At 31.6% G+C, this 57,671-nt stretch carries 53 protein-coding genes and 1 riboswitch (1 of these 54 running past the window's edge); of the genes, 39 read left to right on the plus strand and 14 right to left on the minus strand.

Going from position 1 to position 57,671, the window contains the following annotated elements; all coding sequences use genetic code 11:
- The first annotated feature begins 59 nt into the window (after positions 1–59).
- The 3 genes from ABDZ69_RS04030 to ABDZ69_RS04040 all read left to right on the plus strand — a co-directional run bounded on the left by ABDZ69_RS04030 (position 60) and on the right by ABDZ69_RS04040 (position 4,085).
- Positions 60–1,940 (plus strand): WG repeat-containing protein, encoded by a 1,881-nt coding sequence (locus tag ABDZ69_RS04030; RefSeq protein ID WP_343766875.1) that lies wholly within the window; start codon positions 60–62, stop codon positions 1,938–1,940.
- Between the two features lie 32 nt (positions 1,941–1,972).
- Positions 1,973–2,407 (plus strand): hypothetical protein, encoded by a 435-nt coding sequence (locus ABDZ69_RS04035; protein ID WP_343766878.1) that lies wholly within the window; start codon positions 1,973–1,975, stop codon positions 2,405–2,407.
- A gap of 106 nt (positions 2,408–2,513) precedes the next feature.
- The gene (locus ABDZ69_RS04040) at positions 2,514–4,085 is read left to right on the plus strand and encodes a ClC family H(+)/Cl(-) exchange transporter (RefSeq protein WP_343766880.1); all 1,572 of its coding nucleotides are present in this window, start codon (positions 2,514–2,516) and stop codon (positions 4,083–4,085) included.
- 14 nt (positions 4,086–4,099) lie between these two features.
- Here ABDZ69_RS04040 and ABDZ69_RS04045 read toward each other — a convergent pair whose 3' ends face one another.
- The gene (locus ABDZ69_RS04045) at positions 4,100–6,229 is read right to left on the minus strand and encodes an ATP-dependent helicase (RefSeq protein ID WP_343769579.1); all 2,130 of its coding nucleotides are present in this window, start codon (positions 6,227–6,229) and stop codon (positions 4,100–4,102) included.
- 275 nt (positions 6,230–6,504) lie between these two features.
- On the opposite strand from ABDZ69_RS04045, the gene ABDZ69_RS04050 reads away from it, so the two are divergent.
- The 4 genes from ABDZ69_RS04050 (at position 6,505) to ABDZ69_RS04065 (ending at position 10,644) form a co-directional block, all read left to right on the plus strand.
- Positions 6,505–7,032, plus strand: coding sequence for a sigma-70 family RNA polymerase sigma factor (locus ABDZ69_RS04050; RefSeq protein WP_343769581.1), 528 nt, complete (start codon positions 6,505–6,507; stop codon positions 7,030–7,032).
- Positions 7,022–7,942, plus strand: a complete 921-nt coding sequence (locus tag ABDZ69_RS04055; RefSeq protein WP_343766882.1) for a DUF4179 domain-containing protein — start codon at positions 7,022–7,024, stop codon at positions 7,940–7,942. Before ABDZ69_RS04050 ends, ABDZ69_RS04055 begins: the two co-directional genes overlap by 11 nt.
- Positions 7,943–8,064: 122 nt before the next feature.
- Positions 8,065–9,276: a MerR family transcriptional regulator gene (locus ABDZ69_RS04060; protein ID WP_343766883.1), complete on the plus strand. Its 1,212-nt coding sequence runs from the start codon at positions 8,065–8,067 to the stop codon at positions 9,274–9,276.
- A 108-nt stretch (positions 9,277–9,384) separates the two neighbouring features.
- Positions 9,385–10,644, plus strand: a complete 1,260-nt coding sequence (locus ABDZ69_RS04065; RefSeq protein ID WP_343766885.1) for an MFS transporter — start codon at positions 9,385–9,387, stop codon at positions 10,642–10,644.
- A 26-nt stretch (positions 10,645–10,670) separates the two neighbouring features.
- On the opposite strand, the gene ABDZ69_RS04070 is transcribed toward ABDZ69_RS04065, so the two are convergent.
- Together ABDZ69_RS04070 and ABDZ69_RS04075 are read right to left on the minus strand one after the other, a co-directional pair.
- Positions 10,671–11,129, minus strand: a complete 459-nt coding sequence (locus ABDZ69_RS04070; RefSeq protein WP_343766887.1) for a spore coat protein — start codon at positions 11,127–11,129, stop codon at positions 10,671–10,673.
- 105 nt (positions 11,130–11,234) lie between these two features.
- Complete coding sequence (locus ABDZ69_RS04075) at positions 11,235–11,828, minus strand: TetR/AcrR family transcriptional regulator (protein WP_343766889.1); 594 nt, start codon at positions 11,826–11,828, stop codon at positions 11,235–11,237.
- 158 nt (positions 11,829–11,986) lie between these two features.
- On the opposite strand from ABDZ69_RS04075, the gene ABDZ69_RS04080 reads away from it, so the two are divergent.
- The 4 genes from ABDZ69_RS04080 (at position 11,987) to ABDZ69_RS04095 (ending at position 15,308) form a co-directional block, all read left to right on the plus strand.
- Positions 11,987–12,835 carry an ABC transporter ATP-binding protein gene (locus ABDZ69_RS04080; RefSeq protein ID WP_343766892.1) on the plus strand — a complete coding sequence of 283 codons (849 nt, stop codon included), beginning with the start codon at positions 11,987–11,989 and terminating at the stop codon, positions 12,833–12,835.
- Positions 12,832–13,530: a fluoroquinolone export ABC transporter permease subunit gene (locus ABDZ69_RS04085; RefSeq protein WP_343766894.1), complete on the plus strand. Its 699-nt coding sequence runs from the start codon at positions 12,832–12,834 to the stop codon at positions 13,528–13,530. Before ABDZ69_RS04080 ends, ABDZ69_RS04085 begins: the two co-directional genes overlap by 4 nt.
- 1 nt (position 13,531) lies before the next feature.
- Positions 13,532–14,251 carry a hypothetical protein gene (locus ABDZ69_RS04090; protein WP_343766895.1) on the plus strand — a complete coding sequence of 240 codons (720 nt, stop codon included), beginning with the start codon at positions 13,532–13,534 and terminating at the stop codon, positions 14,249–14,251.
- A 178-nt stretch (positions 14,252–14,429) separates the two neighbouring features.
- On the plus strand, positions 14,430–15,308 hold the full coding sequence (locus tag ABDZ69_RS04095) for a DegV family protein (protein ID WP_343766898.1): 879 nt from the start codon (positions 14,430–14,432) through the stop codon (positions 15,306–15,308).
- A 53-nt stretch (positions 15,309–15,361) separates the two neighbouring features.
- Here ABDZ69_RS04095 and ABDZ69_RS04100 read toward each other — a convergent pair whose 3' ends face one another.
- Positions 15,362–16,936 carry a DEAD/DEAH box helicase gene (locus tag ABDZ69_RS04100; protein WP_343766900.1) on the minus strand — a complete coding sequence of 525 codons (1,575 nt, stop codon included), beginning with the start codon at positions 16,934–16,936 and terminating at the stop codon, positions 15,362–15,364.
- A gap of 345 nt (positions 16,937–17,281) precedes the next feature.
- Positions 17,282–17,983, minus strand: coding sequence for a YkgJ family cysteine cluster protein (locus ABDZ69_RS04105; RefSeq protein ID WP_343766903.1), 702 nt, complete (start codon positions 17,981–17,983; stop codon positions 17,282–17,284).
- A 216-nt stretch (positions 17,984–18,199) separates the two neighbouring features.
- Here ABDZ69_RS04105 and ABDZ69_RS04110 point away from each other — a divergent pair, with 216 nt between their 5' ends.
- From ABDZ69_RS04110 to ABDZ69_RS04125, 4 genes are all read left to right on the plus strand, one after another.
- Positions 18,200–18,934: a L,D-transpeptidase family protein gene (locus tag ABDZ69_RS04110; RefSeq protein WP_343766905.1), complete on the plus strand. Its 735-nt coding sequence runs from the start codon at positions 18,200–18,202 to the stop codon at positions 18,932–18,934.
- Positions 18,935–19,014: 80 nt separating this feature from the next.
- On the plus strand, positions 19,015–19,287 hold the full coding sequence (locus tag ABDZ69_RS04115) for a hypothetical protein (protein WP_343766908.1): 273 nt from the start codon (positions 19,015–19,017) through the stop codon (positions 19,285–19,287).
- An 88-nt stretch (positions 19,288–19,375) separates the two neighbouring features.
- On the plus strand, positions 19,376–19,849 hold the full coding sequence (locus ABDZ69_RS04120) for a staygreen family protein (RefSeq protein WP_343766910.1): 474 nt from the start codon (positions 19,376–19,378) through the stop codon (positions 19,847–19,849).
- A gap of 84 nt (positions 19,850–19,933) precedes the next feature.
- On the plus strand, positions 19,934–20,272 hold the full coding sequence (locus tag ABDZ69_RS04125; protein ID WP_343766912.1) for an arsenate reductase family protein: 339 nt from the start codon (positions 19,934–19,936) through the stop codon (positions 20,270–20,272).
- Between the two features lie 26 nt (positions 20,273–20,298).
- Here the strand turns inward: ABDZ69_RS04125 and ABDZ69_RS04130 are convergent, their stop codons facing one another.
- Positions 20,299–20,481 (minus strand): hypothetical protein, encoded by a 183-nt coding sequence (locus ABDZ69_RS04130; RefSeq protein WP_343766914.1) that lies wholly within the window; start codon positions 20,479–20,481, stop codon positions 20,299–20,301.
- Between the two features lie 150 nt (positions 20,482–20,631).
- Here ABDZ69_RS04130 and ABDZ69_RS04135 point away from each other — a divergent pair, with 150 nt between their 5' ends.
- The 5 genes from ABDZ69_RS04135 to ABDZ69_RS04155 all read left to right on the plus strand — a co-directional run bounded on the left by ABDZ69_RS04135 (position 20,632) and on the right by ABDZ69_RS04155 (position 25,591).
- A complete protein-coding gene (locus tag ABDZ69_RS04135) occupies positions 20,632–22,206 on the plus strand; it encodes a diguanylate cyclase (protein WP_343766916.1) in 1,575 nt (524 codons plus the stop codon).
- Between the two features lie 118 nt (positions 22,207–22,324).
- Positions 22,325–22,696 (plus strand): GntR family transcriptional regulator, encoded by a 372-nt coding sequence (locus ABDZ69_RS04140; RefSeq protein WP_343766919.1) that lies wholly within the window; start codon positions 22,325–22,327, stop codon positions 22,694–22,696.
- Positions 22,697–22,705: 9 nt separating this feature from the next.
- Positions 22,706–24,097, plus strand: coding sequence for a DUF1648 domain-containing protein (locus tag ABDZ69_RS04145; RefSeq protein ID WP_343766922.1), 1,392 nt, complete (start codon positions 22,706–22,708; stop codon positions 24,095–24,097).
- 263 nt (positions 24,098–24,360) lie between these two features.
- Positions 24,361–24,993: a 4Fe-4S binding protein gene (locus tag ABDZ69_RS04150; RefSeq protein ID WP_343766924.1), complete on the plus strand. Its 633-nt coding sequence runs from the start codon at positions 24,361–24,363 to the stop codon at positions 24,991–24,993.
- Between the two features lie 16 nt (positions 24,994–25,009).
- Positions 25,010–25,591: a 4Fe-4S binding protein gene (locus ABDZ69_RS04155; RefSeq protein WP_343766926.1), complete on the plus strand. Its 582-nt coding sequence runs from the start codon at positions 25,010–25,012 to the stop codon at positions 25,589–25,591.
- Positions 25,592–25,648: 57 nt separating this feature from the next.
- Here the strand turns inward: ABDZ69_RS04155 and ABDZ69_RS04160 are convergent, their stop codons facing one another.
- Positions 25,649–27,388 (minus strand): DUF4153 domain-containing protein, encoded by a 1,740-nt coding sequence (locus ABDZ69_RS04160; protein ID WP_343766927.1) that lies wholly within the window; start codon positions 27,386–27,388, stop codon positions 25,649–25,651.
- Between the two features lie 99 nt (positions 27,389–27,487).
- Here ABDZ69_RS04160 and ABDZ69_RS04165 point away from each other — a divergent pair, with 99 nt between their 5' ends.
- The 8 genes from ABDZ69_RS04165 (at position 27,488) to ABDZ69_RS04200 (ending at position 35,802) form a co-directional block, all read left to right on the plus strand.
- Positions 27,488–28,423 (plus strand): synaptonemal complex protein 1, encoded by a 936-nt coding sequence (locus ABDZ69_RS04165; RefSeq protein WP_343766929.1) that lies wholly within the window; start codon positions 27,488–27,490, stop codon positions 28,421–28,423.
- Between the two features lie 39 nt (positions 28,424–28,462).
- Complete coding sequence (locus ABDZ69_RS04170) at positions 28,463–29,431, plus strand: YbgA family protein (protein WP_343766932.1); 969 nt, start codon at positions 28,463–28,465, stop codon at positions 29,429–29,431.
- A gap of 138 nt (positions 29,432–29,569) precedes the next feature.
- Entirely contained in the window at positions 29,570–30,070 is a 501-nt protein-coding gene (locus ABDZ69_RS04175; protein WP_343766934.1) for a GNAT family N-acetyltransferase, read from the plus strand.
- Between the two features lie 115 nt (positions 30,071–30,185).
- Positions 30,186–30,361, plus strand: a riboswitch (cobalamin riboswitch).
- Between the two features lie 143 nt (positions 30,362–30,504).
- Positions 30,505–31,587: an ABC transporter substrate-binding protein gene (locus ABDZ69_RS04180; RefSeq protein WP_343766936.1), complete on the plus strand. Its 1,083-nt coding sequence runs from the start codon at positions 30,505–30,507 to the stop codon at positions 31,585–31,587.
- Between the two features lie 25 nt (positions 31,588–31,612).
- On the plus strand, positions 31,613–32,671 hold the full coding sequence (locus tag ABDZ69_RS04185; protein ID WP_343766938.1) for a FecCD family ABC transporter permease: 1,059 nt from the start codon (positions 31,613–31,615) through the stop codon (positions 32,669–32,671).
- Positions 32,671–33,435 carry an ABC transporter ATP-binding protein gene (locus ABDZ69_RS04190; protein WP_343766939.1) on the plus strand — a complete coding sequence of 255 codons (765 nt, stop codon included), beginning with the start codon at positions 32,671–32,673 and terminating at the stop codon, positions 33,433–33,435. Before ABDZ69_RS04185 ends, ABDZ69_RS04190 begins: the two co-directional genes overlap by 1 nt.
- A gap of 206 nt (positions 33,436–33,641) precedes the next feature.
- On the plus strand, positions 33,642–34,325 hold the full coding sequence (locus ABDZ69_RS04195; protein ID WP_343769583.1) for a response regulator transcription factor: 684 nt from the start codon (positions 33,642–33,644) through the stop codon (positions 34,323–34,325).
- Positions 34,294–35,802 carry a sensor histidine kinase gene (locus tag ABDZ69_RS04200; protein WP_343766942.1) on the plus strand — a complete coding sequence of 503 codons (1,509 nt, stop codon included), beginning with the start codon at positions 34,294–34,296 and terminating at the stop codon, positions 35,800–35,802. The genes ABDZ69_RS04195 and ABDZ69_RS04200 overlap by 32 nt, the downstream gene beginning before the upstream one ends.
- Positions 35,803–35,853: 51 nt before the next feature.
- On the opposite strand, the gene ABDZ69_RS04205 is transcribed toward ABDZ69_RS04200, so the two are convergent.
- Together ABDZ69_RS04205 and ABDZ69_RS04210 are read right to left on the minus strand one after the other, a co-directional pair.
- Complete coding sequence (locus ABDZ69_RS04205; RefSeq protein WP_343766944.1) at positions 35,854–36,621, minus strand: hypothetical protein; 768 nt, start codon at positions 36,619–36,621, stop codon at positions 35,854–35,856.
- Between the two features lie 232 nt (positions 36,622–36,853).
- Positions 36,854–40,225, minus strand: a complete 3,372-nt coding sequence (locus ABDZ69_RS04210; protein ID WP_343766947.1) for a hypothetical protein — start codon at positions 40,223–40,225, stop codon at positions 36,854–36,856.
- Positions 40,226–40,423: 198 nt separating this feature from the next.
- Here ABDZ69_RS04210 and ABDZ69_RS04215 point away from each other — a divergent pair, with 198 nt between their 5' ends.
- Positions 40,424–41,203 (plus strand): nitroreductase family protein, encoded by a 780-nt coding sequence (locus tag ABDZ69_RS04215; protein ID WP_343766950.1) that lies wholly within the window; start codon positions 40,424–40,426, stop codon positions 41,201–41,203.
- Positions 41,204–41,328: 125 nt separating this feature from the next.
- Here the strand turns inward: ABDZ69_RS04215 and ABDZ69_RS04220 are convergent, their stop codons facing one another.
- Together ABDZ69_RS04220 and ABDZ69_RS04225 are read right to left on the minus strand one after the other, a co-directional pair.
- Positions 41,329–41,628 carry a hypothetical protein gene (locus ABDZ69_RS04220; RefSeq protein ID WP_343766953.1) on the minus strand — a complete coding sequence of 100 codons (300 nt, stop codon included), beginning with the start codon at positions 41,626–41,628 and terminating at the stop codon, positions 41,329–41,331.
- On the minus strand, positions 41,621–41,827 hold the full coding sequence (locus ABDZ69_RS04225; protein ID WP_425544624.1) for a helix-turn-helix transcriptional regulator: 207 nt from the start codon (positions 41,825–41,827) through the stop codon (positions 41,621–41,623). The genes ABDZ69_RS04220 and ABDZ69_RS04225 overlap by 8 nt, the downstream gene beginning before the upstream one ends.
- Before the next feature lie 281 nt (positions 41,828–42,108).
- On the opposite strand from ABDZ69_RS04225, the gene ABDZ69_RS04230 reads away from it, so the two are divergent.
- Positions 42,109–43,245, plus strand: coding sequence for an aldo/keto reductase (locus ABDZ69_RS04230; RefSeq protein WP_343766957.1), 1,137 nt, complete (start codon positions 42,109–42,111; stop codon positions 43,243–43,245).
- Positions 43,246–43,336: 91 nt separating this feature from the next.
- Here the strand turns inward: ABDZ69_RS04230 and ABDZ69_RS04235 are convergent, their stop codons facing one another.
- Complete coding sequence (locus ABDZ69_RS04235; protein ID WP_343766960.1) at positions 43,337–44,230, minus strand: AraC family transcriptional regulator; 894 nt, start codon at positions 44,228–44,230, stop codon at positions 43,337–43,339.
- Positions 44,231–44,444: 214 nt separating this feature from the next.
- On the opposite strand from ABDZ69_RS04235, the gene mntA reads away from it, so the two are divergent.
- Both mntA and ABDZ69_RS04245 read left to right on the plus strand, forming a co-directional pair.
- Entirely contained in the window at positions 44,445–44,849 is a 405-nt protein-coding gene (gene mntA / locus ABDZ69_RS04240; RefSeq protein ID WP_343766962.1) for a type VII toxin-antitoxin system MntA family adenylyltransferase antitoxin, read from the plus strand.
- Positions 44,842–44,976 carry a hypothetical protein gene (locus ABDZ69_RS04245; RefSeq protein WP_343766965.1) on the plus strand — a complete coding sequence of 45 codons (135 nt, stop codon included), beginning with the start codon at positions 44,842–44,844 and terminating at the stop codon, positions 44,974–44,976. The genes mntA and ABDZ69_RS04245 overlap by 8 nt, the downstream gene beginning before the upstream one ends.
- A 54-nt stretch (positions 44,977–45,030) precedes the next feature.
- Here ABDZ69_RS04245 and ABDZ69_RS04250 read toward each other — a convergent pair whose 3' ends face one another.
- Positions 45,031–46,383 (minus strand): M14 family metallopeptidase, encoded by a 1,353-nt coding sequence (locus ABDZ69_RS04250; protein WP_343766967.1) that lies wholly within the window; start codon positions 46,381–46,383, stop codon positions 45,031–45,033.
- A gap of 322 nt (positions 46,384–46,705) precedes the next feature.
- On the opposite strand from ABDZ69_RS04250, the gene sstT reads away from it, so the two are divergent.
- Positions 46,706–47,938, plus strand: coding sequence for a serine/threonine transporter SstT (gene sstT / locus ABDZ69_RS04255; protein WP_343766969.1), 1,233 nt, complete (start codon positions 46,706–46,708; stop codon positions 47,936–47,938).
- A gap of 303 nt (positions 47,939–48,241) precedes the next feature.
- The gene (locus tag ABDZ69_RS04260; RefSeq protein WP_343766971.1) at positions 48,242–48,892 is read left to right on the plus strand and encodes a hypothetical protein; all 651 of its coding nucleotides are present in this window, start codon (positions 48,242–48,244) and stop codon (positions 48,890–48,892) included.
- A 163-nt stretch (positions 48,893–49,055) separates the two neighbouring features.
- Here the strand turns inward: ABDZ69_RS04260 and ABDZ69_RS04265 are convergent, their stop codons facing one another.
- Positions 49,056–49,697, minus strand: coding sequence for a DUF6143 family protein (locus tag ABDZ69_RS04265; RefSeq protein ID WP_343766973.1), 642 nt, complete (start codon positions 49,695–49,697; stop codon positions 49,056–49,058).
- A gap of 296 nt (positions 49,698–49,993) precedes the next feature.
- On the opposite strand from ABDZ69_RS04265, the gene ABDZ69_RS04270 reads away from it, so the two are divergent.
- The 5 genes from ABDZ69_RS04270 to ABDZ69_RS04290 form a co-directional block, all read left to right on the plus strand.
- A complete protein-coding gene (locus ABDZ69_RS04270) occupies positions 49,994–50,371 on the plus strand; it encodes an HIT family protein (RefSeq protein ID WP_343766974.1) in 378 nt (125 codons plus the stop codon).
- Positions 50,364–52,880, plus strand: a complete 2,517-nt coding sequence (locus ABDZ69_RS04275) for a DEAD/DEAH box helicase family protein (protein ID WP_343769585.1) — start codon at positions 50,364–50,366, stop codon at positions 52,878–52,880. Before ABDZ69_RS04270 ends, ABDZ69_RS04275 begins: the two co-directional genes overlap by 8 nt.
- Positions 52,867–53,175 carry a nucleoside triphosphate pyrophosphohydrolase gene (locus tag ABDZ69_RS04280; protein ID WP_343766977.1) on the plus strand — a complete coding sequence of 103 codons (309 nt, stop codon included), beginning with the start codon at positions 52,867–52,869 and terminating at the stop codon, positions 53,173–53,175. Before ABDZ69_RS04275 ends, ABDZ69_RS04280 begins: the two co-directional genes overlap by 14 nt.
- A 312-nt stretch (positions 53,176–53,487) precedes the next feature.
- A complete protein-coding gene (locus tag ABDZ69_RS04285) occupies positions 53,488–54,942 on the plus strand; it encodes an ATP-binding protein (RefSeq protein ID WP_343766978.1) in 1,455 nt (484 codons plus the stop codon).
- 6 nt (positions 54,943–54,948) lie between these two features.
- A protein-coding gene (locus ABDZ69_RS04290; RefSeq protein ID WP_343766979.1) for a Z1 domain-containing protein crosses the window boundary here: on the plus strand, positions 54,949–57,671 show its 5' portion. The gene runs 25 nt beyond the window's last position; the window shows 2,723 of its 2,748 coding nt (coding positions 1–2,723); its start codon is at positions 54,949–54,951; its stop codon lies beyond the right edge, outside the window.

Here is a 57,671-nt window from a genome sequence, read left to right on the forward strand (position 1 = left end):
ACCAATTAATAATTTTGTGAATATAATATATATAATATTATTTATAAAGGAATTAAAAAATGAATAAAAAAAGGTTTTTGTTAGGCTATGTAAGAGATAACTTACCAAGAGGTTCTCGAGTATTGGATATAGACATAGAAGATCTGGATTTTGATGGTGTTGACGAAATATCTGTTAGATATGAATATGGGGGAGATAATTATATATTATTATTAAAAGGTGATAATGTAGCACCTCAAAGATTATTTTCAGCCCCAATAAAAACTCTAAAAGGAACAATGTGGGGTTATATAAACAATAAGGGAGAATTTGTAATAAAGCCTGTATATGATAATGCTTTTGATTTTCAAAGTAACGAATTAGCCATTGTAAGTAAAAACAATTATTGGGGAATTATTAATAAACAAGGAAGAGAAGTTGTCCCATTTAAGTACGATTCTATAAGTGAATTTTCAGAGGGCCGTGCAGTTGTGATTGATAAGGAAGGCTTCAAGGTAATTGATGAAAGAGGGACGGTAATAACAAATAAAGCTTATAATTATATAGGAAGCTATAGTGATGGTAGGGCAGTATTTGCCAATGCAAATGAAGGTGGTAATTATATTTATGGATACTTGGACTTAGAAGGGAAGGAAGTCATAGGGGCTAAGTATGAAGAAGCGAGGGATTTTAAAGAAGGTAAGGCTATAGTTAAAATAAAAGAGGGACAATATGCTCTCGTTGATAGAAATGGAAATGTAATTAATACTTATAATCATGCCTTTGTAGGAAATTTAGGAGATGGATTACTTCCTTTCCAAAATGAAATTGCAGGCAAGTATGGATATATTGACATAAGTGGAAAGGTAGTATTAGAACCTAGATTTTCTTTAGCATTACCTTTTTATAGAGATAGGGCTATAGTAAATGTATCTGAAGATTATATTAATAAATATGGTCTCATAGATAAAAGAGGTGACTATATAATAAAGCCTGAATACAATGACATAAATGATTTAGGTGAGGATAGATATGCTGTGGGAAAAGCCATTAGACCAGAAGAACCTTTTGTAGGATCCATATATGCTATTGCTTGCGTCTATGGAAAATTTTTTACAAACTTTATTTATAATACCGTTGCCAGCTATAAAAATGGTGTGGCTTCTGCTAGTAACAATAGCTATACGTTTTTCATAGATAAAAGCGGAAATATAGCTAGAAATCTTCCTATGGTAAAGGGTAGCGGTACTTTGGAGATTATGGATGGATTAATAAGAGGGATTGTAGACTATAGAACTATTTATTTTACCAAGGATGGCAAAGTTATTTGGCGACAAAATATAATCATTCCACTTAATAAACAATATAAAGTTTTAGAAGAAAAATATAAACCTAACAAAGATTATTTAGTTTACTATCCACAAGTTATGGGCATGGACAATAAGGATATAGAAAAAAATGCAAATGATAAGCTTAAAGAATTATCAGGAGTAAAGCCCATAGATGAAAATGCACAACTAGATTACACTTATTTTGGGGATTTCAATGTGGAGTTCTTTAAAAAGAACCTTCTAGTTCTAGAAATAGTAGGATACCTTTTTTACTTTGGAGCGGCCCATGGTATGCCATCAAAGGCTTATCCACATATCGACTTAGTTACAGGACGATTTTACGAATTAAAGGATTTGTTTAAAGAAGGAAGCAATTATGTAGAAGTATTAAGTAAAATTATAGGTGATGAAATTAAGAATAACCCAGAATATTCATATGTATGGCCAGACCAGTATAAGGGAATAAAACCTAATCAACCTTTCTATACAGACGAAGAAAATTTATATATTTATTTTGAGCCCTATGAAATAGCACCTTATGCCGCAGGATTTCCAACATTTAAGATACCATATTCAAAAATAATGTACATTATAAACACTGAGGGAGAGTTCTGGAGGGCTTATAATTAATTAACCGTCCCCTTTTATTTCCATTAGTTCATGTGATTAACGGTAGAGGAGTGGCAAAAGGAATAATTGCTGTAGGACCCGTAGCTATAGGAGTGTTTGCTTTGGGCTTACTTCCTATTGGTATTGTATCTTTAGGGGTAATCGGCTTAGGAATGTTAATTGGTTTAGGAGCTATTGGGGTATCTCCGCTGATATCTTTAGGAGGAATTGCTATTAGCTATTATTTGAGTTTAGGAGGAGTAGCAATGGCTAAACATTTTGCCATAGGAGGTTTAGCAGTAGCAAATTTGGCCATTGGTGATGCAGCGAAAGGAATAGTTGCTGTATATAAACAAAAAGGTAGTGGACAGTTTTTATATCCGTACTATACTGATGCTAGTAAAATAATAGGGCAGATTAAGATTTTATATCCTAGTATCAGTAGTACATTTAGTAAAGTTATTGAATTCGTGATAAAATATTTGTAAAAAAAAGCAAATAAATACATTTTATTGACAAATCATTTGATTAAAATTATAATTTTTATAGAAAAAGCATATTAATATTATAATTTTATGATTAGAAGGCGATAAAATGAAAGAGTTAATAAAACATTATTGGAACTTTAAATTTAAAGTAGCCATGGAAAGTATTTTAGTTGGTTTGTTAAGCGGTATAGTTATAGTTGCTTTTAGAATACTGCTAAATAAAATAAGTGAATTAAGAAATGAAATTTTGCTTTTTCTAAAATCTAGTTCTACAATTTACATCTTAGGATGGTTTTCTCTATTAATTGTAGTAGCTATAATTCTAGGGAAAATCGTAGTAAAGCTTCCAATGATAAAAGGCAGCGGTATACCTCAAGTAAAAGGGGTACTAATGAGACAATTGAAGATGGATTGGTTAAGGGAACTCATAGGAAAATTTTTTGGTGGAGCTATTGGTCCAGGGCTGGGACTTTCATTAGGAAGGGAAGGCCCCTCTATACAGCTAGGATCTCAAGTTGCTTTAGGGGTTAGCCGTATACTTAAAAGGCCTCATATGGAGGAAAAGTATTTAATTACGAGTGGTGCTAGTGCTGGATTAGCTGCGGCTTTTAATGCTCCTTTAGCTGGGGTAGTATTTGCTTTAGAAGAATTGCACAAAAATTTCACTCCTTTGATTTTAATCTCTACTATGGGTGCTAGTTTAGTGGCAAACCTTGTATCTTCTAAGTTCTTTGGGTTGGGGCCAACCTTTAAGTTTTACAATTTAACTCCTTTGCCTATAAACAAATATTTATTTCTAATTCCTTTAGGAGTAATTGCTGCTTTCTTAGGAGGGTTTTTTAACTATTCTATATTAAAGGTTCAAAAGACTTATGAAAACATGAATAAAATAAAAAATATATATAAACCTATAATTCCATTTGTTATGGCGGGAATATTGGGACTTATCATGCCGGAAATGTTAGGCGGGGGACATGAACTAGTTGAAAAACTAGGGGAACACGAATTTTTAGTTATGACGCTGATAATATTTATAGTAGTAAAGTTTTTATTTACAATAATATGTTTTGGTTCAGGAGTACCAGGAGGAATATTCTTGCCCTTGCTAGTAATAGGAGCTTTAATAGGCAAAACTTATGGAATTATATTAACAGAGTATTTTTCCTTGCCCTCAAATTATGTTATTAATTTTATGGTACTAGCTATGGCAGCCTATTTTACAGCTATAACTAGAGCACCCATAACTGGAAGTATATTAATTTTAGAAATGACAAATTCTTTTAATAACTTTTTAGAATTAATGGTGGTAGTAGCTGTAGCTTACTTAGTTGTGGATTTTTTAGAAGTACAACCAATTTATGATGCTTTGTTAGAAAAAATGCTGCAAAAGAGTGGCAAAAACACTTTGGTTGGTGAAAAAGGAAAGAAAGTAATAATAGAGATACCTATATCCATTGGATCAGAACTAGAGTATAAACAAATTAAAGAAGTGCTATGGCCTGAAGGGTGTTTAATCGTAGGAATTAATAGATTAGATAGTGACATAATACCAAAAGGTGAAACTAAAATACTTGAAGGGGATAGGTTAATCATACTTACTGATGAAGAGGTAGCCTGTAAAGTTAAGCATAAACTTATCTCTATGGGAGAAGAGAATATAAGAAATGCTCAGTTATAATAACTGAGCATTTCTTATATTACTTTCATTAAATTGTTAACTATACATACTTTAGCAGAAAAAGTTTTTTCTAAGCCATTGTCAAAAAACACAGTTATAAAATCACCAGTTTTTGATGTTATTTTTCCATTGCCAAAGGATTTGTGACTTACCCTTGAATCTTTCTCCAAGGTGTCAGTTATGTTATTATATACTTTTTCAGTATGGCTAGAAGGAGTAAAACTTGAAACTATTTTTGAAAGCCTATGTACAAATTGAGAAGGGGATATAGCTTTATTGTTTCTATTTTTAGGGCTTAATATATATAGATTTTTTCGTGCCCTAGTGATGCCAACGTAGGCAAGGCGAACTTCTTCATTATATGAAGAAAAATCTCCATCCTTCTTTTTTATAATGCTTTCACAAGTTGGTATAATATCATTTGACATATCAATACAGTAACAGGTATCAAACTCTAAACCTTTTGCAGAATGGAAAGTGGTTAATGTGATAGCATTTTTATATTTGTTTTTAATAGAGGTTTCCATGTTTTCTTTAATAAAATTTAAATTATTTTCTATTTCGCTTATGCTATTTAATTCCCTGCAAAGGGATTTTAATGTGTTTAATAAAGTATTTATATTATCCATACTGTAATCAAATTTCTTAGCATATTCAGTTAAATAAGTTCTATATTGAAGATCCTTTAAAATAAACTCTATACCATCATAGGGAGGCAAGGTCTTAAGTGTATTAAATTTTTCCTTCAAGGTTAATAGTTTTATTTTGTTATATTCACTATCACAGCCAGCGATTAAAGTTTGAAAAACATTTTTGTTTAAAGCATTAAATCTTTGAACCTTTTTAACATCATCTCTTTTTATGTAGCTATTCATTTTGTAATAAATCTTTTCAAAAGCATTTATATCTTTTAAATTAATAGATAGATTGCAAAAGCTTAATATATCTTTAATTACCCAGCTATTAAAAAAGGTGTTTACACTATCCTTTACATAGTAAGGAATGCCTTCCTTTATTAATCTATCTACAATTAAAACGGAAGATATATTGTTTCTGTATAATAAAGAAATCTCACTGAGATTTTTATCATTTCTAATATTATTAATCAAATAATTAATTTGGTTGAATTCATCTTCAGGATATAAAAATTGAATATGAACACCTTCTTCATTTGAAGTATAAAGATTCTTTTTAAATCTTTTTTTATTTTCTTTAATAAATTCATTAGCTACCTTTACTAGATTTTGAGTACTTCTAAAGTTTTTACTCATAAATAATATTTTTGACTCAGATCCAAAGTAGGTTTTGAAATTTAGTAATTGTTCAACCTCAGCACCACGCCAGCTATATATACTTTGATCATCATCTCCAACAATACATATGTTTTTATCTTTATTTAGAATCATTCTAAGTATTTCAAACTGCAACACAGAAGTGTCTTGAGCTTCATCCAGCATAATGTAATCATACTTATTTTTGTAGTAGTCTAATATTTGTTTATTATCTCTTAAAATTTGGTAGCACTTTAAAAGCATTAAATCAAAATCTATATAGTTATTATTTTGAAGTATGCCAACATATTCTTCATATATTTCCAATGCATTAGGTACAGGTAATTCCTTATTATCCTTTACCTTATTTGAAGGTAGCATTTTATTTATTATAAAACTTATAAAGCCTGATAATTCTTCTAACTTATCTTCATTTATATAATCTTTATTATGTTTCAAATACAAATCCTTTAAAAGCTTAGATTTTGTTATAGGAGAATTTGTACTTTCTATTAGAGTGTAGTTAGTATTTGTGAAACGTGAATAATCTAAAATTACTCTGTAGGCAAAGCTATGGATAGTTGAAAAGTTAAGTTTTTCAGTAATAACATTTCCGAAAAACTTACAGAATCGTTCATTCATATCCTTTGCTGAGGCTCTACTAAAGCTTAAGGCTAATATTCTATTTGGAGAAACTCCATGATTTATTATTAAGTTACCTATTCTACTTATTAATGTAGCAGTTTTACCTGCACCAGGCACAGCTATAACTGCTATGGGACCTTTTGTATGAAAAACTACTTCCCTTTGCTCCTCAGTAAGTTTTAAATTACATTTTTCTTCCAGGAAGCTAAGGTATTTGTTATTAATTATTTTTAAAACCTCCTTAAAGTTTACTAGGCTATATTATATCATAAAATAATATAGGGTCAAAATGAGAGAAAAAGGAGAAAAAGGGGGACGGTTAATGAAAATTTATAAGTAAAGCATATAAAATTCATTAACCGTCCCTCTAAAACTGTTATTAAAACATAAAGAAAAAATTAAAAATATTTTTTGAAACAATTTATGGATATGTTTTGTCTAATTAGTGAAATAAAACAATACAGGTTTATTTTATAGATCTATAATTAAATCATAAGGAAGTGATGAAACTGTTGAAGCTTGTTAATAAAACCATCGATGGAGATAAAGAAAGTTTTAATATGCTAATTCAGGGTAGAAAAGAGCACATATATAAAATAGCCTATAGCTATGTGAATAATGTGGATGATGCCTTAGATATAGTTCAAGATGTAATCTATAAGGCACTAACTTCTATAGAAAGTTTAAAGAATCCTCAGTATTTTAATACTTGGTTGACTAGAATTACAATAAATTGCGCTATCAATCATTTAAGAAAGTCTAAAAAAATTGTTTATGTGGATGAGAGTAATATTAAAGATATTGGTATAGATTCTACCAATAGAGAAGAAATAATGGATTTGAGAAGGGAACTTCAAAAATTAGACGTAAAATACAAAACGGTAATAATATTAAAGTATTTTGAGGATATGACTTTAAATGAAATTTCGCAAGTTTTAGATTTACCAATAAATACAGTTAAGACCCATTTATACCGTGCACTGGAGAAATTAAAAATAAATCTTAAGGAGGCGGATTTGGGTGAGCAATAGAATAGATAACTTAAAAAAAGTTTATGAAGAAATAGAGATTCCTAATAATTTAGATGAAGTGGTTAATAATGCTTTAAAGAATGGAGGAAATAAAATGAATAAAGAAAAAGCAAACGTAAATAGAAGATGGATAAAAGGAGGGGGGATTGCAGCGGCAGTGGCAATTGTTTTCACAATAAGTGTTAACACTATGCCAGTATTTGCAAACTCTTTAATAAAAATACCAGGGGTAGGACAATTGGTTAAGGTGCTTCAATTTAAAGATGGAAAAGGAGAAGGTGGAAAAATAACAGATGGATCAGATGTGAACATTATAAGGCTTAAGGCCAATAAAAATAGCGAAAGTATAATAATCAATTTTGCTCAAGATGGAGAAGGTTCTACCACAGCACCGAGCTATAAAGTAGACTATAAAAACAATCCATATACTATGACCTTTACAATAAGTGGAGCAAGAAAACTAAATGCTGAAGAATATTTTGAAAAATTAAAAGAAAGTAAATATATATCTGATGTTTATAGACTTATGACACTGGATGATTCAATGGTTAGATTTACAGTGGTATTTAATAAACCTATCAAATATGAAGTAAAAGAATATAAAGAACCTGCCTATTTAGAAGTTGATATAAAAGAAGATAAGGTTAAAGAAGAAATTATGTATTCTGTAAGAACTACATCTCAGCCCTTTGGAGAAGGAATTGGTCAAGTAGAAGAAATTTTATTTGAAGAAAGTGAAAAAAGAATGCTAAAGGATTTAAAGGGTACTTTTTTAGTAGAAGTAGGAATTTATAATTCTAAGGAAGAAGCTGAAAAGAAACTTCAAGAAGTTAAAGGTAAGTATGCTTCACAATTGAAATTCTTCATAGAAGAAAGAAAGGGAGCAGATTTCCCTAATGCTTTTAATTAAGCCATAGTTAAAAATCTTAATGTAGATTAAAGGCTACCGGTATGAAAATAACTGGTGCCTTTATTTTTATTATAATGTATAATTATTTAAAAATAAAAAGTTAATAAATGGTTGGTGATAATTTGAGGATAGGAAAGTTTGTAGAAAACAACGATATAAGTATAGATTCTATACGCCACTATATGGACATGGGATTGATAGTTCCAGATAAAAAAGGGGGACAATACTATTTTGATGAGAGGTGTCAAAAAGATTTAGAAGACATACTAAATTTAAAGTCATTAGGATTTGCTTTAAAGGAAATAAAATATATCTTTGCCTATAAGAGAATTGCAAAATTTACTCATTACCAACAACACGAACACTATAAAGAGTTTTTTATAAATAAACAAAATGATGTTTTAAAGGAAATACAAGAACTAAATAATATTAAGGATAGGCTTGAAGAAAAAATAAAAGAATTAAATGAAAAGGATCAAAAAGAAAACCTTACAATAGGCATTGATTTTAAGTACTTAAACTTATTTAGGTGTTTAAAATGCAATGGGGAGTTAGTACTATGTGACGGTAGCATAAAAAATAATCAAATCATAACAGGTAAACTTAAATGTAACTGTGGAGAAGAATATTTTATAGAAGATGGAATTTTAAAAGATGGAGAGGCAAGTAATAATTGGGGTTTTGATATTAATTATATTAGTGAATATGTAACCGATACGGATTCAGATTACTTAGATAAGATTTACAGAGGATTAGAGTGGTCACATAATAAAATAGACTTTGAAGAATGTAAGGGTAAAGTTATTTTAGAGTTAGGCTCTGGTATGGGAGTGTTCTTAAGGCATGTATATGATTCATTACCAGAGGATTGCTTATATATAGCTGTTGATCATGACATGGGAAGGCATAAATTTTTAAAGAAGGTTTTAGAGAAAGCGGACTGTAAGCGAAATGTAATTTTAATATGCTCAGATTTTTTAAAAATACCTTTAAAGGAAAAATCTGCTGATATAATAGTAGATTTTTCAGGAAGTAGTAACTATAGTTTTAAGCATGAAGAATTTCTTTTAAGAAAAATAGATAAATACACAAAAGATAAGGGTCAGTTGATAGGTTGCTATATATTATTTAAAAATTTTAGTGAAAACACCTTAATAAAAGAGAAGTGTAGAAAAAACTTTACAATGGAAAATATTAAAAAAGAAATAGATGAATTAAAATATACTATAGTAGATGAAAACATCTCTTCATATCTTGAAAAGGGTGGAAAATATGAAAGTTATTTTGTAGAAGGTGAAAAAGTATATTGCTATATAGTCCACGGAGAAAGGTAGGGTTAACCCTACCTTTCTAGCTTATTTAATGAAAAAATAATTAATATACATATTGATGTAGTGTGAACACTTCTATTTATAATGAATTTAAAGAAAAGGAGTGATTCTATGAGGGCAATAAATGTAGAAAGAAGCAATTTTATATTATTTTCATTAGGTAAATTTATATCAATATTTGGCGCATCTATATATACCTTTGCCATGGGACTATATGTTTTGAAAATTACAGGCTCAGGGTTGAATTTTGCCACCAATTTGATCTTAAGCATTATACCTATGATAATTATAAATCCAATTGCAGGGGTTATGGCGGATAGGCTTGATAAAAAGAAGTTGGTAGTTTTAATGGACTTAGCTAATGGAACCTTATTGCTAGGACTATATGTATTGAGTTCCATGTATGGATTAAAAATAAATATGATCTATGCCAGCACTTTTATAATGACTATTTTCACTACAATATTTGGTATAAGTTTTGAAACGGCAAAACCTAATATTGTATCAGACAAAAGGCTCATGAGTATAAATTCTATAAGTAAAATTATAGATTCTACATCTTCAATTTTGGGGCCTATGATTGGAGGAATTGTTTTTTCATTTATGGATATAAAGTTTTTTATTATATTCAATGGTGTATGTTTTATACTATCGGGTGTTTCAGAAATATTTATAGACTTTAATTTTAATTGTAAAAACTTAGATGAGAGAATTGAAAAGGTCAATTTGTTTAGCGATATAGTAGAAGGATTTAAATATATGAGGGAAAGGAGGAGTCTGGTAAGTCTATTTATCATATTTATTTCATTAAATTTTTTTATGGGATTATCTATAAGCATACCATTGCCATTTATTTTGAATAATGTATTAAATTTCACTTCAAAATACTACGGTATATCACAAGGAGCACTTCCTATAGGAATGATTCTTGGAGCTGTATTTGTCAAAGGAGTAAGTGAAAAATATCCATATAGACAAATATTGATGATGACGAGTATTGTACTTTCAATATGCATGATTTTAATTGGGCTACCAACACTAGTTATAAACATTCAATTTTCAAGTAGAATATACCTTATATACTATTGCACAATATTAATGTTTACAGGGATTGCCATATCCCTTATAGATATTCCTCTTATGTATATGCTTCAAAGGATAATTACCGATGAATATAGGGGGAGAGTTTTAAGCCTTGGGATTAGTATTGCAAAAATAATTCTTCCAGTAGCACTTATTATTTCAGGATTATTAGTAAACTCAATACCAACCTATGTGTTAACATTTACAGGTGGGATTCTATTATCAGTTATTATTATATTTGTATTAAGAGTTAATAATTCTTTAAAGGATTTTACTTTAGAACAATAAAAGCCTGGTTTTACCCAGGCTTTTTGCTATTGTACCTTATACCAACCGTGTGATTGCATGGTGTTAAATAAAGTTTCAGCATGTTGCTGTTCTTCTTGCTGAATATGTTGAAGCTGTTTTCTAATATTAGCATCTACAGATTCAAGTACCGCTGTGTTATAAGAACTTGATACATGTTTTTCTGTAGAAAGAGCATCATTTAGTAATTGAGCATCTGTCAAGCCAAGGTTTTGTTGCATGCTGGATTGATCTCCTTGAGGAGTAGTATAGCTTGAAAATATGTTTTCAGGAGTTATATTACTTCCTTGAAGCATCCCTGTAAGTGTGTTGGCATGCTCACGTTCTTTATTAGCTAAGTCCGTAAATACTTGTTTTATCTGAGGATCAGAAGCTAAAGCTGCATATTGCTCATATTTTCTTATACACAAATACTCAGCATTTAAGTTATCCTCGATTAATGTTTTTTCTTTATTAGTTAGTGCCATGTTAAAACCCCTTCCTATAGTTTGGTTATACATAGTATTTGCTAAAATAGGAAATTATATTTATGATTTTATGAAATCTAAATAAATAATAATTAATATGTAATTTTATTTAAATATTCCTTCGGCAATAATATCTATTAACCTATCTATTACAGGGGAATATATATGTTCACCAATTTCTTCTTTTGAGTATACCAAAATAAAAAGGGAACGAAGTATTCCGATAATTACTTCGGGGGTTTCCTCTATTAAAATCCCCTCCTTTTGCCATTTTTCTATGAAAGCTAAACCTGAAGTTTTATCTTTATAAAAATGCTCTTCAATTTTTTCTTTAGGAAGTTTTCTTAATAAAAGGTCTAATTCCTTTCTTTCATTGAGACTTTTAAGAAATTCATTATTTTCTACATAAATAAGACAATCTTTTAAAAACTCTTTAAAACTTTCCTTAGGGGATTTATTAGATTGTAACATCTTTAGAATTAATTCTTCTCTAAAGCTTTCTTCTCTTTCTAGTATTTCAAAGTATAATTCTTCTTTTGATTTAAAAAAGCTGTAAAAGGTACCTTTAGCTATGACACAGCTTTTTACAATATCGTCTATACTAGTTTTTTTAAGTCCGTAAATAGTAAAAAGCTCCTTGCCTTTATTTATAATGTCTTCCTTAATACTTTCTCTTTCGTCTATAGTAAACCTAGGCATAATTCCTCCTTATTAAAGTGCAAATTAATATTTATTATCTATAGTTTACCTTACAAAATTTATATGTCAATAAAAATTAACAACCATATGACTAAAATGATTGATTTAGTCATATGGTTGTGATAATCTAATTATATAAAATTTAGGAGGATATTTTAATGATTGAAGTTAAAAATTTAAATTTTTCCTATGGAAATAAAGTAACCTTAAGAGATATTAATTTTTCAGTGAATAAAGGTGAAATATTTGGATTTTTAGGTCCCTCAGGAGCGGGTAAAAGTACTACACAAAAGATAATAATAGGAATTCTTAAAGATTATTTAGGGAGCGTTAAGGTCATGGGGAAGGAAATAAGGAATATAAAAGAAGACTACTATGAAAACATAGGTGTTTCCTTTGAATTGCCTAATCTTTATGCCAAGTTTACTGCTTATGAAAATCTAGCATTCTTTAAAGGAATGTACAAGAGAAAAACAGAGGATATAGGCAAGCTTTTGGACATGGTAGGTTTAAATGAATATTCAAATATAAGGGTTAGTAATTTTTCTAAAGGAATGAAGATGAGGTTAAACTTTTGCAGAGCTTTTTTAAATGATCCACAAATAGTTTTCCTTGATGAACCTACTTCAGGATTAGACCCTGTAAATGCTAAAAAAATCAAGGATATAATATTTCAAAAGAAAAAGGAAGGAAAAACTATATTTTTAACTACTCACAATATGAATGTAGCGGAAGAACTTTGTGATACAGTAGCTTTTATAGTAGATGGTGAGGTAAAACTTATTGACTCTCCAAGGGAGTTGAAGATAAAAAGAGGGGGCAGAAATTTAAAGGTTGAGTATGAAGAAAAAGGAATTATTAGAGAAGAAATATTTAAAATACATGGGCTAGGCTACAACGATGATTTTTTGAAGACTATTAGAGAAAAGGAAATTCAAAGAATTTTCACCATGGAAGCCACTCTTGAGGATATATTTATAGAAATAACAGGGAGGAGCTTACTATGAGGATTTTAAATTCGGTACTTTATGATATAAAATTTCAAATGAGGCATGGATTTTATTACGCTTATATTATTGTAAGTCTTTTTTATATAGGTATTCTTAGATTTATTCCATATCCATATAAAACAACTCTAGGGACACTCATTATATTTTCTGATCCCAGTTTCCTTGGAGCATTATTTATCGGAGGGATTTTTTTACTTGAAAGAGAGCAAAACACTTTGGAAAACATTTTTATAACTCCATTGAAAGTGGGAGAGTATATATGGTCTAAGGTTATCTCCTTAACAATAATATCTTTACTATCAAGTAGTTTTATTACAATTATTACTTTTAAATGGAATGTAAATATATTTTTGTTTTTAACTGGAGTTACATTAAGTTCTATATTTTATACTTTACTAGGATTTATCATTGTGGTGTATTCTAAAAATTTAAATGATTACTTATTAAACTCTTTTATAACAACAATTTTTGTTCTTCCAGTTCTCGAATATTTAGAAGTATATTCTTCTCCTATATTTTATTTACTTCCAGGAAAGGGAGCCATAGAACTTATGAATGGAGCCTTTAAATCAATATCAAGCTATAATATTTTATATTCTATAATTTTATTAATTCTATGGTGTGCTGTCGCTTATATAATTTTAGTTAAGATTTTTAATAAAAAGATTATATTAAGAATAGGAGAAAAATAGTATGTATAAAATTCAAAAACTTATTGTGGCAGATGTAAAAAACATAAAAAGAGATTCACTGTTGATATTAACAATATTAGCTCCTATGCTCCTAACTATATTTCTTAGGTTTACAATTCCTTATATAAATATACTTTTATACAGTAGATTTAAGTTTAATTTATCTAATTATTACAATATAATAATGGGAATGAGTATAATGCTCATTCCAATGATTGTTGGATGTATGGCAGGTTTTATTCTATTAGAAGATAAGGATGAAAACATGCTGGACTATTTTTCAATAACTCCTCTAGGGAAAAAAGGGTATATATTGTATAGGCTGTGTAGCCCTATAACAATTAGTATTATATTTTCTCTAATGCTATTTTTCTTCTCTAATCTTTTGCAAATAAGCTTTGTTAGGGTACTTTTCGTTATAGTTGTAGCTTCTTTGGAGGGGCCTATAATTACTCTTATAATGGGGAGTTTTGCAGAGAATAGGGTGGAAGGTATAGCTATATCTAAGGTTATAGGAATATTTTTCCTTTTACCTATATTAATTCATTTAATTAATTTTGACTATAAATGGATTTTTGCAGTTTTCCCTACCTATTGGATTATAGAAATGATAAACAATGGGAGGGGAAGTGGGTCAATATTTTTGTTATATATATTAGTGGGATTATTGACTCATATAATATATTTATTAGTGTTAAAAAAACGATTTGAATATAGTTAAAGCATTAAAAGAAGGGGAGTATGTTTACAGATAATATATATTGTTTTCTAATTTTGAAAGGCAAAAGGGATAAAGTAATAATGCTGTTGAAAATAATCGAAATTTGTGATAGCATAACCATATCACTGGTATTATAGTAAAAATATTTATAACTTTCAAAACAGGAAGGGAGTATTAAATGAGAGATTTTCATATATTTACTGATTCATGTAGCGATTTGCCTATAGAATATGTAAAAGAAAAGAACCTGGAATTTGCAAGGCTTACTTGCACCTATAATGGACAAACTTACTACGATGACTTTGGACAAGACTTAAGTCATAAAAAGTTTTTTGATGATTTAAGAAATGGAGCAACTCCTCTCACATCTCAGCCAAGTGTAGACGAATTTTATAGAAAATTCAAGACCATAGTTACATCTGGAAAAGATATACTATATATTTGCGTATCAACTGGTTTAAGCGGCACTGAAAATAGTGCAACTATTGCAAAAGGCATGATAGAAGAAGAAAATCCTGAAGCTAAGGTATATATTGTAAACGTATTAACTGCTTCTTTGGGGCAAGGGATATGTGTAATAAAAGCTTTAGAAATGAAAGAACAAGGAAAATCCATAGATGAAATAGCAAACTACTTTGAATCTACTAAGCAAAAATTAAATACATTTATGACTGTAGATGATTTAAATCACCTTAAAAGGGGTGGAAGATTATCTTCAGCAGCTGCAATCATAGGAATAATACTTCATATAAAGCCAATGCTTAGGATAGATCACAATGGAAAAGTAGGAGTACTCGGTAAAGCAAGGGGAAGAAAAGCTTCCATTAACAAATTAGCAGAATTAGTTATAGATAGAATAGAAAATCCTGAAGATCAAATACTTGGAATATGCCATGGGGATTGCATTGAAGAAGCCTTAAAATTAAAAGAAATTATTTTAGAAAAAGTTAAAGTAAAAGATGTAATGATAAATTACACAGGACCAGCAGTAGGAACCCACGGGGGACCAGGCAACTTAGCCGTATTTTTTATGGGAAAAGAGAGAAGTAATATATGATAAAAAAGACATGGAGAGCATCACTATTCTCCATGTCTTTTACTATATAATTATTATTTGCTTCTGTTTGAAATTTCTATATTAACTCTTCTGCCACATAGCTTTTTGCCAGAGCATTCTCTAATTACTTTATCTACATCCTCTTCAATTATGTCAACAAAAGAGAATTTATCAAGTAAATCTATACTTCCTATAGACTCTTTATATACATTTGCTTCGCTATTAAAGAACTGAAGAAGAGTTTTTGGGTTAAGCTTATCTTTACGTCCAACATTTATAAACACTCTAACATGACTTGACTTTGAGCTGCCTATGCTGTTTTCAGTGTAATCGTAACTAACTTCTTTATCATAAACCATATTCATTAAAGCAGCAGCTACATCTACTAAGTTATAATCATCGTCTAATTCAGTAGCAATAGGAACAAATCTCTTATAATCTTCACCCTCTAAAGTTTCCTTAACTTTTTCAAGCATGTGACTATACTTAACATTAAATATATCATCTATAGTAGGTATTTCTTTTCTCTTAATTTTACCCTTAGTTGCTTTTTCAATTTGTTTAAGCACAGAGTATTCTCTTGCAGTAACTAAAGTGTAAGCAACACCAGTTTTATTAGCTCTTCCTGTTCTTCCTATTCTGTGAACATAAGATTCTGTATCTTGAGGAAGATCGTAGTTTATAACATGAGTTATATTTTCAACGTCGATACCTCTTGCTGCAACGTCTGTAGCTACAAGGAAATCAAGATTATCTTCTTTAAATTTTCTTAAGGTATTCATTCTTTGACTTTGGTTCATATCTCCATGCATACCTTCTACGTTATATCCACGAACAAGCATAGCTTCAACTAATTCATCTACACCTTTTTTAGTCTTACAGAAGATTATAGCAGTATCTGGTTCATCTACATCAAGGATTCTACAGAAGGATTCAAATCTATCCTTTTGCTTTACTTCATAATAATATTGTTCAACAGTTGAAACTGTCATAGTATTTTTAAGAATAGATACATGCTTTGAATCAGGTTTCATGTATTTTTGAGCTATTTTTTTAATAGGTCCTGGCATAGTTGCAGAGAATAGCAGGGTATGTCTATAACTATTACAGTTATTTATTATTTCTTCTATATCTTCAACAAATCCCATGTTAAGCATTTCGTCCGCTTCGTCTAATACAAGGAATTGTATATCGTCTAAATCAAGTACTCTTCTTGAAATTAAGTCAAGAACTCTTCCAGGAGTTCCAACTACTACATCAATACCCTTTTTTATAGCTTTAATTTGTCTGTCTATAGACTGACCACCATAAACAGGTAACATTCTTAAATTTGTATGTTTTGCAATTCTTACTAGTTCTTCATTAACTTGTATAGCAAGTTCTCTAGTAGGAGTTAGTATAAGTCCTTTTATTGTATTATTTTCTCTAGTAAGATTGTTTAGCATAGGGGCTCCAAAAGCAAGAGTTTTTCCCGTTCCTGTTTGTGCCTGACCTATAACATCAAAGCCTTCTAAAACTACAGGTATAACCTGAGCTTGAATTTGTGATGGTTCCTCAAAGCCCATATCTTCAATGGCTCTAAGTATTTTTTCATTAAGTCCTAGTTCGTTAAATTTTGTATTGTTCATATATTTTTTTCCTCCAATAGTAAATCAATTAATTATAATATAGTATTTCCCAATTAACAAGGTCAATACTTAATTTTATAATAATCTGATTTCAACCACTTATATTCATAAATAATTACTTTAAAATAGCACATAAAAAGAGAGGGATACTCTAAAAAACCCTCTCTTAAATATTGACTTTTATATTATTCTACAGATTTATCTATATAATAAAGCCTCTTTCAAAATTCAGGGAATACCCTCACATAACGCACAGATTACTATCCTTATAGTAATTAATTATGTAGTCTAAACTTTATTATACAACATAATTTTACAATTAACAAGTAGTATTTAATAAAAAATTTACTCCATAGCTCTATTAATTTCTTCAAAGCCATTTTTAAACCATAAAGGAAGGCCCTTAGGAGTTGATGCCCTTTTAAATCGTGTAACGCTTTCGGATAAAGAGTTAATACTTAAAAGTCCCACATTATTAATAGAAGGATTAAGTTTTACCACATGCTTTCCTTCAATGCATTCATTAGGAGAAGTTATGGTTAAAAACTTTCTACAATTAAAAGGCCTTACTGGGTAAATTGAACAAGCTTTTTCTTCAGATAAAAAGATACAAGGGATTTTTTTGTTTAAATAATAAAGAGCATGTTCATTATTTTCATCAATATCCTGTCTACTTGGGATTAAAGGAGCTATGTCATCAATTTTAGCTTTTAAAATTGAGGTTTGCTCTTGAGAAAAATTAGCTTGTACATATTCTCTTATTAATTCAGCTTCTATGGCAGTGCAATCTATATAAAGGCAACAACAATGTCCACACCCTTTGCTGCAAGAAGCATATTTTTCAAATTGAAGATTTCCTTCATCGTAAATTTCGTATAATTCTTTTAATATATTTTTTCCTTGGGAAACACTGAGGGCATTCTCATGTATTTCTTTCATAAGCATAGAAGCCATTTCATCATATGAATTATTGTTCTCTATTTCATCATAAATTATATTTTCCCCTAGATAATTCTTCCCAAGGCTTTTAAACTTTTGTTTGCTCAAAGAAATCACCTGCCTCGAAAGATTATAGTACATATCCAGTTTTTTTACAAGGTATCATTGACAAATTTGTAGTATGAATTGAAGAAATAGAAAATATTAGGAATTTAATGGTATAGTGGACATTTAATTGAAAGACTATATTTTAATTGAAACAATATATTTAAATGGATAAATTTTAAGGGAATAAAATATGGGTAAAAGTACAAACATATAGTAGTGTGTATTAAATTAAGGACTGGAGGTGCAAGTCATATAAGAAAATTTAAAAAAACTTCAGTAGTAATATTATTAATTTATTTTTTATTTGCGTTTAAAGGAGTAAAAGCTGAAAAAGCTATGAATTTAAAGGTTAAGTCCCCTAGAGTAGCTTATAATATATTAATTGACATAAGCGAATTTAAACTTTATTTAATAAGTAAAAAAACTAACGAAGTAATTAAAACCTATCCAATAGCTAGTGGGAAAAAAGAAACGCCATCTCCCTATGGAACTTGGACTATAACGGAAAAGTCGTCAAATTGGGGAAAGGGCTTTGGAAGTAGATGGCTTGGCTTAAATGTGCCTTGGGGTAGGTATGGAATACACGGTACTAATAGACCAGAATCCATCAATAATCCTCTTTCTCATGGATGTATAAGGATGAATAATAAAGACGTAGAAGACTTATATAAATATGTAAATGTTGGAACGGTGGTAGTAATTTATGGAGGACCTTACAATATGCACTGGTATTCCTTCAGAACATTAGCCCCTGGAGATAAGGGAGCGGATGTTCTGGAAGTACAAAGGGTACTGATGAATAAAAAATATTATACAGGATCTCTAAATGGGGTTTATAGTGAATATATGAAAAGTAAAATACTTAAATTTAAAAAGGAGAATAATCTAAGGTACACTCATTTTTTAGACAAGGAATTCTACAATGCTCTAGGCATGGAACCCTTTGAATAGCATAGCAGCATAAGGGGTATATAAGAATACATATCTTTTGTAACAACAGAACTTAAATTACACAGGAGGAGATAATAAGTATGGAAAAACTTAAGGATGCAATTGAAAGAATAAAAATACTTCAATGTCCAACAGGAGAGGTAGAAAATAGAGTGGTAGGTATACTTCAAGATTATGGAGTTGCAAATAAAGATGAAATAACTATGACTAGAGATGAAGAACTAGACAGAGTTGGAGCTGAGGCTTACTGTGCTAAAATTACTACAGGAGGAGAAACTATTGTAGTTTTAGCCAAATCAGGAGAGGACGATTATGTGGCTGAGGTTGTAGATGCATACATAAGTCACGAGTAAATTAAAAATGAATTTTAGAGTCATAAAAGGTAAAATTACATATATTGGTTATGTAGAGGGTTTTTAATATTATTAGGGAGGAAAGAACTTGGGAAGATTAAATCCAGAAAAACTAACAGTTGAGTTTAGAACAGGGGTCACCCCTACAGAACCAATAATACCAAGGAGATACACATTAACTCATTCCGATACCACGGGACAACTTTTTTTAGATATTGGAAGAGAGTATGCCTTTGATAAAATTACTTCCATGAGAGATGAAGTATTTGCACAATGGGTTGAAAAAGATGGGAAATACTTATATACAGTATATTTATATGTGGATAATGGAGAATTTCCCCCAGCGGTTACCGCAATTCGAAATCAGGTGTTTATTCGTGAATTACCCTTAGCTCTAGAAGCCATAAGATATGGTGACAGAGAGTTTTTTAAAACTCATGATGAGCTGAACAATGCTCCTATAATAGTTTATTTTAAATCCAAAAATCCTCAAATTAAAAGAGTTGAGAAATGGGGAACTTTTTCAAATTATGAGAATAGGAGAAAATCCACCGCTCTATGAAAATTTAATTATTGATTTTAGAGGCAATTTTTAGTATATAATTGAGTATATAAAAACGTTTTAGTAATACGAGGAGAACAATCTATGAATATTCAAATTTTTGGAGCTAAAAAATGCTTCGATACAAAAAAGGCAGAAAGATATTTTAAGGAAAGAAAAATTAAATATCAATTAATTGACTTAAATGAAAAAGGGATTAGCAAGGGAGAATTGCAAAGTGTTAAAGGAGCAGTTGGCTTTGCAAAATTAATAAACACTGACTCTAAAGAATACAAAAATCTTAATGTAGATAAGATTAGAACGGACAGTATTAAAGAAGAATTACTTTTAAATAATCCTAAACTATTTAAAACCCCCATTGTGCGCAATGGGAAAGAAGCCACTGTTGGTTATGAACCAGAAATTTGGAGTAGATGGGAGTAAAACTCCCCTCCAAGTTAAACCTGTGTTTATAAAGGTCTATTGCTATCAATGGCTCCAAAGTGGTATTGTTCTTTAGTTTGATTTTTTTCCTCAGTAAAAGGAAAAGGTTCACTACCCACATCGGAGCCTGTTGTAATATGATTATCCATACCTTTTAGATTAGCTTCAACTTTTCTTATGGTGTAGCTTTTGCTAGGCCTTTTTTTCATTAAATTCCCCTCCTTTTATTTAGTTATAATATGCTCCTTTTAAAGAAAAATTATGAATGATAAATACATATTGCACCAAGAACTATAATGGTAGTAGAATGGAATGTAAGTTACTCAATATAACTACTTTAAGCTTTAGGGGAGGATATAATGGAAAGGTCTAAATTGAGAAAAATTATATATATTTATTCAACTATAATATTAATGATTTCAATAATAATTTTAACCCATAACCACTTAGACAATATCCAATCCATGTATAAAAAAGATATAGAAGCTTTACATAGGAATACAATTGAACTAAAGAAAAATTATATTAAAGATATAGTTAATACCACTATTCAACAAATCGATATTGAAAGAACGTGGGTAATAAAAGAATTTAATAACAATATAGACTACATTGTGAACTCGTTGAATCTTGAAACATTAATTAAAGATAGAAATGAATATGAATTATTAATATGGGATAGAAATGAAAAACAACTTAGTTACACTTCACGTAAGATTTTGTTGAACAAGCCTATACTGTCGGAAGGGGAATTTATTAAATACATTGAAACTTATAAAATTAACAGATATAAAAATATGCAAAATAAAATTATGGCTGTAGTAGTTTCAGAAGAAACCATAGAAAAAAAGGTCCAAGATACAATGAAAGAACATATTAGAAGTATAGAACTTTCAGATAACGGATATATATGGATTAATCAAGTAATTAATTATGATGGGGGAGATAATTATGCCATCAGGTTAGTTCATCCAAATCTTAAAAATACTGAAGGCGAAATGCTATCTACAAATATTAAGGATATTAAAGGTAATTTACCTTATCTACAAGAATTAGAAGGGATAAAAGATCAGGGAGAAGTTTTTTTAGAATATTATTTTAAAAAGAAAGGCACAGATATAATTGCACATAAAATTTCCTATGCTAAGCTATACCCTAAATATAACTGGGTAATTGCTACGGGAGTACACCTAGATGACATTGATAATATACTTAAAGATGAAGTTACAGTACTACAAAATTACTTAAGAAAACAAATTGGAAGTTCTATAAGTATAGCAATTTTTTTAAGTTTAATATTAGCTATAGTTATTTTTATTCTTGAGAAAAAGTATTATAAAATTATACAGAAGTATTATAGTTTAGTGGTTCAAGAAAAACAAATATTAGAGTGGGAAAAATTAAAAGTGGAAAATGAATATAAAAAACTAGAAAATATTGCAATTACAGATCCACTAACAAATTTGTATAATAGATATTTCATGACACATTATCTTCAGGAAGAGTTTTTAAAGTTTGAAAAGGAAAAAGTTAATTATTATATTGCAATGGGAGATGTTGACTATTTTAAAAATGTAAATGATACCTATGGTCATGAAGCAGGAGACCATGTATTAAAAGTGGTTGCTGAATTATTGAAAAGTAACATAAGTGAAAAAGATAAAGTTGCTAGGTGGGGAGGAGAAGAATTTTTAATAGTATTCTCAGATATTACAAAAGAGGATGTAATTAAAAAGATAAATAATATAATATCTAGTTTAGAAAAACAACCTATTGAATATAGAGAAAAAACTGTAAATGTTACTATATCTTTTGGAGTTTCAAGCTTTTTAAAAGATGATAAAAACTATGAGGAGTCCTTAATAAGAGCTGATAAAGTTTTATATCATAGTAAAAGCTCAGGTAGAAACCAGGTTAATGTATACGAGAATTAACTGTAAAATATATAAAAGCTCTCACAATGTGGGAGCTTTCATATTGTGTTTGAATTATATTTGTTATATAATATATATAACAAATATAACAGAAGTGAAATTCAAAAGAGGTGATGCTTTGATTAAGATATTATTTGATAGCGAAATACCTATATATCTTCAGCTGAAAAACGAAATTATTAAAGCCATAGCAAGGGGAGAACTAGAACAAGGAGAAACCCTTCCATCCATAAGAGATTTAAGTGTGGATATTGGAGTTAATCTTCACACCATTAACAAAGCTTATAATCTTTTAAAAGATGAGGGTTATTTAGTAATAGATAGAAGAAAAGGCGCTATGGTCAGCGTTACCACAGATAAAAAAGAAGAATTTATTGATTCTATGGAAGAAGAGTTAGAAGTTTTTCTATGTAGATGCATTTGTAAGGGCCTTACCAAAGAAGAAGTGGTTAAATTGATTAATAATAAATATGATGATATTAAAAGGTAGGTGATGTTTATGAAATCAGAAATTTGGGTATTTACAATTATAATGATAACAGTTTACATTCCTCTTCTATTTATGCAAAAATTTTCTCAAAGGGCTGTTTTTTATGGGGTTAGAATTCCCCTAGGATTTGAGAACAAAGAGGAACTTAAAAAAGAAGATAAAAATTACAAGAGAAATTTAAATATATGCTTTTTAATAACTACGGTTTTAAGTATCTTATTAATGAATAAAATTAGTGAAGAATATGCTCCGGTTATATTCATATTAGGCATGTTTTTATTTTTATTTGAGGGCAGCTGGTGTTTTTATATAGCTAATAAAAGGGTAAAAGCTATTAAGAAAAAAGAAAATTGGGGAGAGTTATTAACTAAGGGAAACGTTGTGATAGTAGATATTAAGGCTAAGAGTAGAAGCTATGAAAAGTTAAGTAATTGGTATTTTGCCCCTCCAGTTTTATTATTTTTATGGGTGTTTTTTATATCCATAAGAAATTGGAAAGAGGTAGAACTGGTAGGATTAATAATATTTCCTTTTACAATAATTGTAATGTTTTTTAGTTTTCTATCCATAAATAAAGCAAAGCAAAATTTAAATGGAGGAAACGTGGAAAATATAAGATTGCAAAATGTGAAGTTTAGAAGAACCATGGGGATATTTATGATCATAATAACCTATGCTCTATCAATTATGTTTACAGCGACAAACTTAGGGAGCATGAAATTAATTACCGCAGGAAGTGAAAATATTATTATTGGAAGCATAACTATATTTACTATAATTTTATCTATAATAGTAATGGTGTATAGTTATAAGGTTGGTCAAGGAGGAAAAAACATTTCCCTAGAACAAAATGCCAATGATGATAAAAAATTAATTATCAATAGGGAAGATGATGAGCATTACATTTGGGGTATGATTTATTATAATCCACAAGATCCAGCCCTTTTTGTAGAAAAAAGAGCAGGGGTGGGTTGGACTTTAAACCTTGCCCGTCCTATGGGTAAAGTAGCCATGGCACTTACAGCAGCCTTAATAGTAGGTTCACTTTTCATGGTAATCTATGCTTCTGCTTCCATGAAAGTAAATTTGAAAATAAATCATCAGGCTATATCTATTAAAGGAATGTACTCTGAAAATATAAACAAAGAAGATATAGAGGAGTTAACCTTTGAAAAGTCCCTTCCACCAATATCCATGAAGCAAAATGGGGGGGCTATTGGAAATAAAAAGGTAGGATATTTTAGAACAAAGGCAGGGGAAAAGGTTAAGCTTTTTATAGAAGATGACGAAAATCCCGTAATTAAAATAGTTGCAAAGGAAAAGATTATTTATATAAATTATGAAGATAGGGAAAAAACAGAAGCTCTCTTCAATGAATTAAAGAATTTAAAGGATAAGTAATTAAATAAAAAAGACTCTATTGAAAGAAATTTCAATAGAGTCTTTTTATAGTTGCAAAGCATTATGGGGGCACAGGCTTATACATTTGCCTCACCTAGTATATTTATCCTTGTTATACCCCCGTATTGTATAAGATGATTATAAATATAAATTTTATTTAAATCAATATAAGCTAATAAATTATTGTTGACATATGGATGCAAAATAATTATAATCAAAATATAAAAAATACTATACAGGGGTACAGTAAGGAGAGGGCGATGTTGATTAAACTAAGACCTGTTATTCAAATTATATTTTTAGCAGTATTCATTACATTAATGGTTTTAGGAAAGGCACAAATTTGGATGGCCTTTATTTTTGGTTCAATAATACTATCATCATTTTTCGGTAGATATTATTGTGGGTGGGCATGCCCTATAAATACATTGATAAGACCAGCAAACTGGATTGGAAAGAAACTCAAAACTCAAAAGAAAGATGTACCGGAAATATTTAAATCACAAAAGATAAGATGGGCTGCATTCGCATTATTCCTTGTGGGACTTGGATATACCATTTATACCATTACCATAGGTAAGAAATTCCCACTTCCATTGATTATTATTCCATTAGGACTTATTACAACTATATTTATTAATGAAAAAACATGGCATAGATACCTATGTCCTTGGGGAGTTCTGTTTAGTTTAACTGGAAGGTTTGCAAAGCTAAGCTTAAAAGCTCATAACTGCTATAGCTGCGGTATTTGTAAAAAGGAATGTCCAGGAGAGGCTATAACTATAAGTAAAGATAAAGGAGCGGAAATAGATCCTACTCATTGTCTTTTATGCTTTGAATGTAAAGGGGCCTGTCCTAAGGATGCTCTTAGCTACAAAGGCTCTACTAGTAATTAATAAAGGAGTGTCGTACATGAAGGGAAATTGGAGAGACAACTTATATATAGTGACAATATTATTTTTTATCCTTGGTTTTGTTAACATTATTTTTGCATGGCTTGGTTTTGTTTGCATGATACTGCCCTTTGTATTTCTAGCAAAGGACAAAAAGAAAACATGGTGTCAAAGGTATTGTCCTAGAGCAGGCTTATTTAGAAAGGTGTTTAATGGTAGGTCACTAACAGGTAAAGCTGCCCCTAGTTGGCTCACAAAGGGTAGGGGGAAATGGATTGTTTTAACTTACTTTATGATTAATTTATTTATCTTAACAATGTCTACCGTTATGGTATTTAAAGGGCGAAGAGAAGCTATGGAAACTGTTAGATTCTTAATTGCCTTTAAGCTTCCATGGGACATGCCTCAGCTACTAAATATAGGAGGACTTCCAAATTGGGCAATACATTTATCCTATAGAATGTATTCTATGATGCTAACTACGACGGTTCTTGGATTAATACTTGCCTGGTTATTCTTGCCAAGAACTTGGTGTACAATATGTCCTATTAGCACTATTTCTGATATAAGCCTTAAAAAAATGAATAATAAAAAACAGTAAAATAAAACTATCCTCACTAAAGATATAAAAACTTAATGAGGATAGTTGTTTTTAAAGTTATTTAATTTTAACTAGAAGATAAAAGTCAAAGCCTTTACCGTTAATTTCTCCACTAGAATTATTTTTGCTACCAGAAATATGCTGAAAAACAATCTTAACCTTAACCCTATCATTTTCCTCTAGGAAGGTCATTTCCTCTTCTGGTATCATATTTTCTCTCTCTCCACTACCATATTTAGAAATCAAATTTTTTATGAAACCTTCTAGGTCTTTTTTATAAACTTCACTTCCTAAATGGCTTATTTTCAAAGTAGAGCTGTCGTAATCATAAACCGCATCCACATCTTTAGCTTCTGAAGTGTTTTTGTTATACATACTAGCCATATCAAAGAAATAATCATAACCTCTAACGTCCATTCCTTTTTCTTTTGAAATTTTTGTGAAATAGAAATATCTATCAGGAGAAGTATATATAGGGTCTTCATAAGAAAAACCAAAGACTTTGTTCATGTCCTCTATCTTAAAGTTCGCAGGAATATACTTAAGAGTTTTAAGAGAATGGTTTCTGTTAAAATAACTAAGTATGCTGCTTATATTAATCTTATCTTCTTTAGGAACAGCAGAGGAACTTTGTATTTTCCCATCCTTTAGCATGTTGTTTTTAACAAGAATATTTTCTAGTCTAGTATTTTGACTATATTTTGATAGGGAATAACTGCTAAGAGGGCCAAACACTGAAATTAAAGCTATAACTGCAAGGCTCGCAGGGATATATATATTTCTAAGTTTTTTAATAAAGGAAAAGTAAATCATAATGGAAAACACCCAAAGGGCAAGTATAACTACGTAATATCTAGGTTCAGTAACTCCATAGGCATTTATTCTAATACCAATAGATATAAACATCATGATTATAAGAGGAAGTAAAACCTTAGGGAAAACCTTTAAAAATTTATGAGCCCAGCTACTTTCATCTAGTATTGGAGTTATAAAAAACAATACTAAGGTTACAATTACGGAATACCAAAGGACTAAATGGGAAACCAGACCCACAGGCCAGGTTTGTGTAATTATAATCTTTCCAAAGTAGGCGTAAAGTATTAGGGTATAGGCTGTAAGTAGTGGCATTACAATATATAAAATAAGTATTCTTAAAAGCTTTGGATAAGCCTTTGAGGATATTACTTTATCCTTTAGCGGTATTCCAGATAGGAAATATGACACCGCAAAGAGGAACACTACAAAAAGCCAAGTGTAATAATAAACCTTACCTAAAACCTCTATTCCAAGAAGTCTATCTATAGCAAATAAAATTGCTGAAAGTCCACCGAAAAGTACTACGGAGTATATTACCGTTGTAAAAAATCCAGTAGCCACCTGTATCACATACATTTCAAAGCCATCTTTTCCCGGGAAATAAGGGGTGAACAAGAAGGTCATGTATAAAGCTAAGCTAACAGCCATATATCTTGTAGTAGTCACCATTCCCATATCGCCTTTTAATAAAAATAGGTAATATACAATTAAAGCTATAGCACCCACACCGTAGCTAATTAAAAGCTTAGGGCTCTTTTCTTCGTTTCTCTTCTCAAAGAAAAGCTTTATAGAAAGAGAAAGAGGAATACCAAGGGCTAAAACCATGGCTACTTTAGCCAAATTATCCTCGGAAGGTCTAATTTCATGTATGGCTATAAGTACAGCTGCAATAGAAGCAGAAAGCAATATGGTAAAAGGAAATCTTCTTAAACTTAAATAAAGACTAGATAGTATATTTTTAAAATATTGTACAATTTTCATGATCATCCCTCCTTATAGATATATTATATCACCATATGGTTAAATATATATTATAATTAGTATATAAAGTGAAGATTATCATGGGAAGGGGAAATTTATATGTTTGAAGAGTTAAATAAAGATATTTCTACTGCCAAAGAAAAAATGAGAAGAAAAGAAAAACTACAAAATCTTTTAAAAAGAACTAAGGAAGAACTAAACAACCAGATAGCTAAAAAAAATGAGCTACATAAAATTTTAAAGGATGAGGAAAAGGATGTTGAAAGGCTCCAGTCTCTAAGTATTACAGGGCTATTTTATTCTGTTTTAGGAAATAAAGAGCAGCAACTTGAAAAGGAAAGGCAGGAATATTTGGGGGCTAAGCTTAAATATGAAGAGTGCTGTAGTTTAATAACTACCTTGGAAAAGGAGCTAATATCTTATAATGAAGAGCTTAATGAGTATGCTAATGTGCATGAGCAATATGAAGAATTAATGAAAAGCAAAGAAAAATTAATTTTACAAGGAAATGACTTAAAGGCTAAAAAATTAATGGAACTTACAGAAAAAACTTCTGATTTAAAATCAAATATTAAAGAAACAAAGGAAGCCATAAATGCAGGGGAAAGAGTTAGAGAAGCCTTCGGTAAAGTTATATCCTCCTTAGAAAGCGCAAAGGGCTGGGGACAATGGGATATGCTTGGCGGAGGATTTTTAGCTACAGCAGCAAAACATTCAAAAATAGATGAAGCTAAAAACTATGTTCATGAAGCTCAAAGACTTCTTGGAGTATTTAGAAGAGAATTATCAGATGTAAACTTGTCCTCAAATATAGACATAAATGTAGGCTCCTTTGCAACCTTTGCAGATTACTTCTTTGATGGGCTCATATCAGACTGGGTTGTACAATCAAGAATAAATGATTCCTTGAACAATGTATATGCTACCTCCGACAATGTAAATAAATTATTAAATGTCTTAGGAAGAAATCTTAATGATTTTGAAAGAGAATTAAGGGGTGTGGAAGAAGAAATTCGCGGAATTATTGAGGGATAGTAATTAAGAGTAAATTTAAATTAAAAGTGAGGGGAATATATGATAAACTTTGAAAAGCCACGAATTTGTGTAAGTAGATGTCTTGGATTTGAAGCCTGTAGATATGATGGACAGATGAATTCTCAGGATTTTATAGAAAAGCTAAAAGGTGAAGTAGAAATTATTACAGTTTGCCCCGAAGTCCAAATTGGACTGCCAATACCTAGGGAATCTTTAAGAATAATTAAAGAAAAGGAAGAGCTATATTTAATCCAACCTAAAACAGGAGGAGACTTTACAAAGGATATGGTAGAGTTTTCTAAAGAGTTTATAGGAGAGCTTAAGGATATAGATGGTTTCATACTAAAGAGCCGTTCCCCTTCTTGTGGTATTAAAGAGGTTAAAATATACAACGGAAGAGAAAAAGCTTCAAGTTCTGAAAAAGGAGTAGGCTTTTTTGCAGAAGCAGCTATTAAAAACTATCCTAATTATCCTATAGAGGATGAAGGAAGGCTGACTAATTATAAAATTAGGGAACACTTTTTAACCAGAATTTATATAAATGCTGCTTTTAGAGGGATAAAAAATGCTAATACCATGGGAGAACTAGTTAAATTCCACAGTAGAAATAAAATGCTTCTCATGGCATATAATCAAAAGGAGTTAAAGGAACTAGGGAACATTGTAGCAAATCATGAAAAGTATAAAGTGGAAAAAGTATTAGAGGAGTATGAAAGACATTTAAAAATGGCTTTTTCTAAAAATGCTAGGTATACTTCTAATATAAATGTTCTAAATAAATCTATGGCTCTGTTTTCAAAATATATAACCTTAGAGGAAAAGGAATTTATAAGAGATACCATAGAAAAATATAGGGAAGGCAAATTGCCCTTAAGTACTTGTTTATACATGATAAAATCCTATGCCATTAGATTTGGAATAACAGAGATGCTAGAACAAAGTTTTTTCGCCCCTTATCCTGATGACCTAATAGAATTAAGAGATTCAGGGAAAGGACGAGAGGAATAGAATAATAAAATGTTAGAAACTCAAAGAACACCAATGACGGAGGCCATGTATTATGGTATAGAGCCCGTTGAAGAAATTATAGAACTAGTTTTAGATAAGGCAGAGAACAGATGAAAAAGTATAGATGGAGTGGTAATTATGATAAGAAAAGCAAATAGGGAAGACTTAAAAGTTATTATGAAAATTATTAAGGAAACTATTGTTGAAATGCATTCCTATAATAACTATCAGTGGGATGAAAATTATCCTAAGGAAAAAGATTTTGCAAAGGATATAGAAAAAGGTGACTTATATGTAATAGAAAAAGAAGGTGAGCTTCTTGGATTCGCTTGCATTAACAGAGAAGAGCCTGATGAATATAAAGAATTAAACTGGTCCTTAGATGAAGATGCATTGGTTGTACACAGAATGGCTGTAAGTGGTAACCGTAGACAAAGGGGAATAGGAACGGAACTTATAAACTTTGCCCATGAATTAGCACTAAGAAATAACATAAGATATTTAAAAACAGATACCTATTCATTGAATATAAAAATGAACGGATTTTTTAAGAAAAGTGGTTATAAGCTTATTGGAGAGATGAGTTTTTTGGGGAAAGAAAAAACTTTTTATTGTTATGAAAAAGTATTAGAAATTTAGAATTATAAAGAAAAAGTCATTAACATAAGCCCTATTATAAAAATAGCAGGATGAAATATTACAAAATTTGCATTGACAACAATTACTAATTGTATTAGTATAGACAATGAAATAAAACTTAATATTAATATAAGGTTTACATATGTAATTAATAGGGAAGTTGGTTAAAACCACACAGCCCCCGCTACTGTAAAATGGACGAACCCTTATAGCCACTGATTATTAAATTGGGAAGGTAAGGTAGTAGGATGAAATTGAAGTCAGGAGACCTGCCTTATAAAAATTAATTATTTATCTCGGTGGGAGGTAGCGGTTAAAATTTTATTTGTGTGAATTATGGCTACTTTTTTTGAGTAGCCTTTTTTTATTGAGTAAAAATAATAAGCCCTTCCATGAAATTACCTACACATATTAATTAAGAGGAGGATTTTATTATGAAAAAAAGACTTTTTAAATTTATCTTGGTGTTAATGTTAATACCTATTTTCGTTTTATCTGGTTGTGCCAAGGATGAAAGGGAAAAACAAGCAGATAAGGATAACACAATTATATTAGTGGATAACGTAGGAAGAAAGGTAGAATTGCCTTTCCCAGTAAAAAAAGCAGTAGTAGCTAATAGATACAATAGCGAACTTATTCGTGCCTGTGGAGCCATAAATGGTGTAATTGCAGTAGATATGGGTACTGCCCAAGATAGAGAATATTGGAAACAATTTGACCCTAAAAACACTATCGGAAAAGATGCAAAGGATCTTAACTATGAGAAAATAGCTGAATTAGGTGCAGAAGTACTAATTCTTCCTGCCAATGGATCTTATGAAGAAGCTGAGAAAAAACTAGAGCCATTTGGAATAAAGGTATTTGTTATTTCAGGATATGATACGGCAGATTTTCAAAATCAAATAACTAACATAGGTAAAATGTTTGATAAAGAAAAAGAAGCGGAAAAGTTTATAAAATATTTTAATGAGCCAATTGAGTACATAAAAAAAGCTCTTAAAGATGTTGAAAAGAAGAAGGTGTATTTTGAAAGTACCACAGAATATAATACATCTTTCCCAGGAGACTATTATGCTAACATGATAAACTACTCTGGGGGAATAAATATTTTTGAAGATGCACCTAAAGATATGCATGGTAAAAAGGTAGATTCAGAAGAGATAGTAAAAAGGAATCCAGACTTCATATTTAAAAATGTTACTCCAGATAAAGCTATAAAAGGCACAGGATTATATGAGGCGCCGTCTAAAGAGTTAATGGATAAAACAATTGAAGATATTAAAAAACGTGCAGGCTGGGATGAAACTAATGCTGTAAAAAATAACAATGTATATACCATGTCACAGTTTGGCCATGGTGGAGCATCTAAATTAATAGGGGCTGTATATATGGCTAAATGGATGTACCCTGAACAACTTAAGGATTTGAATCCTGATGAAATATATAGACAATGGCTTGAAGACTTCCAAGGGTTTAAAAATTTACAGGGACATTTCTACCCAGAAATAAAGAAATAAAGTAAAGCAAATTGAGGTGGCATCATTGAATATATCCCAAAGTGATATACGAAGAAAATATGATAAAAAAGTTAAAATAAAACTTTTGTTTATTCCTATAAGTATTATTGTAACCATCATACTTATGGCTATCTTTACAGGAGTGGGAGCTGTAGATGTTTCTTTAAAAGAAATACTTAGTGCTATAAAAAATATTATAACTAATAATTCAGTTAATATGGAACAAAAGGTAATAGTATTTTTAAGGCTTCCAAGAATCATTTTATCTGTTTTAGCTGGAATGGGACTTGCTGTATCGGGAACTATAATGCAGGGAATTACTAAAAATTCTATGGCAAGCCCTTTTACCATAGGGATATCCTCAGCAGCGGCTTGTGGAGCGTCTATAGCAATGATTTTTGGAATAAGCTTGTTTTCCAATAGTAACTTAGGGATTATTTCAAATGCATTTATTTTCGCTATTCTTTGTGCAATATTTGTATATTCTATTTCCATAAAACTAGGAATGAAACCAGAAGCAATAATACTATCTGGTATAGCCATAAATTATCTATTTAGTGCAGTAACCTCAACTATCCATTTTTACGCTGATGACCATCAACTGGCATCAGCAGTACAATGGACTTTTGGAAGTATAAATGGTGCTAAATGGTCACATGTTTTATTGTTAGGTGTTATATTAAGTGTAAGTTTATGTGTATTTATGAGACATTCTTGGATTTTAAATGCCATGGTTTCAGGTGGCGATGAAATGGCTAAAACTCTCGGAATAAATCCAGATAAAAGCAGGACCGTTGTTGGAGTATTTTCAGTGTTTTTAACAGCAGCAATAGTAAGTTTCACAGGAGTAATAGGCTTTGTAGGACTAGTGGCTCCCCATATAGCACGGCTTATGGTAGGAGGAGATCACAGATTTTTAATACCCTATTCAGCAATATTTGGAGGAATATTACTATTGGTTTCAGACACCATTGGGAGAACTTTATTAGCTCCTGTAAATATTCCAGTGGGTATAGTAGTTTCATACCTTGGTGTACCTTTGTTTATACATTTAATAATTCAAAATAGGAAGGAGTATTTTTAATGAAATTAAAAGTTGATAAACTGGGATTTTCTTATGAAAAGACTCCAATATTAAAAGATATAAGTTTTGAAACCAATAGTGGTGAAATAACTTGTTTACTTGGACCTAATGGAACGGGAAAAACTACTTTACTAAAATGTATAAGCAGAATAATACCACCTTCCTCTGGTAATGTTCTTGTAGATGGAACACTTATAAATAAAATGAATACAAAGGAACTAGCAAAATTATTTAGCTATGTTCCTCAAAGTACCCACACTGCATTTCCTATCAGCGTAATTGATACAGTTTTAATGGGTAGAGTGCAAAATATAAATTTTAAAGTGAAAGAAGAAGACAAAGAAATAGTTTTTAATATATTAGAAGAGATGAATTTAAATAATATAGCTTTTAAAAATATCAACAATCTTAGTGGAGGAGAAAGACAAAGGGTATTTATTGCAAAAGCAATAGCTCAACAATCACCTATAATTCTTTTAGATGAACCAACTAGTAGTTTGGATATGAAAAATCAGCTAGAAACCTTAGAAATAATAAGCTCCTTAGTAAAAGAAAAAAATATTATGGCTATAATGTCTATTCATGACCTAAACATAGCTTCAATGTATGGAGATAAAATAATTATGCTTAAAAACTCTGGAGTATACTCATATGGAAATACAAAGGAAGTAATAAATGAAGAAAATATAAAACAAGTATATGGAGTTAATACAATAGTAAAAAATATGGATGAAACAACATATACATTCTTGTGCAAACAATAAAATTTGAAATTTTAAATTTAGGGGACGGTTAATAACTTTCAAGCTTTTAGACAAGCATTATAGTGAAAAGTTGATAACTGTCCCTATATATATAAATAAAAAATGTTGAATTACTAGTATTGTATTTAAGACTACTAAGTGGCAAAATTAAAGATAAGGTAATGAAAATATTAGAAGATTTGAATAAAAAGTCAGAGGGTACAGCTATGAAAGAAAAAATTTTAATAGTAGATGATGAGGAAAGAATGAGAAAGCTTATAGGGGCATACTTAAAAAGAGAAGGGTATGAAACCATAGAAGCTGAAACTGGCATAGATGCTTTAAAGATTTTTAAAACTGAAGGAGTACATTTAATAATATTGGATGTTATGATGCCTGTTATGGACGGCTTTACAGCATGCAGAGAAATAAGAAAGAGCTCTAATGTACCTATAATATTTTTAACTGCAAAGGGAGAAGAGGAAGATGAACTTTTAGGTTATGAGTTAGGTACAGATCAATATATTAAAAAGCCCTTTGATATAAGAATACTTATGGCAAAGGTTAAAGCTTTGATAAATAGAGCTTATTACTGTGAACCTGAGAAGAAAAAGGGATTTTATTTTGATGGACTACATATTGATGAATTAGCCTACAAGGTAACTTTAGATGGAAGCCCTTTAAATTTATCATTAAAGGAATATGAACTATTGTTATATTTTTCCTTCAACAATGGCATTGTTTTAACTAGAGAAAAAATATTGGATTATATTTGGGGAATGGACTTTCAGGGAGACTATAGAACAGTAGATACTCATATAAAAAGACTGAGAGAAAAGCTTGGAGAAAAAGCTTACTTAATATCTACTATAAGAGGAGTTGGCTATAAATTTGAACATAGGGATAAATAAGAAAAAAAGTATAACCAAAAAACTTTTTATAATATCAGCTCTTATGTTTGCGCTTTTTATTGGGACTACTTTGATAATTCAAACGGTATTTTTTCAAAAGTTTTATGTAAGCAAGAAAAAAAGTGGATTAAAAACCAATATTGAAAAATTTAAAGTAGATTATAATAAAAGTTCTAGTGATGAAAGAACTATTCAGCTCATTGAGGAATACGAAGAAACTTATAATATAAAGATAGTAATACTAGATAGCTCAAATGGATTAAAATTAATAGCAAAGCCCACTAAAAACAAAGCAGATATAACCAGGGTAAGAGAGATTACAGAGTTTATAAAACAATGGGTAGAAGAAATTACCCCTCGTAATTTAAAGAAATTTAAAAAAAATAAGAATGCCGTAACTATAGTAACACAAAGAAAGCCAGATAAGACAGGGAATATAATTGCTATTTCACCTAATAATGAAAGAGATGAAATAGTTTTTGCTATAACTTCCCTTCAACCTATCAATGAAGCTGTATCCGTTATAGAGGAGCTATATGGGTACTTTTCTATTGGAGCAGTTTTTTTTATAATAATTTTGGCATTTATATATTCAAATATGATAACAAAACCTCTTATAAAGATTAATAATGTGGCAACAAAAATGGCTAGATTGGACTTTTCTGAAAAATGCACTGTAAAAAGTGAAGATGAAATAGGAAATGTTGCTTCATCTTTAAATTTCTTATCAGAAAATCTTAATGAAGCTCTTACATCATTAAAAGATGCTAATGCAAAGCTAGAGAAAGATATAGAGAAGGAAAGAAAACTAGAAAAAGCAAGAAGGGAATTTGTAGCGGCAGTTTCCCATGAATTAAAAACCCCTATAAGCCTTATAGATGGGTATGCTATGGGATTAAAAGATAATATTTTTGAGGGAGAAGAAAAAGATTATTATCTTGATATCATAATTGATGAAGGAAAAAAGATGGCCAGCTTAGTAAACGATATGCTGGATTTGTCTAATTTAGAGTCTGGCAGTTTTAAGCTTACCCGGGAAGAATTTGATATATGCAACCTTATAAAATTTACTCTGAAAAAATATAGAAATATTATTGAGGAAAAGGGAGTTAAAATTGAATTAAGCTTATTGGAAAATACCATGGTTTATGCTGATTGGAATAGAATGGAGCAGGTGATTACTAATTTTATTACTAACGCTTTAAGACATGTAAATAAAAATGGCACCCTATATGTTAACATGGTCAATAAGGATGATAAAATTTTCATAGACATTGAAAATACTGGGTTAAGTATTCCTGAGGAAGAGCTTTTCAAAATATGGGATAGGTTTTATAAAGTTGATAAATCAAGAAATAGAAAACTAGGAGGAACGGGTTTAGGCCTTTCTATAGTTAAAAATATACTTGAAGCTCATAATTATTCCTATGGAGTGAAAAATACAGATAGGGGAGTAAAGTTTTATTTTGTAGTTTAAAAAATTAAGGGAATGAGGAAGTATTATCCTCATTCCCTGTTAGCTATGGTTTTACATAGCTTCTTTTTGCGTCTTTTCCTTTACAGTTGTTTTTGGGAAAGGCTTTGATGGTTTTAAGCTGCCATCCCACTTTTCTATTCTTTCTTTAACTTTTGCTATCATAGCATCAGCTTTTTCTTGAGTTATTTTTCCTTCAGAAACCTTTTTACTTATTTTATCAGTTTCTGCTTTTATAAGTGCAGCTTTAACCTGCTCAGGGGTCATGCCCTTCTTCTCTTTAGCTAAGTCATATATGGTTTTACCAGAGTCTTTTGTAGCTTTTATATCTTCCTTTGTGAGTCCTAATGCTTCCATTGGAGAAAATTGTTCAGCTTTTTTATGTTTATCATTATTATTAAAATATTTTATAGAACCGTCCCACTTGGCTGCCTGTTCTTTTACTTTACTGATTAATTCATCAGCCTTTTCTTTAGTAAGTTTTCCATCAGTTACAGCTTTGCTTATGGATTCAGTTCTAGCTTGAATAAGCATCTCGCGAACTTGCTCAGGAGTATATCCCTTATCTTTTGCTAAATCAAATAAGGTTTTACCAGAAGCTTTTGCAGTAGATATATCATCCCTTGTTAGCCCTAACTTTTGGATTAACTGACCAAATCCATCATTAACAGGGGATTTTTTCGTTTTAAACATCTCTATCATCTTATTAGATTTTTTAGTTTCCTTAGAAGTTGAATCTTTTGCTGCAAAAACATTAGAGCTAAGGCCAATAATTAAAGAAAGACTTAATGCAGCTAGTATTTTTGATTTTTTGCTAATCATTTTTTCTACCTCCTAATAATTTGTTTTTTATGGCTTTACAAATATTAGTATGAGCATGGTATGTGGCAAACAGGTGATGGAATTATAAATAAATTATGAACAATAAAAAGTGATTGAAATTTAGAAAGATAAATAAATCAAAAAGATTAAAGGAAAGAATTTTTAAAGCATAAAATTCTTTCCTTTTTTAAGCGTTGTATATTACAGTAATTTAATTAGATATTGTAGTAGACTATATAGTCACTTGTGCTGAGTTGGAGTAATTTGATAACCCTGCCTGATTCACGGCTGCCACCCTGTAGATGCAGTTATAGCCAGCGATGACAGTTCTATCAGTGTAGGTGACAGTGCCAGTGGAAGCTTTCGAGCTAACTGTGGCTAGGACGAAATAGTTTCCACCATTATCAGAGCGTTCAACTACAAAACCAGTTTCATTAATGGCATTGTCTCGCCAGGTCAGAAGAATCCTCGGCCCGCCTAGTAAATTTGCAGTCAAGTTGGTTGGAGCAGCAGGTGGCTGAACCTGATTTGTAGCAATACTTACTACATTGGAAAAGTCAGAGTTAACTGTTATTGTAGGGAAACCAGGAGTGCCTGTGTCACCAACAGTGTTGGAGGCAAATACTCGGTAGTAGTAAGTGTCGTTTCTGTTTCCGATTTGATCAGTGTACCAATTTGAATCCGATGGCAGTGTTGCTATATTAGTCCATGGTCCAGAGCTATTTAGCGCTCTTTGGATAATTAAGCTAGTATGGTTTTTCGAATTATTCATCCAGGTTAAATATACACTCTTTCTTGAACCAGTGCCGATAATACTAGCAATTAGGTTTGAAGGTGTTCTTGGCGGAACAGCAAAGGACATAGAGTGCATCATATCCATTTCTTCATGAGCAAGAATATGACAGTGATATACATACTCCCAACCAAAGTTAACGTAGTGATTAGTAATTTGGGTAATTGGATTTCCTAGTGGGTCAAACCATCCTGCAGGCGGTGGAGGTGCTAGTACAGCGCCCTCTGGCATTGTAGGGTCGATCAAACGAAGGCTGTTTGGTACTTCAAATGGCACCTGTGCAGGGCTAGGAATATTCGGTCTCATTGCGATAATTGTATGCTCTAAAGGATTAACCCTAAAAGTTTCCTTCCAGCCTAGCTCATTAGCATCAGGCGGTATCAAAGCTCCGTCCCAGGCAACACGGTTGATGAGCTGTGCAGAAAACAAGTGGGTGTGAATGGTATGGGTATCCACGCCGTTGTGAGTAATTTTCCAAATCTGAGTCCCATCATTAAGAGAGCCAATAGGAGTCGCATTTAGATTTGCTGTGCCTTTAATAATTTCAACGGGAGGACTGGCATAACCGTAAACTACAAATTGATTAAAGTTGGAGCTGGACACCGGAAATTCAAGTCCAAGCATACCGCTCATTCGTCCATACATGGTATCGTAGACTTCACCCATTTCGTCTTGCAAAGCCTTGGGTTCTAGTGGTAGAGTAACAGCTGGTAGAAGAGCTCCGCTGGCATATATGGGCTGAAAGGTCTTGGAGAATTCATGAAGTTGCACATAGGCACTGTCAGCATCCCCAGGTAAATTCGTAACATTATAGGCGGAGTTATATGCGGCCTGCGGTATGATAATAGTATCCTGAGACGCTTCAAATACTCCTCTTTTAGCGTTTGTTTTAGCAAACACTGCCTCCAAAGAAGTTATATCATAGGGAACTGGAGTAGCAGCTGCCACTCTAATTTGCATAATAGTACGGGTATTAGGGCCGTAGCCAGGTTGAGTGGGAGGTGCACCACCTTCTGGAGTTTGGTCAGGGTTACCCGTGTAATAGTCATAGCGGGGGTCGGCGGCAGGGAAAGCTGCGGGAGAATCGTTGTAAAGAATTAGTGTTTTTCCGGCATACATGGAGAAGTCAACGATGACATCTGCTCGTTCTGCAGCTCCCAATAGGAGCGAATGTTGATCCACATTTCCAAAATTGAAATTTGTTGGATTTAAGTTCCAGGTGATTGGCTGGCTGGGTATTACCACAGGTGCTGGAAGGAAACCGCCTTCAGTGCCGATTTGAATCCAGTCTGGTCCTTTTAAGCTAGGGTCAGGTATGCCACTTGGCCAATCAGCAGGAATCCCTGGTGTTCCACAAGAAGGAACCATCCTAACTTCTGTGCCATAACCTGTGCCAGGTAAGGTATTGCCATCAGGATTAGCTACATACATCTGTAGATTAAAAAAACGGTCATTTGCGGCATTTAGGATACGGAAACGGTAAGCTTTAGGTTCTACCTCTAGATAGGGGTAGGCCGTACCGTTAACAATGGGTGTATCCATAAAAGCTTCTCCTGGCATTGAGGGATTAGGTGTTGCAGGTATCATCGGCGGTTGCTCGGGTGCATTTACGGGATCATAGTAAGGGTTTGGAATTGGGCCATGTTCTATATTGGTTGTAGGTGGCCAAAACCACGGACCATACATCCAGCGGCCAAACGGGTTTGCTCCACTAATGTCCCAGGGATTCTGTGCTGGACTATAAACATGAGGGTACCAAAGGTCGCCTGTATTAGGTGTGCTTGGAGTTGTTCCCCATGCCCAAGTAGGATCCGTATCGAGGATAGTAGCGGCATCAACGAAAGTCTTGTCTTGGATAACTAGTGGAATGCCAAGATCAGGAAGAATTTTTTTAAAACTAGGATTTACGCCTGATTGGTTGGTGCCATTGATTAGATCCTGTTCCACTCGGTCTGTCAGTAAATAAGCTGAGGCTTCTCCCACATAGACATTGAGTCGAGTGATACCATATGAGTGATCATGATAGAACATTAGTCTAGCACTTTGTGCGTTGGTGTAGTACAAGGTCTGCATACCATCGCGAGGGTCATCTACATTTTCCATATCAGGGACATTCACTACACTGACACCCTGAGGATAAGGAGTGTTTTCTCCCGCTGGGGTAATCCACTGATGTGGTGTTCCATCGCTGATCCATACGGTGTTATTACCATGAAGATGGATATTAGCACGGTTTTGCGTGTAATCCATAGGAGTAGCATCCATTCCTAGAGGTCCCATTCCAGCACCCATGACGGTTGTATCCACAGGGATGAAGAGGTTTCCACCAGCGCCAGTAGGAAGCAGATTGTAGAACTTGATGCGAACTGGCACACCGCGGTTGGCAACAATAGCAGGTCCAAGATAATGGGGAGTATCTACACCATAAGCCTGGGTGCCGTCACCTTTCAAAATAGGCGAACCTTTATAGGTCAAAGCAACATGAGCACCAGGAATAATTGTTGTAGACAATTGCACATATCCTCTAAGCGTTGTAGGGGGCAAATCCGAGTGCATTTGCTCTGTAAACTCAACCACTGCGATTTCGTAGTAGTCAGTACCGGGATAGGTGGTTATATCGGGAACAGCAACCGGGATATACTGACCCAAAGCGTTTGCGTTATTAGGGCCTAGCCCCGGCATTGCATCAACAAACTTTCTAAGGGGTGGACTATAGGCCCAGTTGGCGGTACCAAAATAGTCCGGAATCAAGTATCCAGTGTTGGGATCGGGCACAAGAGCTGCCCGAGGTATAGATTTATTATTATCCATTTTTGTACCTCTCCTTATAAATTTATTTGTTCAGTAAAATTATCATTATCTTTTGTTTATATATATTATTCGCTAGGTACACTACTTGTGAGAGAATCATCATATAGGATAGTTATAACATGAAGGATTTTGCTCATATATATAGAATATAAATTTATAAATAGATGAAATAAGTAATTATTAACAAGGAGGAGAAACATGAATCCAGTAATTGATGTAATAAATAAAAGAGTATCCCTTAGAAAATATGCAGAGAGGGACATATCAAAGGAGCATTTAGATTTAATAATTGATTCCGCAATAAAGGCTCCTACAGCGGGAAATCAATGTCTATATTCTATTATTATGATCAAGGATAGCGAGACAAAAGAAATTTTAAGCAAATCCTGTGACAATCAGCCCTTTATTGGGAAGGCACCGCTAGTTCTTATTTTTGCTGCAGATCAGCAAAAGTGGTTTGATTATTATGCTCATAGGGGAGTTAAGGAATATGCACAGAGGGAGAACATTGCCTTTGAAGCACCACAAGAATCAGACCTTATACTTGCTTGTGAGGATGCCCTTATAGCTGCACAAAATGCTGTTATTGCAGCTGAGTCACTAGGCATAGGCTCTTGCTACATAGGCGATATAATTGAAAACTATGAGTTTCACAAAGAGTTTCTTAATTTAGAGGATTGGGTATTTCCAGTGTGCATGCTATGCTTTGGATACTATGAAGAAGATTATAAAAGAGTTTATAGAAAAAGATTTGATAAAAAGTTCATAGTATTTGAAGAGAAATATAGAAAACTTACTAAAGATGAACTAGAGGAAATGTTTGAGGAAAAGGAAAAAGGTTACATTGAAAACAACAAATACAATGGAGAAAATTTTGCTCAAATGTTCTTTGCTAGAAAAACAGGAGCGGAATTTAGTAAGGAAATGGCTAGGTCCATGAGGGTAGCTCTTAAGAAGTGGGATGGAAGGAAATTATAGAACATGAATTTTCATAATATTCTATAGGGATAAATAGAGGACGGTTAATAACTTTTAAGCTTTTAGACAAGCATTATAGTGAAAAGTTGATAACCGTCCCTTTGATTTGTTTAATTTTTTTAGTTTCAGAATTTTTTTATAATCAATGCTAATAAAAAAGCAAAAATAAAGGTAATCGCAAATGTTAAAGCAACAGTTTTTATCCAAGTTCTTCCTAAAATTTTTTGTTTATATTGATATACTGTCATGGCGAAACCACTTATTATAACTATAATAAGTAAATCCCAGGCTGCTTCATTGAACCTTACTCCCCTATACACAACATCAAGGAGTAATGTAAATGCAATGAAGTTATATCCAAATTTGTAACTAATATTTTCAATAAAAGTTGATCGTTCATCTTTTTCTACCATCTTATTAATCATTATTTTTAACCTCCTCAAAATAAAATAAATCTTCAAATTTTTTATCAAGCACTTTTGAAAGAATTAATGCTAGTTTTGCAGTAGGACAGTACTGACCTGTTTCAATAGAACTAATTGTTTGTCGGGTTACACCTGCAAGTACAGCCAATTGTTCCTGTGATAGATTTTTTTCAGCACGAGCTACTTTTAGCCGGTTCATTAATTGGATACTTTCATTCAAACTATCACCTCCATTAACTAAATGGTATCATATGGGAATATGTATGTCAAGTATACTTTGCAAGATGACAAGTGTACTTGTAATTTTAAACAGTAAATTGGGGACGGTTAATAACTTTTAAGCTTTTAGACAAGCATTGTAGTGAAAAGTTGATAACCGTCCCTTTGTTTACTTTGCTTATTGGAAGGTATATATTAAAAGTTAAAGTAATAATATTTACAAGTACTAGATATTATTATTTATAAGAATGGAGTGAGGTTATGTTATATAGAAAACTGGGGAAAACTAATGAGGAAGTATCCATATTAGGTTTTGGATGCATGAGATTTCCTGTAATAGATAATAATCCTGCCAAAATAAATGAAAAAGAGGCTATAAAACAAATAAGATATGGCATTGATAATGGAATTAACTATATTGATACTGCACACCCATATCATGGGGGGATGAGTGAGCCTCTAGTTGGAAAAGCACTTAAAGATGGCTATAGAGAAAGGGTGAAATTAGCCACAAAACTACCTTCTTGGCTAATAAATAGTAGAGAGGATATGGACAAATATTTAAATGAACAGCTTGAAAAACTACAAACAGATTATATAGATTTTTATCTTATACATGCTTTAAATAAAGAATATTGGGAGAGTTTAAAAAAATATAATGTATTTGATTTCTTAGATAAGGCTTTAGCAGATGGAAGAATAAAATATGCAGGTTTTTCTTTTCATGATGACTTAGATTTGTTTAAAGAAATAGTAGATTCCTATCACTGGAGCTTTTGTCAAATTCAATATAATTTTATGGATGAAAATTATCAAGCTGGAAGAGAAGGATTAGAATATGCAGCAAAAGAAGGCCTTGGAGTTGTAATAATGGAACCTCTTAGAGGTGGTAGTCTTGTAAAAAATATTCCAAAGGATGTTAAAGCTATATGGAATAAAGCTAAAAATAAAAGAACTCCTGCAGATTGGGCACTAAAATTCATATGGAACCATCCAGAAGTAGATGTAGTTTTAAGTGGAATGAATGAAATTCAGCAGATAGAGGAAAATATAAAGTCTGCAAAAGAAGCCTATCCAAATTCACTAACAGAAAAAGAAATTGCATTAATAGATGAAGTTAAAGAAATATATAAATCCAGAATAAAAGTAAACTGTACAAACTGTAAATATTGTATGCCATGTCCCTTTGGGGTTGATATACCAGTAAATTTTGAGCTTTTAAATGATGCTTTTATATATGGAGATGTTAAAGCATCGAAAAAAATATATAATATTGCAGTGGAAGATAATAAAAAAGCTTCAAACTGTAAAAAATGTGGAGTATGTGAAAAGGCATGTCCTCAACATATTCAAATAAGAAAAATGCTAAAAGAAGTTGTAATAGCTTTCGAGAAATAAAAGATCTATGTAATAAACCTATTCATTGTATATAAAATGAATAGGTTTATTTGATTTTAGGCATAAGTGTTAGATATAAATTTTAGGATAATTATTTTTTTATTATTGGAACGTAAATATACATAGAAAGTTTTTTACATTCCCAAGGATGGCAGCGTTCATCATAGAATTCAAAGTCTAGTTTTGAATCATCAATTTCATATCCGGAGATTGGGAACCACTCTTCAAGTATATATTTCCAAGTGCCTTCAATTGAGCTTACAAAATCAGTTTCATCTACAGGGGGAGTGGTAAATACTGCATAGGTGGCGGAAGGTACTTCAAGCTTATACATATCTTCCATAGCGTTGTCAAAGTTCAAAACTTCTATTCCTAATACGTAGGAGAACTGGTCAGTTTCCATATTTGTATTTATGCAAATGCCATACTCTCCATGTCTAGGTGGATTTTGAGTTTCGTATAATTTAGCTTCCTTGCCTTCAATATTGCATTGGTTCCAAAATCCAGGAATATCTCTAGTATGAGCATTGTTTCTTAGAGTAGTTTTAAATTCATATCCAACTATTTTAAAAGCATCTCTTTTAATTATTTTAGGTTCCATTATAACCCCTCCAATTCTATTTTCTCTTAATTTTTTTAGATCAATTTTCTGTGGAAAACCTATGGAGGCATGCATTCGATAAAAATTCGGTGCATATCCAAAATGTTTTTTAAAGGCCTTTGTAAATCCAGCATGAGTTTCAAAGCCATAATTTAATGCTATATCAAGTATTTTTCCTCCATTACTAAGCTGGTAAAGGGCATATTGAAGTTTTCGTCTTGTCACATATTCCATTACAGGTAGTCCAACAAAACTATTAAAAACTCTATAATAATGATAGGTTGAAAATCCTGCAATTTCAGCTAGCTCATTGACAGTTATTTTTTCAATAATATTATCATCGATGTAATCTATTGTCTTTTGTATTAAATCTATATAATCCACAAGGTACCTCCTATAATAAAGAAATTGCCGTACGTTAATTATATAGTAGCATAGATATGAAGATACTTCTTTTCCTATTTTGCTAATGTATGAATATTGATTCATGGAGATGGCTCTTAAGAAGTAGATGGAAGGAAACTATAGAAACGTTTAAATATAATATAAATTTAGGATATAATAGAATTAAATAGATTATTTGACAGGTGGTGTTGAGGTGTTGAATAAAGAGTTTATCAATGGCATTAATGAAGTATTGATAGAAAAAATTAATCCTTATTTAATATATGTTTTTGGTTCAGCAGCAAAGGGACTTTTAAGAGAAGATAGCGATATTGATATAGCTTTTTTGAGTGAAGAAAACCTTTCAGATTACCAGGTTTTCATGGTAGCACAGGAGCTGGCTAGTAGTTTAAATAGAGATATAGATTTAATAGATTTAAAGAAAGCATCCACTGTATTTAAAGCTCAAATTTTAGGTACAGGAATAAAGATTTATTGTACAGATAAAACTAGAAGAATGTATTTTGAGATGAGATCCCTAAAAGAATATGCTTTATTAAATGAAGAGAGGGAAATAATTTTGAAAGGTATAAAAGAAAGGGGAGGTATATATGGGTAATGATGTAATATTTAATAAGATAGAAGTTGTAGAAAGATGTATCAAAAGAATAAATGAAGTAAAGGATGTTGAAGCACATAAAAGGCTGTTGATAAATTATGTTACCAACAGCCTAACCTCTTCATAATATTAATTCAGAGGTTTTTCACAAAATAATATATAAACTTTATTTAATTAATTTTTACCAGCCATTTCCCCAAAATAAATACTCAGGGGCTTCTGAACCTGGTCCATAAGGTTCGCTTTCTATCATTTTAAGGATTGCATTTTTTGCGCCCTCTACCATTTTAGTCTGTTCTGGTGGTGCAATTCCTACCATTTGTGCTCTTGAGGTTTTTCTAAACCATACATCCTTAACTCCATTCCATTCGCCTTTATATTCCCATATGTCTGCAGGTAATTCGTTATTCCATGCGCACTGCTCTTCAATTGTACCCTTTGGATTAGATTTGCCACCGCGATAAACTTCAATAGTATATGAATGTATACCAAGTCTACCGTATGTCCAATCTATCATTTCAGCAGAAGTAGGATAATCATCATAAGATTGTTTTGAATAAAATTTTCTACCAGTAGTATCCTCTAGTGCCTTTGTCATGTCAGCTGCAACTTTTTCCATAAATTTAGCATCCTTTGGTTTTTCAGGGGTATTGCACCATGGGGTTAGCACACATTGTATACCTGTGTGAAGGGTTGCTAAAGCATGAACTTTCTTTGTTAATAAGAAGTTTTGAACAGCTTTTACTTCAGGTTCTATAGCAGGATTAGCTCCTGCTCTTGTGTATGCATTGCCACCTAGTGCTGGTTTTCTATCTACATCTAAGTAATTCCATAAATAATCAAAGGTTCTATTTAAATCAATAGTACTTTGCTTTGGATCATCTCCAAATACTCCATTTTTATCCCAATCAGCACTCTCCATACCAATCTTTTTCCTATCTTTTATAGCTGAATCTTTAGCACCTACATATATGTCAGCTATTATTCCATCGCCATCTGTATCTGAATAAGGATCGCTAAATACTATATTGTTGCCATTACGATCTGTAGGTCTCAAGTTTTCTCTGATAGGATATATAAAGGATTGAGCATATCCATCAGGATTCATAACAGGCACAATGTATACTGTATAATTATCTAAGATATTCTTTACTTTTTTATCAGTATTATAATTTGTAGCTAGCCACCAAGCAGTGTAAGATGCGCTTTCAGCTGATTCCTGCTCATTTCCATGAATATTTCCAATTACAGCAATACCAGTTTTGTTTTTTTCATTTTTTACATTACTGGTGAGTTCTATGGCATTTATCTTTCTTTCTCTCCAAGTGTGGCCTATTGGATAAGTTTTTGCTATATTAGGATACTTAATGGCCAAATCTTTTAACAAATTATCATGAAATTCAATAGTATGTCTTTCATCCCAATTAATACTTTGCAATTTATCATCTGTGTTTTTATTACTTTGAGCAAATACAGAGTTACACGGTGCAATTAATAACACAAGAGCTAAAAACAATAAAGTAAGCTTTTTCATATACATCCCCCTTAAAAAATAATAAGTCATATATATTATTTTGTGATATCTAATTTACTCTTTTTTTAAATTATATTCAGCTTGGGTACAATATATTTCAGTAAGCTACAAATCTTTATCTTTTAAGGACTTAAAAATATTAATATTCTTACTGTCTGTCTTTGTGTCTCTGTCAAATGTGTTTAAAATTTGTCCATAGTCCATTGACAAATGTCTATATTTCGTAGTACACTATACTGAAGATTTAGATAGTTATACGCTGCTGTATTTATATCTTAATTAGTTGTTGCATTTATATCTTATTTAGAGGAGGAAAAAATTTATGAAAAATCTAATGAAAAAATGGAATGAATTGAGTCTGGTAAAACAAATAATTGTAGGTTTAATTATTGGTATTATCTTGGCTGTAGCTATTCCAGAAGCAGCAAAACCAATCGTAATTATAGGTTCTTTATTTGTAGGTGCTTTAAAAGCAGTGGCTCCTATATTGGTGTTCTTCTTAGTTATGTCGGCCATTGCTCAACATAAGGCTGGTCATGAAACCAATATGAAATCTATTATCGTTTTGTATCTTTTAGGAACATTTTTAGCGGGACTTTTAGCAGTTGTTGCAAGTTTTATGTTCCCAGTAAATCTAACACTTACAGCCAACGCTGAAAATGTAACGGCTCCTGGAGGTGTGGCAGAGGTTCTTAAATCACTACTGATGAACATTGTTGATAACCCAGTAAAAGCACTTTATAATGCTAACTATATCGGTATATTGTCTTGGGCGTTACTTCTTGGCTTTGCTTTAAGAAATGCACCTGACTCTACAAAAATTATGATTTCTAATTTTTCAGAAGCGGTATCTCAAATAGTTAAATGGGTAATAAACTTTGCACCATTAGGAATTATGGGTCTTGTATTCGATGCTATTGCTACAAATGGAATAGAGTCCTTACTTAGTTATGGACAACTACTTGCAGTTCTGATTGGTTGTATGGCCTTTGTGGCTCTTGTTATCAATCCAATAATTGTGTTTGCATATATTCGTAAAAACCCATTTCCACTTGTATTTAAGTGCTTAAAGGAAAGTGGTATTACAGCATTCTTTACACGTAGCTCAGCGGCAAACATCCCTGTAAATATGAGCTTGTGTGAAAAGTTAGGTTTAGATAAAGATACTTATTCTGTATCTATTCCATTAGGTGCTACCATAAATATGGCTGGTGCAGCTGTTACTATTGCTGTTTTAACCCTTGCAGCGGTTCATACCCTTGGCATTAAAGTGGACATAGGTACAGCAATAATCCTTAGCGTACTTTCAGCCATATGTGCTTGCGGTGCTTCAGGCGTTGCTGGTGGTTCTCTATTATTGATTCCTCTAGCATGTAGTCTTTTTGGTATACAAAATGATATTGCTATGAAGGTAGTTGGTGTAGGATTTATAGTAGGTGTTCTGCAAGACTCTTGCGAAACAGCACTTAACTCATCCACAGACGTGATTTTCACAGCAACGGCTGAATTTGCCAAGAGACGTAAAGAAGGAAAAGAGATAGTTATAAATAGATAGAAATAAAATTATAATGTTATTTACCCCTTTCAATAAAGCCTCCTATGACAGTTTAGGATTGTCATAGGGGGCTCTTGTTTTGCTATGATAATTATAGGTGTTGACATTTTACATGGACAGATGAAGTTACAGCATCCCTAGATGCAGATAATGAAATGGAAGAAGCAAATCTTTAAATAAGGCAATTGATTGATAATCTTTTCAGGATTAATTTACCCTAAAAGGAAAATATTGATTAAAGTTTGATAATAGTGTAACATATAAATGTTACGCATAAATAAAAATAAAGTTAGGGGGAATCGTATGCAATCAAAATGGTTGAAAGAACAAGAACGTATAGTTGATGAATTTCGTGAGAAAAAAAGAAAACAATTTCCTATGGTAGCAGGAATAATTTGTGTAATGCCTATTTTATTTTTGGTAATAGGTTTTATAAATGGTGGGATACCATCAGAAGAAAATATGCCTGTTATGATTACAGTAATGGGTATTATCATAGCTGTAATCTGTTTAGCTCTTTTCTTAGGTAAACGTCAAAATAACAAACAAGGATGCCCAGAGCTTCGTAAAAATTTAGAAGAAATACTTATTACACAAGATGAAGCTTACCAATTTGACAGTGAGATGGCGTCAGCTCCTTTACATAGGGTTGAATTAAAAGATGGTGAGGGTGAATATTATTTTACCGAACATTATTTAGTATACAAATTTGGCAGAGTTCCATTGACAGATTATAAGATTTTTAAGCTTTCAGAGGTTTATTCTACTAAAACTATATCCTTAAAAGATCATTCAAGTATTATTGGACTAGGAAGAGAATATTTTACTAATCTTTGTGATAAAGACCGCAATATATTAGGTGGAATCACAATTAAAAAGAAAAAACAATATGAGGAATTTATTGAGGCTTTGCAACGTTTTGTGCCCGATGTTAGGTTGGGAGAAGGAAGATAATATATATTTATATAGTGGACAAATTATTATATGAATATATAAGAAACAGAGGCTTAGCTATGGAGGCTTTTGAGCTATTATAAGGAATAATTTAAAGTACGTAACTAACGGCGTTCTACTATAAGGTTGAACGCCGTTAGTTTTATTCATTTTGCAAATCTTATTAGCATATAGGTTCTTCCCACCAACCAAAAGCAACTCTACCTGAAGCTGCTAAATTCGGTGTTTCTGGGTTAGATAAAAAGATTAGGAAAGAACCTCCAGGTGGAAATATAAATTTTCCTTGTTCATCATCTACCAAGGTAGATTCAGGCAGACCACGTCGTACAAAAGCCTTAATACCCCCTGTTGGATCTCCCTCCACATTTGTTGCATATTGAAGTTTTATCCTAGGACATGGCAAAGGACAAAGTGCTAAGTTGGCAGGTGTTACTAGTGTTGAATCCTGAGGTGTTCCAGGGGGGGTAGTGTTAAACCAGATTTGGGCTCGGAAGGGTCCTTCAGATACATCCGTCACAGTCCAAACTGTTACATGCAAGTTTACTCCTGAATTCATAGGATTATATAGCCTTGCCCAGGCGCTAGTGCCTTTCCCAAAGGTGAGATTATCAGCATATCCCACGAAGTATTTTCCTTCCAAAGATTTAGCTAAGTTAATTGGTACAGAAACGGCATAGTCCAATGATGGTTTATTTATGGAAGGTTGAGCAGGATAACAACATTGAGGACATCTATGACATTGATTATAATAATTCTGACTATTTTGACAGTGTTCGCAGTAATTTCCATTAGGGTAGTTGTACATAAGCTATGTCTCCTTTCAATTATATTCACTGTATTATATGTGCTATCTTAAGAAAGGTTTACTTGATGGAAATGATGCCTTTTTACTTGGAGGTAGGGGGATTTTTCTTTTAAAAGATAATTTTGAAGATATTTATAAGTTATTTACAGTAATATATTTAAAATGTAAAATATCTACAATATTTTGTTAAAGTATGTCAATTTAATGGTGTTCATGCTAAAATGTTCTTAGGATAAATTAGGAAGTATGTACAAATATTAAATATAATTATCATTGTTTTATTGGGAGGGAAAGATATGCAAGAGTGTATATTTTGTAATTATAATTCATCAGAAATAATATGTGAAAATAAGTTGGCCTTTGCCATAATGGATAAGTTTCCAGTAAATGAAGGGCATGTATTAATAATACCTAAAAGACATTTCCCATTTTTCTTTGAAGCTACAGAAGAAGAAATAAAAGCTATATATAGCCTTATGCATGAAGTTAAGGAAATGATAGATATACAGTATGAACCATCAGGATACAATGTAGGAATCAATGTAGGTTATTATGCTGGGCAGACAATAAATCACTTACATGTACATCTAATTCCAAGGTATAAAGGAGACGTAGAGAATCCTAGAGGAGGAGTTAGAAATATAAAGAAAGCCTTAGTTGCCTATGATGGGTAAGAAAATTAATAAAATAATTAAAGTAAAAAAAAGAGAGCATGTAAACATTGCAGTAGAAGAAAACTTTGCATATAAAGAAGCCGAAATTTTGAGTAGCTGTATTACAGGAGATGGAAACCATCTTTTAGATAAGCTGAAAATTTCTTTTAAGAGGGCTAAGTCAATTGATATAATAGTAGCTTTTTTAATGGAATCTGGAGTAAAGCTTATAGTGGAGGATTTGAAAGAAGCCATAAAAAGAGATGTGCCTATAAGAATACTCACAGGAAATTACCTTAATATAACTCAGCCTCAAGCTCTTTTTCTTCTAAAAGATGCCCTAGGTGATAAGGTAGATTTAAGATTTTATAATGTTGCTAATAAATCATTTCATCCAAAGGCTTATATATTTAAATATGAAGATGGAGGGGACATATTTGTTGGTTCCTCAAACATTTCAAAATCTGCTTTAACTGATGGAATAGAGTGGAATTATAGAATTCATAAAAATGGCCATGAGGTAGAATTTAAATACTACAAAGATGCATTTGAAAATCTTTTTAACAATTATTCCATCGTGGTAGATGATAATGAGTTGGATGGATATTCAAAGTCATGGAGAAGACCCAAGCTCTTTATAGATTTGGAAAAATACGAGGATAATGAAGTAGAAGATAAAATAATAAACTACCCTTCTCCTAAAGGAGCTCAAATAGAGGCATTATATAAGTTGAAAAAATTTAGAGAAGAAGGTTTTGATAGAGGATTAGTTGTGGCAGCCACAGGTATAGGGAAAACTTATTTAGCAGCTTTTGATTCAAAGAATTTCTCCAAAGTACTATTTGTGGCACATAGAGAGGAAATTTTAAATCAGGCTAAAGAATCCTTTGTATGTGTTAGACCTGAAGCGAGTACCGGATTCTTTAATGGAGAGGAAAAAGTTAGGGATACAGATATTCTATTTGCCACCGTACAAACCTTAGGTCAGAAGGAATATTTATGTGAAGAATATTTTAAAAGGCATCATTTTGATTACATAATTATAGATGAATTTCACCATGCTGTATCTAAAAATTATACCAACATACTAGAGTATTTTACACCAAAGTTTTTACTTGGATTAACAGCTACCCCTGAGAGAATGGACAATAGAGATGTATTTGAGATATGTGATCATGAAGTAGTTTATGAAGTAAGGCTTAAAGAAGCAATTAATAAGGGATGGCTAGTACCTTTTAGATACTATGGTGTTTATGATGAAACAGATTACGGAAAGATAAGTTTTAAAAATGGTAAGTATGATGATCTAGAATTAGAAAAAGCTTTAATGATAGGTAAAAGAGCGGATTTAATATTAAATCATTATAAAAAATATAATAGCAAAAGAGCTTTGGGCTTTTGCTCTAGCAGAAATCATGCGAATTACATGGCAAAATATTTTTGTGAAAATGGAATAAAAGCTTGTGCTGTAATGAGCGGAGATAAAATGGAATATTCCATGGAAAGAGGAGAAGCTATAGACAAACTAAAGGATGGAGAAATAAAAGTTCTTTTTTCTGTAGATATGTTTAATGAGGGATTAGATGTTCCTTCTGTAGACATGGTTATGTTTTTAAGACCAACTCAATCTCCCACAGTATTTTTGCAGCAACTAGGTAGGGGGCTTAGAAGACATAATGATAAAAAGTATGTTAATGTGTTGGATTTTATAGGTAATTATAAAAAGGCTAATTTAATACCCTTTTTTATAAGTGGAGATATAAAAAATATAGATAAAAAAGGTAAGGGTGGGTATATTCCAGGGGAAGAAGAATACCCAGAAGATTGTATTGTAAATTTTGATTTTAGATTAGTAGATTTATTTAAGAAGTTAGCAGAAGAGCAAAGAAAGATAACAGATATAATCATAGGAGAATTTTATAGAGTAAAAGAGGAAATAGGGGAAAGACCAACAAGGCTTCAAATGTATAAATATATGGATGATGATATTTATAGCAATATACGTTCAAAGGCTAAAATAAATATTTTCAATGATTACTTAGGATTTTTACATAGCATAAATGAGCTTTCAGAAGGTGAAAAGAAGCTTATAAATACAGTAGCACATGAATTTATAAAGAAAATTGAAACCACACCTATGACTAAAACCTATAAAATGCCACTACTTTTAGCATTTTACAATAAGGGAGATTTAAAGCTTACTGTAACAGAAGATGAAATATATATGAGTTTTAAAGAATTCTACAGCAAGCCTTCTAATGGAGTAGATTTACTAAGGGATAAGTCTAGTAAGGACTATAAGACTTGGGGTAAAAAAGAGTATTTAAAAATAGCAAAAAATCCAAGAGATGCCTTTGTAAATTCAGCAGGAGAGTTCTTTAAAGAAAATGGTGACAGTTACTCATTAAGGGATGAGTTGAAAGAGTTTATAAATAATAGAATATTTGTGGAACATTTTAAGGATGTTATTGATTATAGAATTAGTAGGTTTTATAAGGAAAGGTTGGAGAAAACTAATGAAGATATATAACAAATTAGTAAGAGATAAAATACCAGAAGTAATAGAAAAAAGCGGCAAGAAATGTGAAGCAGAAGTAGTTTCTAAAGAAGAACACTACATAAGACTGAAGGAAAAACTTAAAGAAGAGGTAGATGAGTTTTTAGAAGCGGAAAACATAGAAGAATTAGCTGATATTTATGAAGTTATAGCGGCACTAGCTTCTTTTGTTGGAAAAGGAGAAGTGGAGCTTATGGAAGTTAGGGAGAAAAAGAGAGAGGAAAGAGGGGGATTTAGTGAGGGGGTAGTGCTTAGGGCGATTGAGTAGCATTTTTTATTATGGGGTTATAAGGAAACAAAGGTTAAGGATTATATTGCTACATATGCTGAATGTATATGTTTTGTGAAGATAGAGGAAAAAATAGAATGATATGAAAAGTTTTAAAGGGTTTTAAGTAAAAGTTGTCTGCGATTTATGTTTACTAAGATTAAGGTTTGGTGAGGGGGGATTTGATGGAATCGCGTTTTTACCCATAACTAATTGGGTTTTGAGTATTTGTTAAGTTTTACGAATTTGTAAATAGAAAATATGTAAGTCTATTCACGAAAGAGTTTAATATTAGTTAGTTTGAGGTGTATTATGAGAACTATTAATTTGCCACCATATGCTCCAACCCTTATGGAGTCCACGAGAGCAATTGGTTACTCTCTTGAAGCTGCTATTGCAGATATTATAGATAATAGCATTACTGCACAAGCATCCATGATAAGTATTAAATTTTTCCCGATCGGACAACCGTACATTTCTATTCTTGACAATGGATCTAGTATGACAGGAAATGAAATTAATGTTGCTATGCAATATGGGAGTAAAAATCCAAGAGAGGAAAGAGAACCAAATGATCTTGGTCGATTTGGACTCGGTCTTAAGACAGCATCGCTATCTCAATGCAGAAGGTTGACGGTGGTTAGCTTAAAGAATGGTGAACTTTCTGGTAGAAGATGGGATCTTGATTATGTACTACAAACTGGAGAATGGTCACTTATTATCCTTGAAGAGGATGAAATTAAACAAATGCCACAATTTAATGAACTTATTACACATGGGAATGGAACATTAGTAGTTTGGCAAAATCTTGATAGATTAAGTATTGGAGAAAGTGACTTTGTTACATCTTTGGGATTGAAAATGGATACAGTTAGAGACCATATATCATTAGTTTTTCACAGGTTTTTATCTGGAGAACAAGGATTAAAGAAAATAGATATATTAATAAATAGTGATAAATTGAAAGCGGCTGATCCTTTTTTAGCAAAGAAGAGTATTCAATCAATGGACGATGAGTCAATAATTATTAGGGGACAGAGCGTAATTGTAAGACCATATATATTACCGCATACTTCGAAATTATCGGAATCTGAAATTAAAGAGTTAGGTGGTAAGGATGGTTTAAGAAGGAAACAAGGATTTTACGTTTATAGAAACAAAAGATTACTTGTCTGGGCAACTTGGTTTAGATTAATGAAGCAAGGAGAATTGTCAAAACTTGCAAGGGTTCAGGTTGATATTCCTAATTCACTTGATGATTTATGGACACTAGACATAAAAAAGTCAACAGCAATACCACCAGAGGAGATACGAAAAAATTTAGGAAATATCATTGAAAAAATTTCTGAAGGAAGTAAAAGAACTTGGACATATAGAGGTAAAAAAGAAATAGATGATTCAAAAATCCATATTTGGAACAGGATAAAGACAAGACAAAATGGAATTATTTACGAGATTAATAGAGATTATCTTCTAATAGAGAAATTACAAGATATTAGTATAGAAACTAAACAATTGTTGGAGCAGTTGCTATTACAAATAGAGGGTAATCTACCATTAAATTCATTATATATAGATCTAACAAGTGATGAGAAAGTTGAAAACGAAGTAAAAATTTCAGAAAGTGCAACAATCGATTTATTAATTCAATTGTTGTCAGGATGCAGAAACAATTTTGAAAGAGAGGAAATGCTAGAAAGATTGCTTTTGACTGAACCATTTTCAGAATATAGGGAAGTTATATATAGAAATTTTAAAAAGGGGTAAAACAGAATGAACAAAGTTAATATTGAAATGTTAGAAAGGTTTATTTCGGCAGTTATAAACACAAAGTACAAGGAAATTCCACCAACTGAAGCTGAATTTATAAAGGAAGCAAATGATATCAGAAATATGACACAAGCAACTTCGCCTGTAACAGATGAAGAATATGAATATATATTAAAAAAGTTAAAGGCTTCAATGGTTATTATTATGGATGATGGAGTATATATTTATGACCCGAATAGCAAGCATCAATCGTGGTTACCAGCAAGGCGTGCTGATATTGATTTCTTCTATTGGAACAGATATAAAAAGTACCTTGAAGATGAAAGAGGATGGAATACAAGAGTTACTGCAACATTAGATAAGGTTTCGGATGAAATTATAGATTTGCTAGGTGACCCGAAAGATCCAACAAACTCTTTTCAGAGAAGAGGTCTTGTACTTGGAGATGTTCAGTCAGGTAAAACAGCAAATTATACAGCAATATGTAATAAAGCTGCTGATTGTGGATATAGGGTTATCATAGTTTTGGCTGGAATGATGGAAAACTTGAGAATACAAACACAAGAACGATTAGATACAGAATTTGCTGGAAGAAGAAGCAAATATCTGTTAGACCCTAAAGCTGATCAGATTATAAAGAATACACCTTTTGGCGTAGGAAGAATTAATCCGAATAAAAGGATTTCTTGTTTTACATCTGTTAATACAGATTTTAATTCTGTTATCTTACAAAGCAATGATTTAACATTAACGAATATTAGTGAACCAGCAATTTTTGTTGTTAAGAAAAATAAAAAGGTGTTAAATAATTTACAAAGTTGGTTGGTTTCAAATAATGCAGATATGAATAATAAAATAGATTTACCACTTCTATTAATAGATGATGAAGCTGATAATGCTTCTGTTAATACAAAAAAAGATGATCAGAATCCAGCGGCTATAAATGCTTCGATTAGAAATATATTGAATAGTTTTTATCAGGCATCATATTTGGGTATTACAGCAACCCCTTTTGCCAATATATTTATTAATCCAGAGACAAAAGATGCCATGATTGGAGATGATTTATTTCCAAGAGATTTTATATACGCATTATCACCTCCAACTAATTACATAGGGGCTGATGCGATTTTTGGTGGTAATGGAACATACACTAATTCAGTTTTAAAGATTAAAAACGAAGAAATGGATAATTTTTTCCCATTTAAGCATAAAAAAGATGATGATATTTATGCCTTGCCACCAAGTATGTTTGAAGCAATAGGGTATTTTATGATTGTAAATGCAATAAGAGATTTCCGTGGAGATAATACCGAACATAGATCAATGCTTATAAATGTTAGTAGATTTACAGATATTCAAACAAAGATAAGTGAGCTAGTGAATGAGTGGCTTATAAAAGTCAGGTCAGAACTAAGAAATTATGCAGCATTAAATAAAGATGAGTCATCTCAAATATATTCAATACGATTTCTGAAAGCAATTTGGGAAAAATATAAATTGGAGGGTATTGCAAGGTGCTCTTGGGTAGATTTGCAGCAGAAATTTTTATATAAAGCAGTAACTCCGATTGATGTACGTGCTGTAAACCAAAAAACAGGATCTGCAAGTCTAGATTATTATGCTCATAAGACAAATGGGTTTAGAGTAATAGCTGTAGGAGGGAATAGCTTATCTAGAGGACTTACGCTTGAGGGCTTATGTGTAAGTTATTTTTACAGGAATTCTCAAATGTATGATACTTTATTACAAATGGGAAGATGGTTTGGTTATAGAACAAATTATGATGACTTATTTAAGATATGGATGGCAGAAGAAGCAGTTGATTGGTATGGGTATATAACAGAAGCCACCAATGAGTTAAAGCTTGAAATAGCAAGAATGAGAGCTGTTAATCAAACTCCCTCAGAATTTGGACTAAAAGTTCGTCAAGACCCTAGTTCTTTAATAGTTACGGCTAGGAATAAGATGAGGACAGCTACAGCGGTTACAAGACCTATTACTGTTTCAGGCAGACTCTTAGAAACACCAAGGCTAAAGAATGATAAAAATATTTTAAATTCTAATGAAAAAGCTTTCAAATTGTTTGTTGCTAATCTAGACAGCATAGGAACCGCAGTAGAAACTTCACAAACTGCGAAGTTATGGAAAGGCATTCCCAAGGATTTAGTAGTCAATTTGCTCAGAAGTTTTGATACACATCCTTGGCATTTAGCTTTTCAGGGTAGAGCTCTTGCTGATTATATAGAAAATAATATCGAACTGTCAGATTGGGATGTTGCAATGCCTCAAGGATCAAGTGCAAATATATATACTTTAACAGGTGCATATAATGATATTGAAATTCGACCTGCTGTACGTACTGTAACAGAAGATAATAAAATGATCAAAATTAATGGGAGTAAGGTAAAAGTTGGTGCTGGTGGTTCTACCAGAATTGGTTTAACTGAAGATGAAATCAAAAAGGCTAAAATTGAATTTGCTAAAAATCATCCAAATAAGAATATTTCAGATAGTGGTTATCTAATTAAGGGAAGAAAACCTATATTAATGCTCCATGTGATTGAAAGTAAGGCAGAAGAAGGAAAGAAACTTTCTTCCAATATTCCAAAATATATTTTTGCTTTGGGAATTGGCTTTCCAGGTAATGATGATGGTACAAAAGTTGCTAATTATGTTGTTAATATGGTTGATTTAAAAAATTGGATTGAAATTGATGAAGATGA

The sequence above is a fragment of the Clostridium malenominatum genome, assembly GCF_039521365.1.
GTDB classification, from domain to species: domain Bacteria; phylum Bacillota; class Clostridia; order Clostridiales; family Clostridiaceae; genus Clostridium_AW; species Clostridium_AW malenominatum.

Coding starts and splice junctions, on each gene's coding strand:
- ABDZ69_RS04030 (WP_343766875.1), top strand. CDS start 60: ATGAATAAAAAAAGGTTTTTGTTAGGCTATGTAAGAGATAACTTACCA.
- ABDZ69_RS04040 (WP_343766880.1), top strand. CDS start 2,514: ATGAAAGAGTTAATAAAACATTATTGGAACTTTAAATTTAAAGTAGCC.
- ABDZ69_RS04050 (WP_343769581.1), top strand. CDS start 6,505: ATGAAACTGTTGAAGCTTGTTAATAAAACCATCGATGGAGATAAAGAA.
- ABDZ69_RS04065 (WP_343766885.1), top strand. CDS start 9,385: ATGAGGGCAATAAATGTAGAAAGAAGCAATTTTATATTATTTTCATTA.
- ABDZ69_RS04070 (WP_343766887.1), bottom strand. CDS start 11,129: ATGGCACTAACTAATAAAGAAAAAACATTAATCGAGGATAACTTAAAT.
- ABDZ69_RS04075 (WP_343766889.1), bottom strand. CDS start 11,828: ATGCCTAGGTTTACTATAGACGAAAGAGAAAGTATTAAGGAAGACATT.
- ABDZ69_RS04080 (WP_343766892.1), top strand. CDS start 11,987: ATGATTGAAGTTAAAAATTTAAATTTTTCCTATGGAAATAAAGTAACC.
- ABDZ69_RS04085 (WP_343766894.1), top strand. CDS start 12,832: ATGAGGATTTTAAATTCGGTACTTTATGATATAAAATTTCAAATGAGG.
- ABDZ69_RS04090 (WP_343766895.1), top strand. CDS start 13,532: ATGTATAAAATTCAAAAACTTATTGTGGCAGATGTAAAAAACATAAAA.
- ABDZ69_RS04095 (WP_343766898.1), top strand. CDS start 14,430: ATGAGAGATTTTCATATATTTACTGATTCATGTAGCGATTTGCCTATA.
- ABDZ69_RS04100 (WP_343766900.1), bottom strand. CDS start 16,936: ATGAACAATACAAAATTTAACGAACTAGGACTTAATGAAAAAATACTT.
- ABDZ69_RS04115 (WP_343766908.1), top strand. CDS start 19,015: ATGGAAAAACTTAAGGATGCAATTGAAAGAATAAAAATACTTCAATGT.
- ABDZ69_RS04125 (WP_343766912.1), top strand. CDS start 19,934: ATGAATATTCAAATTTTTGGAGCTAAAAAATGCTTCGATACAAAAAAG.
- ABDZ69_RS04130 (WP_343766914.1), bottom strand. CDS start 20,481: ATGAAAAAAAGGCCTAGCAAAAGCTACACCATAAGAAAAGTTGAAGCT.
- ABDZ69_RS04135 (WP_343766916.1), top strand. CDS start 20,632: ATGGAAAGGTCTAAATTGAGAAAAATTATATATATTTATTCAACTATA.
- ABDZ69_RS04145 (WP_343766922.1), top strand. CDS start 22,706: ATGAAATCAGAAATTTGGGTATTTACAATTATAATGATAACAGTTTAC.
- ABDZ69_RS04155 (WP_343766926.1), top strand. CDS start 25,010: ATGAAGGGAAATTGGAGAGACAACTTATATATAGTGACAATATTATTT.
- ABDZ69_RS04160 (WP_343766927.1), bottom strand. CDS start 27,388: ATGAAAATTGTACAATATTTTAAAAATATACTATCTAGTCTTTATTTA.
- ABDZ69_RS04165 (WP_343766929.1), top strand. CDS start 27,488: ATGTTTGAAGAGTTAAATAAAGATATTTCTACTGCCAAAGAAAAAATG.
- ABDZ69_RS04170 (WP_343766932.1), top strand. CDS start 28,463: ATGATAAACTTTGAAAAGCCACGAATTTGTGTAAGTAGATGTCTTGGA.
- ABDZ69_RS04175 (WP_343766934.1), top strand. CDS start 29,570: ATGATAAGAAAAGCAAATAGGGAAGACTTAAAAGTTATTATGAAAATT.
- ABDZ69_RS04180 (WP_343766936.1), top strand. CDS start 30,505: ATGAAAAAAAGACTTTTTAAATTTATCTTGGTGTTAATGTTAATACCT.
- ABDZ69_RS04190 (WP_343766939.1), top strand. CDS start 32,671: ATGAAATTAAAAGTTGATAAACTGGGATTTTCTTATGAAAAGACTCCA.
- ABDZ69_RS04195 (WP_343769583.1), top strand. CDS start 33,642: ATGAAAGAAAAAATTTTAATAGTAGATGATGAGGAAAGAATGAGAAAG.
- ABDZ69_RS04205 (WP_343766944.1), bottom strand. CDS start 36,621: ATGATTAGCAAAAAATCAAAAATACTAGCTGCATTAAGTCTTTCTTTA.
- ABDZ69_RS04210 (WP_343766947.1), bottom strand. CDS start 40,225: ATGGATAATAATAAATCTATACCTCGGGCAGCTCTTGTGCCCGATCCC.
- ABDZ69_RS04215 (WP_343766950.1), top strand. CDS start 40,424: ATGAATCCAGTAATTGATGTAATAAATAAAAGAGTATCCCTTAGAAAA.
- ABDZ69_RS04220 (WP_343766953.1), bottom strand. CDS start 41,628: ATGATTAATAAGATGGTAGAAAAAGATGAACGATCAACTTTTATTGAA.
- ABDZ69_RS04225 (WP_425544624.1), bottom strand. CDS start 41,827: ATGAACCGGCTAAAAGTAGCTCGTGCTGAAAAAAATCTATCACAGGAA.
- ABDZ69_RS04230 (WP_343766957.1), top strand. CDS start 42,109: ATGTTATATAGAAAACTGGGGAAAACTAATGAGGAAGTATCCATATTA.
- ABDZ69_RS04245 (WP_343766965.1), top strand. CDS start 44,842: ATGGGTAATGATGTAATATTTAATAAGATAGAAGTTGTAGAAAGATGT.
- ABDZ69_RS04250 (WP_343766967.1), bottom strand. CDS start 46,383: ATGAAAAAGCTTACTTTATTGTTTTTAGCTCTTGTGTTATTAATTGCA.
- sstT (WP_343766969.1), top strand. CDS start 46,706: ATGAAAAATCTAATGAAAAAATGGAATGAATTGAGTCTGGTAAAACAA.
- ABDZ69_RS04260 (WP_343766971.1), top strand. CDS start 48,242: ATGCAATCAAAATGGTTGAAAGAACAAGAACGTATAGTTGATGAATTT.
- ABDZ69_RS04265 (WP_343766973.1), bottom strand. CDS start 49,697: ATGTACAACTACCCTAATGGAAATTACTGCGAACACTGTCAAAATAGT.
- ABDZ69_RS04270 (WP_343766974.1), top strand. CDS start 49,994: ATGCAAGAGTGTATATTTTGTAATTATAATTCATCAGAAATAATATGT.
- ABDZ69_RS04275 (WP_343769585.1), top strand. CDS start 50,364: ATGGGTAAGAAAATTAATAAAATAATTAAAGTAAAAAAAAGAGAGCAT.
- ABDZ69_RS04280 (WP_343766977.1), top strand. CDS start 52,867: ATGAAGATATATAACAAATTAGTAAGAGATAAAATACCAGAAGTAATA.
- ABDZ69_RS04285 (WP_343766978.1), top strand. CDS start 53,488: ATGAGAACTATTAATTTGCCACCATATGCTCCAACCCTTATGGAGTCC.